The organism is Tamaricihabitans halophyticus, assembly GCF_004340875.1.
GTDB lineage: Bacteria > Actinomycetota > Actinomycetes > Mycobacteriales > Pseudonocardiaceae > Tamaricihabitans > Tamaricihabitans halophyticus.
This window is the reverse complement of record NZ_SLXQ01000005.1, coordinates 285363-338205: the sequence shown is the minus strand read 5'-3', so window position 1 is coordinate 338205 and position 52843 is coordinate 285363. Positions and strand designations below refer to the sequence as shown.

Here is a 52843-nt window from a genome sequence, read left to right as displayed (position 1 = left end):
CGGCATCTGGCACAACTGGGCCACGGGCGTCACCAGCAAACGATCACTGACCGCCTACGACCACTAACACCGACCTCACGGAATTAACCATCTAGCGGATACAGCAAACGTGGACCGCGCCACGGTGGCCGTACTGCCCCGTCGCGCGGTCCACGTAGCTAACGAAAAAGGCCTGGTCAGTGACCGTGACCGTGGCCGTGACCGGCCCCGTCGGCCTCTTCTTCTTCCTTCTTGTCCACGACGGAGCTCTCCGTGGTGAGCACCATCCGGGCAATCGAGGCGGCGTTGGCCACCGCGGAGCGGGTCACCTTGACCGGGTCAACCACGCCGGCGTCGACGAGGTTGCCGTAGGACAGCGTGGCCGCGTTGAACCCGCTGCCCCAGTCCAGGTCACGCACCTTGGACACCACGACCGCGCCCTCGGCGCCAGCGTTGCTGGCGATCCAGTGCAGCGGCGCGTTCAACGCGTCGCGCACGATAGCCACACCGGTGGCTTCATCACCGGAACGCCCGAGGCCGTCGGCCAACTCCTCGGCCGCCTGCACCAGCGCCGAGCCACCGCCGGGCACGATGCCCTCCTCGACCGCGGCCTTGGTGGCCGCGACGGCGTCCTCGATCCGGTGCTTGCGCTCATTGAGCTCGGTCTCGGTGGCCGCACCCACCTTGATGACGGCGACGCCGCCACCAAGCTTGGCCAGCCGCTCCTGCAGCTTCTCGCGGTCCCAGTCGGAGTCGGTGGTCTCGATCTCCTTGCGAATCTGCTCCGCACGGCCATCGATCTCGGCCTTGCCGCCGCCACCGTCGATGATGGTGGTCTCGTCCTTGGTCACCACGATGCGCCGGGCGGAACCGAGCACCTCGAGGCCAACCTCGGACAGCTTCAGCCCGACCTCGGCCGCGACGACCTGGCCACCGGTGACCACGGCCAGGTCATCCAGGAACGCCTTGCGCCGGTCACCGAAGAACGGCGCCTTCACCGCGACGGCCTTGATGGTCTTGCGCAGTGCGTTGACCACCAGGGTGGACAGGGCCTCGCCTTCCACGTCCTCGGCGATGATCAGCAGCTGCTTGCCGCTTTCCGCGACCTTCTCCAGCACCGGGAGCAGGTCCTGCAGCGAGGAGATCTTCTCCCGGTGCAGCAGCACGTAGGCGTTCTCCAGTACCGCTTCCTGCGCCTCCTGGTCGGTGGCGAAGTGCGCGGAGACGAAACCTTTGTCGAACTGCACACCCTCGGTGATCTCCAGCTCGGTGGCCAGCGTGGAGGACTCCTCCACTGTGATCACACCGTCCTCACCGACCTTCTCGATGGCTTCGCCGAGCAGGTCGCCAATCGAGGACTCCCTGGACACGACCGAACCGACCTGCGCGACGTTGTCCCGGCCCTTCACCGGAGTCGCCTTGGCCTTGAGCACCTCGACGACCTTGTCCGCGGCCGCCTGCATACCGGCACCGAGCGCAGCCGGGTTCGCGCCCGCGGCAACGTTGCGCATGCCGTGCCGCACCAGCGCCTGGGCGAGCACGGTGGCGGTGGTGGTGCCGTCACCAGCGACATCGTTGGTCTTGGTGGCTACGTCCTTGGCCAGCTGCACGCCAAGGTTCTCGAAGGCGTCCTCGAGCTCGATTTCCCGCGCGACCGTCACGCCGTCCAGCGTGATCGTCGGGCCACCGAACTTCTTGTCCAGCACGACGTGCCGGCCGCGTGGGCCAAGCGTCACCTTGACCGCATCGGCGAGCTGGTTGACGCCGCGCTCGAGCGCCCGACGAGCGTCCTCGTCGAAGGTAATTTCCTTGGGCATTTCCTGCCTTCCCTACGGGGTCTGCAACGCAAGACGCCCCGGGGCCCCTGAGGGCCACCGGGGCGCTGCTTGATGGACGGGCGGGGTCGTCAGTTGACGACGGCCAACACGTCGCGGGCGGACAGGATCAAGTACTCCTCACCGTTGTACTTGACCTCAGTGCCGCCGTACTTGGAGTAGATAACGACGTCGCCGGCGCTCACATCCACGGGGATGCGGTTGCCCTTGTCGTCTACCCGGCCCGGGCCTACGGCCAGGACCTTGCCCTCCTGGGGCTTCTCCTTCGCGGTGTCCGGGATGACGAGACCAGAAGCCGTCGTCTCCTCGGCTTCGCTCGTCTGGACAACGATTTTGTCCTCGAGCGGCTTAATGTTCACGCTCACCGGTGTGACCTCCACGGGTCGTCGAAAGCGTTGGCAGGTACCAAATGTCATGCTTAACCCCGGTTACCCGAGGTCTCGCGGTTCCGGCTCCTACCACCCCGCCGTCGCGGGTGCCGGGGCGTGCGGTGCCGTTCAACTAGCACTCTACCCAGACGAGTGCTAACGCCGCAACGAGGTGCCCCTAATCCGCAATCGACGCAGGTCGCAAGCCTATGCCACGGGCGGTTCGGACAACTGACAGACCCGTCGATACCCGCGACAAGGACAGCTCGGCCGCAAACCGTTTGGTACGGTTGTCAGGACATTCGACCAAATCACGCGCGGCGGGTCGCCGGATCGGGCTGGAGGTGGCCGGGAATGCCCACCAGCCAACCCGCGATACCCACCGTCACGGTCGACCGGTCCAGCCCAGTCCCGCTCTACTACCAGATCGCCCAATCGCTTGAGCGAGATATCGAGTCCGGGCAGATCCCGGCAGGAGCCCGACTGGAGAACGAGATCGCGCTCGCGGAACGACTCGGGATGTCCCGCCCCACCGTACGAAGGGCGATCGAGTACCTGGTCAACCGCGGCATGTTGGTGCGCAAACGTGGCGTGGGCACCCAGGTGGCCAACCCGAAGGTGCGCCGACCGATCGAGCTGACCAGTCTGTACGACGATCTCACCGCGGAGCACCGCACGCCATCCAGCCGAGTGCTCCGGCTGGCCACGGTGCCCGCCCCGGACGTGGTGGCCCATGCGCTCGGGATCGGCGAGGGCGAGCAGGTATATGCGGTGGAGCGACTCCGCTATGCCGATGGTGAACCGCTCGCGGTGCTGCGCAACTTCATTCCGGTTGACCTACTCGAACTCGATACCCCCCAGCTCGAACAGACCGGGCTTTACCGGTTGTTCGACCTCGCCGGAATCCGGCTGCATATGGCCGCGCAAGTGATTGGCGCCCGCACGGCGACAGCCGAGGATGCCCAGCTAATCGGCGGCCACACTGCGGAAGCACTGCTCACAATGCAGCGCACCGCTTACGATCAGAATGGCCGCGGAGTCGAATACGGCGACCACTTCTACCGCGCCTCGACTTACTCTTTCGAATTCCTACTGCTGGCCCGATAGTTCCGAAAAGTCGGAAATATTCCGATTTGTTTCAAACGGTCACTAATTAACCGGAAATTCTCTCGATCAGATTGATATGTCCACCTCGATAGGCCAGTCTTTGGCCGGATAGTCGCGCAGTGAAGTAGGACACAGGAGGGGTCATGCCCGAACAGTTTCCCACCACGAACTCGGTTTCCCGACGCTCGGTTTTACTCGGTGGCGCGGCCGCGCTCGGCGCGGCGAGCCTAGGTGGCTCGGATATCGCGCGGGCCGCCACCACCAGAGGAGCTGGGCGCGCGGCCAAACTCGGACCGTACTTCAACCTCGGCGTGGCATCCGGCGATCCGTTGCCGGACGGCTTCGTGTTGTGGACCCGGCTGGCGCCGAACCCGACAGCCGAAGACGGGCTCGGTGGAATGCCGGACAAAACCGTACCGGTGGATTGGGAACTGGCCACCGACGAAAAGTTCGCCAACATCGTGCGTAAGAACACGGTCGATGCCGTTCCGGACTCGGCACACAGCGTGCACGTGGAACTCGATGGCCTCGACCCCGGAACGGAGTATTTCTACCGGTTCCGTGCCGAGGGAAACTATTCGGATGTGGGGCGCACCCGAACCGCGCCGGCCGCCGGCACGATGGGTGATCTGACCGTGTGCTTCGCTTCCTGCGCGCATTACGGCGAGGGGCTTTTCACCGCGTACCGGCGGATCGCCGAAGACCAGCCTGGCCTGATTCTGCATCTCGGCGACTACCAGTACGAGTACGAAGGAAAGAGCGAAGACATTCGCGATGTACTCGGCCCGGAAACCGTCTCACTGGCGAACTACCGGCAGCGGCACGCCCAGTACAAGACTGATCTTGACCTGCAAGCCGCGCACGCGATCGCCCCGTGGCTCGTCGTTTTCGACGACCACGAGGTGGAGAACAACTGGGCGGACGAGATACCTGAAGACGGTTCACAAACGCCGGGCGAGGATTTCTTGGCGCGCAGGACCGCGGCCCTGCAGGCGTATTACGAGAATATGCCGCTGCGCTCGAGCGCGAAGCCCTCCGGGAAGGACATGAAGCTGTATCGACGCTACAGCTGGGGCGGACTCGCGACCTTCCATATGCTCGATACCAGGCAATATCGCTCAGATCAGGCCTGCGACGACGGCTGGAACGACGTCAGTTCGGGCAGCTGCAAGGAAGAATGGGAAGATCAGTCCCGCACCTTGACGGGTACCGACCAGCGCGAGTGGTTGCTCGATGGTTTCAACAACTCGAGTGCTCGCTGGGATGTGCTTGGCCAGCAAGTGTTTTTCGCACAACGCGAACGTGGCAAGGGAAACGGAAGCGAGTTGCACATGGACGGCTGGGACGGGTACCCGTCTGATCAGGACGCGATACTTGCCGCCATGGGCAACTCGAAGGTGCGCAACGGGGTGGTCTTCACTGGCGATGTGCACCGGCATTATGCGGGCGAACTGAAGGAGAATTACGACGACCCGGATTCACCGAATCTCGGCGTGGAGCTGGTGACCACCTCGGTCACCAGTGGCGGAAATGGTGGGGACGACACCAATGACGAGATCATGCAAGCAAATCCGCACCTCAAGTTTTACAAGAACCGGCGTGGCTATGTCCGCACCAAGTTCACCGAGGGCGAGTTGCGAGCTGATTTCCGCGTACTTTCTTCGGTCACCAGCGAAGGGGCCGAAGCGACCACGGAGCAGACCTTCGTGGTCAACGATGGTGAGCACAAGCTCAACCCAACCTGATTAAGTACAAGGAATCGCATTGAAGAGAATCCCTACTCGATATACGCGGGTCGCGTGTGTACTGGTCGCGGCCGGGCTGGGGCTCGGCGTCAACGCCTCCGCCTATGCGGAGGACCCGGGCGCCGGGGACCAGGAGCGGCAGCGAGCCTTCGCCGACGCGGCGAAGGAGTTCGATGTACCGCAACAGGTCCTGCTCGGAGTGTCCTATCTGCAGTCCCGGTGGGACGGTAACGCGGGCGAGCCGAGTACGACGGCCGGTTATGGCCCGATGCACCTCACGGACATCGACAGTGCCGGTGGTACGAACCACCACGATCACGGCTCGGATGATCCGCGAGGAGATACGGCTCGCCCGGCGCTGCGCCTGAACGCCGATCCGGTCGCCGTGCCGGATCGGCCGGCGCTGCACACGTTGACTCGCGCGGCTGAGCTCACCGGCATCTCCGAGGACGAGTTGCGCGCCGACCCCGCGCAGAACATCCGGGGCGGCGCGGCGCTGCTCGCCGAATACCAGCGAGAGCTCGGCGTCGCGGGCGACGATCCGGCCGATTGGTACGGCGCCGTCGCCAAGTACAGCGGTTCGCCGGAGCAAGGCGCGGCGGCCGCGTTTGCCGATGAAGTGTTCACCGTGCTCGACGAGGGCATGCAGCGACGTACCGATGACGGCCAGCAGGTGCGGCTGACCGCGCTTTCCGATGTCGTGCCCGCGAAGCGTCAGCTGGACCGGCTCGATCTGCAACTGTCCACAAACGAGGATGTGGAGTGCCCCTCTGGCATCTCCTGCGAGTCGATTCCCGCGCCGTACGAGGAACTGCCGGATGGCGGCTACGGCAACCACGACAAGGCTGACCGGCCGAACGACCAGGACATCGACTACATCATCATTCACGACACCGAGGGCCCCTGGGAATCGACGCTGGATCTTGTCCAGGACCCGACGTACGTGAGCTGGCACTACACCCTGCGATCGGCCGACGGGCATATCGCGCAACACGTGCCGACAAAGGACGTTCCCTGGCACGCGAGCAACTGGTACACGAACGCGAAGTCGATCGGGCTGGAGCACGAGGGCTACGCGGCCAAGGGAACCTGGTACACCGAGGCGATGTATCGCACGTCGGCGAAGCTGGTCGGCTACCTTGCCGATCGGTACGACGTCCCGCTGGACCGGGCGCATATTCTCGGGCACGACAATGTGCCTGGCCCGACTCCGGACAACGTCGCCGGAATGCACTGGGATCCGGGTCCATACTGGGACTGGTCGCATTACTTCGAGCTGCTCGGCGCGGACAATCTCGGCGCGCAGGAGGCCACGGTGGACGCCGAAAGCGGCCTGGTCACCATCAACCCCGATTTCGAGGCGAACCAGCCGGCGTTCGTCGGTTGCGAGGAAGGTAAGCCCGAGGAGAAGTGCCCGGCGCGTGGCTCGAGCGCCGTCGTGCTGTACAGCGAGCCGAGCACGGATTCGGAGCTACTGACCGATGTCGGGCTGCGGCCGGATGGTTCGCCGAGCACGATGCAGGTGTCGGATATCGGCAGCAGGGTCTCCACTGGGCAGCAGTACGCGGTGGCCGACCGGCAAGGTGACTGGACGGCTATCTGGTACCTCGGCCAGCTTGGCTGGTTCCAGAACCCGGAGGACGCCCCGACTGCCGAGCCCGCGGCTGGCATGGTGGTCACACCCAAGGACGGCGCGGACAGCGTGCCGGTGTACGGCAGGGCGTTCCCCGAGGCCGAGGCCTACCCCGAGGGCGTGACGCCGGAAGAGATCGTGCCGCTGCAGTACAGCCTGCCGGCTGGGCAGCAGTACGCGCTCGTCGGCGAGCCCGACACCGAGTACTACGCGGCCACTACCTTCGACACGGAGGACAACGTGGTCGTGCGGGGTGACACGAAGTACCTCGCCGTCCAGTTCGGCTACCGGCTGGCCTACGTGCAACTGGACGACGTGAACGTCCTACCGGCTAACACCTGATCAAGATCAGCACGGGTGCGGGGGCTTCCACCAACCTGAAGGCCCCCGCACCCAGAACCACATTTAGCCCGCTGAACGCGTCCCAAAATCACCAGTTAGCCCGCTGAACGCGTCTCAAATCAACGGTGAGCCTGCTAAACGCGGGCCGGCTAGACGGAGATGGTGTGTACGGGCAGCGCGGGGTTCGCGGATAGCTCGAGGCTGGACGGCGCGCTGCCGGCCAGTAGCAGGTGTGCGCCGACGGCCGCGATCATCGCGCCGTTGTCGGTGCACAGCCGAGGACGCGGCACCCGAAGCTGGATACCGGCAGCCGCGCACCGCTCGGCGGCGAGCGCGGACAGCCGCGAGTTCGCGGCCACCCCACCGGAGATCACCAGCGTGCCAATGCCCAACTCCTCCGCCGCGCGGACCGCCTTCGCGGTCAGCACATCGGCTACGGCCTCCTGAAACGACGCGGCTACATCGGCAACTGGAACGGCTTCGCCCGACCGCTCGCGCGCCTCGACCCACCGCGCGACAGCCGTTTTCAAACCGGAGAACGAGAAGTCGAACTTCGCGTCCCGCGGACCGGTCATGCCACGCGGGAAGGCGATCGCCCGCGGATCACCTTCCCTTGCCGCCTTGTCGATCGGCGGCCCACCCGGGTACGGCAGATCGAGCAACCGCGCGACCTTGTCGTAGGCCTCGCCAGCGGCATCGTCGATCGTCGAACCGATCTCGGTGATCTTGCTTGCCAACTCGTCCACTCGAAGCAGCTGCGAGTGACCACCAGAGACCAGCAGCGCAAGGCACGGTTTGGGCAGCGGCCCATGCTCAAGAGTGTCCGCCGCGACGTGCCCTGCCAGGTGGTTCACGCCATAGAGCGGCACGTCCAGCGCGGCCGCGTACGCCTTCGCCGCCGACACGCCGACGAGCAGCGCTCCGGCAAGCCCTGGCCCGCAGGTCACCGCGATCGCGTCGACATCGGCCAACCGCAAGTCCGCGGTACGCAGCGCGCGGTGCATCGTCGGCACCATGGCCTCCAGATGCGCTCTGCTCGCGACCTCGGGCACCACTCCGCCGTAGCGCGCATGCAGCTCGACGCTCGAGGCGACCTCGTCGGCGAGTAGCTCCACCGCGCCGCTGTTGTCCACCCGAACCAGGCCGACCCCGGTTTCGTCGCAGGAACTTTCGATCCCCAGCACCACTTTGCCGGTCACTTCGGTCCCTCCTCGACCGCCGCGGGGCGACTCATCGTATAGGCGTCCGCGCCGGACGGCCGGTAGTACCGCCGGCGTACGCCGATCTTGCTGAAGCCGTGCGCCGTGTAAAGGCCGATCGCGGTCTCGTTATCCGTACGCACTTCGAGAAATACCGTGGCACCGTGCGCATCCGCGTGTTCAAGCAGGCCCCGCAGCAGTAGTTTGCCGACGCCGTGTCCCTGCCACCGCGGGTCCACCCCGATGGTGTGCACTTCCGCTTCGTAGTCCCCCGACTTACCGAGCAGCGCCAGACCGCCGTACCCAACGAGCGCGCCATCATGGTACGCGCCAAGATAATACGCCCCGCTGTCCAATTCGGACTCGAAGGCGCGAGCGCTCCACGGATCGTCCGCCGCGAACAGCTGCCGTTCCAACCGTGCACAGTGCTGCGCGTCGCGATAGCGTAACGGTCCAATGGAGACGGTCATGCTTGGCTCACCCGCTTGCGCGCACCGGGTTCGACGGCGTCCGGGCGGCGCAGATACAGCGGTGTCAGCGGCGCGGGCGCGGCACCCTCCAGCACCGGGCTACCCGCCGCGCGGACCAGCCCGACCGGGCTCGGTTGGGCGGTGCCTACGACTTCCACCGCAGCGGGAAACTCACACAGGGACACTCCGCCGCCAGCCACCCTGGTCACCGACCCGAGCTCGGCGAGCAATTCCGCGGGGCGCTGCACCCGGGGCCCTTCGACGCGGTTGCCGGCCAGATAACTGGCCCAGTACACCTCGCGCCGACGAGCGTCGGTGACCACCAGCAGCGGTGCTTCACCCGGCACATCCGCGGCGATCGCGTCCAAGCTGCACACTGGGTATGCGGGCACCTCCAGTGCGTCCGCCAACGCCGCGGCGGTAACCATCCCGGCGCGTAGTCCGGTAAACGGACCGGGGCCGACGCCGCAGACGATCGCGTCCACATCGCCCATTCCCGCACCGGCTTCGGCCAGCGCATCCCGCAGATGTGGGGTGAGTAGTTCGCCATGCGCTTTGGCGTCCACGGTGACCCGCTCGGCGAGCAATCGTGGCCCTTCGTCGTCCAGTGTGACCACCCCGGCGGTCACCGCCGGGGTAGCCGTGTCCAATGCGAGTACCAGCACAGCGACTAAGCGTACGGGTGCCCTCGCCGCGCCAGCTCAGCGCCGCTGGTCAGCCGGGCCATCACCCAGGCCGGCGACCCGGCCCGGCCAGCAACCGTACCCCTGCAGGGTCGCTACTCGCTGGTCATCCGGACGCCGTTCGAGGGTGACGAGGAGGTAGTCGCTAGACAGGCGGCTGGCACTCTCGGTGCCCCATTCCACTACGACCGCGGCCTCGGTGAGCTCGGAGTCCAGGTCCAGATCGTCCAGTTCGGCCAGGCTACCGCCCAACCGGTAGGCGTCCACATGCACCAGCGGGACGCCTCTCGGCCCCGCGGGGTGCTCCCTGGCCAGCACGAAGGTCGGCGAACTGATCCGACCGCCTACGCCGAGACCGGCGCCGATACCACGAGCCAGCGCCGTCTTGCCCGCACCGAGCGGCCCGGCGAGCAACACCAGATCACCAGCACGTAGCCGTTCGCCGATCATCTGTCCTAAGCGGACAGTATCGTCGACCTCCGGTAGCACTATCGTGCTTATCGTGCCTTCCATAGCCACCTTCGGGATGAACTCCGGGTATCGGTACGCCCACTGGCTCGCTGTAGTAAATCGATCAGCGCGCTGTTGACGAATTCGGTCTGCTCAAGCATCGCCATATGTCCAGCTCCACGAACCCGAACCAGTTCGGCATTGGGCAGCTCGGCCGCGATCCGTTCAGCATGCGAGAACTGGGTGAGGAGGTCGGCATCCCCGCTGATCACCTGGGTTTCCGCGAACTTGAGACCGGCGAGCGCGGCGTACCGGTTGTGCGCGCCGAGCGTGTCGACGAATTCGGTGAGCACTTGAACTGGGGTGTCGTTCAGCATATCCATCATGAAGTCGACCAACCGCGGGCTGACGTCTCGATCCCCGAACGCCAGGCGGCGAACCGCTGGCCTGGTCAACTGCCCACCAGCAGCGCGGGCGAGTTCGACAAGGCCGGGTTGCCAACTCGCCAGCCCGCGGACTCCGCGGGTAACCGGGTTATAGCGGGAAAGCACACCACGAGGTAGCCCCCTGCCACCCACCTCACCCGCGGCAGTGGACACCAGTGCGACACCGCTGATCCGCTCGGCGAACAGCTCTGGTTCCTGTTCGGCGAGCGACATAATCGTCATGCCACCCATCGAGTGTCCAATAAGGACAACTGGGCCAGTTGGCGCGAGACTGCGCAGTACGGTACCGAGGTCACGACCGAGCTGCTCAAGCGTATGCGTTTCCGCCGGCGCCCGCGCCGAACGCCCATGACTACGGTGGTCGTAGAACACCTGGCGTACTCGCGGCACGGTCAGCGCGGCCAGGTCGCGACGCTGAAAATACCAGCTACGCTGGGAAAGCGCGAAACCGTGCACGTACACAATGGCCAGCTCAGCAGCCGATCCGTCAGCGGGGTCCACTTCGGCCACATACAGCGGGGCGCCATCCTCCGCGGCCACGGTACTGGTCCGGTCCGGTACTAGTTCGCCGAGCGGTTCACCGTCCAGCTGATCCGATGCCCGGCCTTTCTTGGCCCCGCGCGCCAAAACGCCCACCGCCGCGCCGGTGGCGAGAGCGCCGCCGGCGATGCCGAGCGCGCGTTTGGTCCATCTCACGACGCGTCCTCGCCGAGATACCTGCGGGCAACTCGTGGCCGGCACATACCGGTGACGATCTCGTAGTCGATCGTGCCAAGCTGGTCGGCCCACTCGGTCGCGGTCTGTTCCCCTTCCTTGCCGGTGCCGAACAGCACCACCCGATCACCGGCCGCGATCGGATCATCGCCGCAGTCCACGACGAGCTGGTCCATACACACCCGGCCGACGACCGGTCGACTACGCCCGCCGAGTAGTACCCGCAGGTGCCCGGAAAGCCCGCGCGGTACCCCGTCCGCATAGCCGACCGGAACCAAGGCGAGCGTGGTGTCTCGAGGCGCCGTCCAGGTATGTCCATAGGAGACCGACTCCCCGGCAGCGACACGTTTGGTCAGCACCACGGTGGAGGCGAAGGTCATCGCCGGGATGAGATCTTCGTGCTGCGGTACCGGATTGAGGCCGTACACCGCGATTCCGGCGCGCACCAGGTCGAAACGCAGATCGGCACGGGTCAGGGTTGCCGCGGAGTTCGCCAGGTGCCGCATGGGCCGGAGTCCGGCTTCGGTGGCCACCGAGTAGGCGGCGGCGAACCGCTCGGCCTGCTGGTCAATGGAGGGATGGCCGGGTTCGTCCGCACATGCCAGATGTGACCACACCGCGCGGACGTGGAAATGTGGTCCCGCTTCGGCGGCCGCTGCCGCCCGCACCAGGTCAGGCCAATCAGCAGACGGGCAACCATTGCGACTGAGCCCGGTGTCGATCTTCAGGTGGACATGCGCGCCAACGCCGCCGAGGTCATCCGAGGCCGCCCGGACCGCGCGGAGTTCTCGCAAGCTGGATACCGAGATGTCGATTCCCGCGGCCACCGCGGGGGCGAAGTCGGTTTCTGGCACGTCCAGCCAACTCAGCATGGGCGCCCGAATACCCGCGGCACGTAGTCGTAGGCCTTCGGCCAGCGAGCACACGCCGAGCCAGCTGGCGCCGGCTTCCAGCGCGGCCTTGGCTATCTGGACGGCGCCATGACCGTATCCATCCGCCTTGACCACGACCATCAGTTCCGCGTCGCCCGCACGCTCGGCGAGCATGGTCACGTTGTGTCGCACGGCATCGAGATCCACGACGACCTCGGCGCGCGGCGGCGTCTGGTCTATTGCTGCGTTCCTGGCTATGGGCATAACACGATTCATCGTTGCACAGTGGGCCGCGAAACTACCCGCCGCACCGCCAGCCAGCTCGGCATCGGACGATCACACTCCGTACATCCGGTTTCGTTCGGCGATATGCCGTTGGTGCAGCCATTCCCCTGCCGCGAGCTCCGCCTCGGTGGGTTCCGGTAGCTCGACGAGTTCCGCGCCCTGCCACCGCGGCGGCGCCTCGGCGCCGCTGAGCGCCCATGCGGCCTGTCGAGCAGCGCCCACCGCTACGTACTCGGCCGCCGGCGGGATCCGTACCGGAACCCGGAACACGCTTGGCGCGGCCGCGCGTACGCTCGCGGACTGCGCGGCGCCGCCAATCAGTCGCACGCTGCGGACCGGAACATCATGCGCACGCAGCGCGTCCAGGCCCGCCGCCAGCCCGCTGAGCATGCCCTCCACCGCCGCGCGAGCAAGGTTTTCCGGTGCCATGTTGTCCCTGGTCATGCCGTGCAGGCTGGCGGTGGACGTGGGCAGGTTCGGAGTTCGTTCACCGTCCAGATAGGGCAACATGCTGAGCCCAGCCGCGCCGGGCTCAGCCGTCAGCGCGAGCCGGTCGATATCGGCGAGGTCCACACCGAGCAAGTCCGCGGTCGCGGTGAGCACCCTGGCCGCGTTCAGCGTGCACACCAACGGAAGGAACCGCCCGGTGGCGTCGGCGAAGCCAGCGATGGCTCCGCTCGGATCGGCGGCCGGCCGGTCCGCGACGCCGAATACGGTTCCGCTGGTGCCCAGTGAGATCACCACATCGCCCGGGCCAAGTTCGAGCGCGAGCCCGGCAGCCATGTTGTCTCCGGTGCCAGCGGAAACGAGCAGCCCGCTTTCCGTGTAGCCGGCCGGCTGCGCCGGACCGAGCACCCTGGGTAGCGCCGGGGTGCGTCCACCGAACGCCGTAGCGAGCAGATCTGGCCGGTACTGCCCGCTTGCCGGATCGAAGTATCCGGTTCCGGAGGCGTCCCCGCGGTCGGTGACGGCCTCACCTGGCTGGCCGAGCAACCGCCAGGTCAACCAGTCGTGCGGCAGCATCACGCGCGCTACCCGGTCGGCGAGCTCTGGCTCGTGCTCGGCCAGCCAGCGCAGTTTGCTGATCGTGAAGCTGGCTACCGGCACCGAACCGATCGTGCGCGCCCAGAACTCGGGGCCGCCCAGCTCTGCGGTTAACCCGGTGGCTGCCGCCGCGGACCGCGTGTCGTTCCACAGCAGCGCGGGGCGTACTGGTTCGCCGGCCTCGTCCACGGTCACCATGCCGTGTTGCTGACCGGCGATACCAATCGCGGCGACCCCGTCGAGGATGCCGTCCGTCGCGGTGCGGAGCGCTTCCCACCACACCTGTGGGTGAACCTCGGTGGCATCCGGGTGATCGGCTCGTCCGGTGCGCAGCACCTCGCCGGTATGCGCGTCGCAGACGACGACCTTGGTCGCTTGCGTCGAGGAATCAACGCCGGCGACCAGCGTCCGCTCGGTTGTCATCGACACTCCACTCGATGTCGCTTCGTCGGGCCCGCTCCGCACTGGCCCTTCTCACCCCAGCTCACCCGCACCCCCACGCGCAACCAGCACCCGCGTCAAAATCAACATTTAGCCCGCTGATCGCGCTCTGAAATCAACGGTTAGCCCGCTAAACTCAATTAATTGCAGATGCTCAGTATTCGCGGTGAGCCTGCTGAACACGAATACCGCGGAGGGCCTCGGGGATCGCGGCAAGGATGCCGGACGCCGAGGTTGGCGCCCCGCGCGCGGCGAGCTCGCCGGCCAACGAATGCAGCCATGCCGAGCAGCCAGCCGCCAGCCACGGGTCCATCCCGCTCGCCAGTAGTGCACCCACCAGTCCGGAAAGCACGTCGCCCGAGCCAGCGGTGGCCAACCAGGAACCCCTCGCGACGTTCGCCAGCACTCGCCCATCGGGCGCGGCGACGATCGTCGTGTTGCCCTTCAACAGGACCACGCTACGCAGGTCTACCGCCGCCCTGCGCGCCGCGCCCACCCGATCACTGCCGGGATCACCGACCAACCGCGCGAACTCGCGATCATGTGGCGTCAGCACCAGCGGAGTGGCCGGATCGCGCGCGTCGAACAGCGTCGGCGACCGCGCCAGCAGGTTAATGCCGTCCGCATCGACACACACCGGGACGCCATCGGCGAGCACTCGCTCCAGCGTGTCGCGCCCCTCGGAGCCGGTGCCGATCCCCGGACCGGCCACCCAGGACTGCACTCGCCCCGCATCGGCGACCGACCCCGTGGCGACCACCTCCGGCCACTGGGCCCGCACCGCCTCGGCGGCAGGACCCACGTAGCGCACCATGCCCGCCGTGGCGAGCACCGCCGCCCCGGCGGCAAGTACCGCGGCTCCCGGGTAGGTACTCGAACCGGCCGCGATCCCCGCCACGCCCTGGGTGTACTTGTCATCCGCGAGCCCGGGGACCGGCCAGTGCAACCCGACATCCACGGCATCCAGGGCGTACACATCCGGCGAATCCAGCTCGAGCCCAAGATCCACCAGGTGCACGCTGCCGCAGACGGCGGGATTGAGCAGATGCACTGGTTTACGGGCACCGAAGGTCACGGTTCGCTCAGCACGGATATGCGGGCCACTGGTCACGCCGGTGTCCGGATCCACACCGCTGGGCATGTCCACGGCCAGTATCGGCGCGCTGACGTGTTCGACCAGCTCAGCGGCCTTGGCGCGAAGCGGGCCCCTGGCGGCTAACCCGACGATCCCGTCGAGCACCACATCGGCGTGCTCCAGCGCGGCAGCGGCAACGGTGCCGGTCGCCGTACGACCACCCGCCCTGCGCAAGGCGCCGAGGCCAGCGGGGTGGGTGCGCTCCGCATCGAGCAGCACGGCGGTCACCGCGACGCCGCGACGCCGCAGGAAGACGCCGGCCCAGAGCGCGTCGCCGCCGTTGTTGCCCACACCCACGAGTAGCGCGACGCGACGTCCGCTTACCGCGCCGGTGTGTTCGGCCAGCAGTTCAGCCGCCTGCACCGCCACGCCGAAGGCGGCGCGCCGCATCAGCGCACCCTCCGGTGTCGCCGCAAGCACAGGCTCCTCGGCCGCACGCACCCGTGCGCTCGTCCACGCGCCGCGCACCCCCACCACCTCCACTTTTCTCGCGATTAGCAGGCTCACCGCGATTCATTGCACGATCATCTATTCGCGATCAGCGGGCTCACCGTGGTATTTAGCGTTCGCAAGTAATTATGTTTAGCGGGCGAACCGCGAGTAGTTAGCATGTGCAAGTACTCAACGGTCAGCGCGCTAAACGCGGTATTTTCCCTGGTCATTCCACTGTTACGGACTTGGCTAGGTTGCGCGGTTTGTCCACGTCATAGCCACGGGAACGCGCGATCTCCGCGGAGAACACCTGCAGCGGCACGGTAGCGACCAACGGCTGCAGCAGGGTAGACACGGTGGGCAGCTCGATCAGATCATCAGCGAACGGCCGCACGGTCTCATCGCCTTCCTCGGCGAGCACGATGGTGCGCGCCCCGCGCGCCTGAATCTCCGAGATGTTCGAAAGCAGTTTCGCGTGCAGTACGGCCCGCCCCTTGGGCGAGGGCATCACCACCACGACCGGCAAGCCCTCCTCGATCAGCGCGATCGGGCCGTGCTTGAGCTCGCCCGCGGCGAAACCCTCGGCGTGCATATACGCGAGTTCCTTGAGCTTGAGCGCCCCCTCGAGGGCTACCGGATACCCGACGTGTCGACCGAGGAACAGCACCGCCTTGGCGTCCGCCAGCTGCCGCGCCAGCGCGCGCATTTGCGCCACTGTGGACAGGACCCGGCGCACCGCGTCTGGAATGGCCTCGAGCTCCTCGAACTCGCGCGCCACCTCATCCGGGTACTTGGTGCCGCGTGCCTGCGCCAGCGCCAACCCGACCAGGTAGTTCGCCGCGATCTGCGCCAGAAACGCCTTGGTTGACGCTACGCCGATCTCTGGGCCGGCGTGGGTGTAGAGCACCGCGTCGGACTCGCGCGGGATCTGCGCGCCGTTCGTGTTGCACACCGCGAGTACCCGTGCCTTCTGCGCCCGTGCGTGGCGGATCGCTTCCAGCGTGTCCGCGGTTTCCCCGGACTGGGACACCGCGACGACCAGGGTGTCCCTGTCCAGCACCGGGTCGCGATAGCGGAACTCGCTGGCCAGTTCGACCTCGACGGGCAGTCGACACCAGTGCTCGATCGCGTACTTGGCGACGAGCCCCGAGTGGTAGGCGGAGCCGCAGGCGACCACGAAAACCTTGTCCACATCCCGCAGGTCCTGCTCGGAGATGCGCTGTTCATCGAGCAGCACGCGTCCGTCGGCGAAATGCCCGCGCAGGGTGTTCGCGAGCGCATCCGGCTGCTCCTCGATCTCCTTCAGCATGAAGTATTCGTGCCCGCCCTTTTCCGCGGCGGACAGATCCCAGTTCACCGTGAAGGGTTTCGCCTCGGCGGGTTCACCGTGAAAGTCGGTCACCTGGTAGCCGTCCCTGGCGATGCACACCACCTGGTCCTGCCCCAGCTCGACTGCCTCCCTGGTGTGCTCGATGAACGCGGCCACATCCGAGGCGACGAAATGCTCGCCACTGCCCACGCCGACGACCAGCGGGGAGGACCGCCGGGCCGCGACGATCACGTCCGGTTCAGCGGCATGCGTGGCGACCAACGTGAACGCGCCCTCCAGTCGGCGTGCCACGGCCCGCACACTCGCCGGCAGGTCGCCCGATTCGGCGTACTCGCGGGCAATCAGATGCGCCGCGGTCTCCGTATCGGTGTCACTGGACATCTCCACCCCAGCGGCTTCGAGTTCGCCCCGTAGTGCCGCGAAGTTCTCGATGATCCCGTTGTGCACCACGGCGAGCTGGCCGGTGCCGTCCCGATGCGGATGCGAGTTGCGGTCCACCGGCGGGCCATGCGTCGCCCACCGGGTATGCCCCATACCGGAGGTGCCGGCGAACTCATCCCTGCCGACCATGTCCAGCTGCGCCTCCAGGTTGGCCAGCCGACCGGCCTTACGCTCCACCGCGAGCCGGCCACCATTGGCGATGGCCACCCCCGCCGAGTCGTAGCCGCGATATTCCAAACGCCTGAGCCCGCCAATGACCACGTCCAACGCGGGGCGATGTCCTACATATCCGACGATTCCGCACACGTCGACCAGGGTAGCCACGCCGGGACGGTGCTCCAGAGCCAGACCGGACAGTGCGATCGGCTACCTTTCATGCATGGTGCGTAAGGCCAAACACGTGCTCGACGAACTCAGCCACCCCGGACCACATCAGGTACGGCGCGGCGACCTCGCACTGGTCGGCCTACCCGGCGCGGTGTACACGCCCCGCAGCGGGCTCGGTCTGCCCGCCGTCGCGTTCGGGCACGGCTGGCTGCAGCCCGTCGACCGGTACCGCGGTTTGTTACGCCACCTCGCGTCCTGGGGCATCGTCGTGGCCGCGCCCGGTACGCAGCGGGGACCGCTGCCCTCGCACCGACTGTTCGCCGCCGACCTGCGTACTGCCCTGGATATCTGTGTGGACGTCCGGCTCGGCGAGGGTGAGATCAGCGTGGACCCGCAGCGGCTAGGACTGGCGGGGCACGCCACTGGCGGCGGCGCGGCGGTGCTCGCGGCCGCGGCTGACGCGCGCGTCAAAGGTGTGGCCACGATCGCGCCGACCCAGACGATGCCATCCGCGGTGGAAGCGGCACGCAGCTGCGCGATGCCAGGACTGCATCTGGTGAACGGTGCGGACCTGGTAGCGCCGGCGGTCAGCAACGCGGACCCGATCGCGCAGGCCTGGCGCGGCCCCGTGCAGGTCAGGGCCATCGACAAGGCCACCCACCTCGGCGTCACCGAGGGAATGCACTGGAGTCAGCTACTCCTGCAGGGCAAGGGCGAATACCGGACCCAACGACTCACCCGCGCGCTGTTCACCGCGTTCTTCCTGGACGTTCTTACCGCCCGATCGGATTACCGGGTACTGCTGGACACCGACGTGCGCGGCACCTCGATCGAACAGGCCAGCGGTGAGCTGACCAGCCCGAATCGTTAACGCATCCAACTCTCGTTCGAGAAGTCCTCGTCGTCGTCATCGTTCGCCGGTCGCCGCACCGCGCGTCGAGGACCCGGCGTTGGCCGTGGTGCCGGTGTATCGGCATGCGCTTCCGCCACCGCGTCCGCGTCATCATCTTCGCTGCTGAAGGAGAAAACCGGCCCGGTTGGTTGCGGCGGAGCCGGAGCTGGCGGCTGGACGACAGGAGCCTGCTGCGGCACACCGGATGGTGGTGTCGGCGCGTCGCCCGCAGCCTGGGCTGGCGTGGTGGGTTCCTCGCCGCCGAGCGCCAGATGCCGCGGGCGGTCATCCCGCGCGGCTAGCCAGGGATTCTTGGCCGCCGGATCGTCCTTGGCTTCGTCCGCCTCCTTTGCCTGCTGAGACAGTTCGGCCGAACGCTGCTTGGCGGCTTCCTTGATCTGCTGTGTCTCGGCAGCCAGTTTGGCCGAGGCGTCCTTGCCGCGCTGGGTGATCTGCTGCATTCGCGCGCTGGACTGGGCGCGAAGGTCCGCGAACAGTTGTTTGATCTTCGGATCAACCACGATCATCGCTCAACACACCCCAACCGAGGGATTCGACTCGTCATTGCGTTCTCTGCTCCGCGGGCGGTTCCTGCGCGCCAAGCGCTTCGGCCACGCTGCGCCATGGACCGGATTCCTGCTCGGTATCCGCGAACCCGTACGCGCCGCCGACGGCTCCACTTGCCTGTTGCCCCTGGCTGGCCTCCGCAACGCCGGGACCGCCCTGCTCGGGTGCCGATCGGGGCGTCGTCGCTTCGCCGCCGACTCCGGCCCCGGTCGGCTGGTGCTGGCCGCCGCCCGTACCGGCCGGCATCATGCCCTGCTGACCAGGCTCACCGGCTCCCGCGCCGGGTGCCTGACCGACTCCCGCGCCGGACATACCCGCTGGCGCGCCCGTGCCATGCTGGGCGCCGACGGCCTGCGGGGTGGTTGTTTGCCCGGACACGTTTCCATCGCCGGATCCAGCCGATTCACCACCCGGACCAGCGCCGGACGTGGCGGAAGCCGATGCCGCGGGCATGGCAGCCCCGCCTGAGGGGGCCTGCCCGCCGCCAGCAGCCGGCGCGCTGGCGGCCGCTTCGGCACCGCCGCCGGCCGGGGTGCCAGCGACGGGAGCAGCTGCCTCGGCGGTGCCTGGTTGCCCAGCCGTGGCCGAACCTTCGGTGTCCACGGTGTAGGTCTGCGGTTCACCCTCGCCATCGTCGATGGTGACCTTCAACCCCTCGTCGGTCATCTCCCCGGTGATGGTCATCGGCCCATCTTCGATATGGACCTTGCCGTCTTCACCGACCTGGCCGGCGATGACTTCACCCAGGTCCTGCGCCGAATCACTGGGCGGGCCAGGCGCGCCGGCATCGCCCGCTTCCGGCTGGCTCTGCCCCGGCTGGCCCTGCCCTGGCTGACCCTGACCCGGCTCGCCTTGTCCTGGCTGCTCGCCTGCCGGGTCACCCGCTCCTGCGGCGGCCTCACCTTCATCCATACCGAGCGCCTTGCTGAAGTCCATTTCGTAGGTCTTCGGCTCGCCGCTGCCGTCGTCGATGGTGAGGGTCATCTTCGGCGAACCACCCGCACTTTCCATGGTGATCGTGCGATCGCCGTCCTTGATGCTCACCGATTCCTTGCCACCGGCGGTCGGCTGTTCACCAGTGGGATCGGTGCCACCGACCGGCTGGCCGGCCTCCGGATCAAGACCCGCTTGTTTGGCCGCGTCCTCTGGTTTCATCCCCGTCGAGGGGTCACCCCCGCTTGGCTGCCCACCACCAGGTTTGCCCGCGTTGGGTTCACCTCCAGCGGGCTGGCCGGTCGAGTCGGACCCTGCCGTACCCGTCTGCCCGTTGTTACCGCTGCCCTGCTGGCCACTTTGACCACCGTCCTCGAAGGCCGGGGCGGTTTCCAGTTTGTCGAAGGGGTTTTCCTTCAACCCTTCGGTAGCCGTCCGCTGGAGCGTTTCATACGTCTGCTGAATGTTCTGCGTAGCGGTGCTCGCCGATTCCTTGACGTTGCCCGCCCGCTGTTCATAGTCCTGCACGAACTTCCGGAGCGACTCGTTCGCGCTGTCCAGCGCGCCCTGCACCTGCTCCCGAAACGGCCCGACCGTCGACTCGGTGATATTCGTAATGACATCGAGGCCGAAGTTGACAATCGCCTCCTGGATTTTGCCAAGGATTCCGACGATGGGGAAAACCTTCCCGAGCACATCGGTTACGAAATCGAAAGCCTTCTCTACAAGACTCCGGTCGTTCAGTTTCTCGATCACCTGATCGAGACCGGAGATGATACCGCCAGCTTCGTCGCGGATCTTCAGGGCGGCATCCACTTGAGCAGTGGCCATTCCGCCCATCGTGCCGTCGCCGTACTGCTCGAGGATCCCGTTCACCAAGTCGACAACCTGCTGCTCGACCGTTCCGGCAGCTTCGGTGATCGCGCCGGGCACCTTGCGCATTCCGGTATCCAAAGTGGATGCAGCGGCGTCGAACTTGGATTTGTACTGCGAAGCGGCCCCAGCAGCCTCACCCTGCCAACCGGAGAGGTTATTCGCCCATGCCTGGGTGAGCACATTGTGCGACTCGCCGACACCCGTAGCGGCCTGCTCCACCTGGTCGGCGTCCGCGCGGAAAGCCTTGAAATCAATATCCCGCAACTCGTCGAGCACCTTACGAAGGCTGTCCGGATCGATCCCGCCGCCCCCATTGGCGCCAGCCTTGCCCTGGGGCGCCGCACCGCCGTTCTCCGTCGCCTTGAGATAACGCGGGTGAAAATCGTCAAAGATCTTCAGGCCAGCCTTGCTCTCGTCAATGATCTCGTTCGAGTTGTTGAACCCGCCCTCGGCCAGTCGGCCCTGGCTATCCTTCACCGCCCCTTGCCGCTGAGCACTTTTACCGGACTCCAGCGATGCCGCCGCATTAGCCACGTTCTCCAGCGGAGCTTCGCCGCCGCGGTACAGGTCGAAATAGTCAACGCCGAGTTTCTCTGCGTGCTTCCACATCTCATCTTGCGGAATTTTTTCGACGGTGGCCAGCCCGTACAGCATGTTCTGCTTGTCCTCATCGGACACGTTCGGGTCGTTGAGCAGCTTGCGCATCTCTTTGGCTTGCTCGTCACTGATCGCGTCTTGATTTTTAGCAATTGACCGCTGGAACGAGTTCTCGAACATCATCAGGCGCCCCCCTGCGCTTTCATGGTCTGCGTATTCGTGGTCTCGGACTCCGAGTAGTTACTCGACACGTCCGAGAGCTGGGTCGCGACCTGGGTCGTTGCCTGACCGAACGACTTGATTGACGCATTCATCGTGTTGAAGATTTCTTCGTACTGCCCGGCGAACTCCTGAAACGCCCTGCCGACCTGCCCAGCACCGACCCCCGGGCTCTGCACCTTGCCCGCATGGTCGCCGATCGTGCCCGCTTCTTTCTCGAACTGACCAGCGGCCTGCTGCACCTGCCCCGCGTCGACGCCGTAACCGGCCATAGCGCTTCCTGCCTCCCCTTGTCGTTGCGCGCTGCCCCGCAAGATCACCCAGCGCGACTGCCCAGTTGGACTGAGTACCAGGGTCGCAGGTTCCACGGGTAGCCGCGCCCGTATCGCGAGGATCACTTGCGTTCGCTAACCCGCATCCTAAACCGGACGTTCAGGGCGCGACCAGCTCGATACACACTGTAACTTTCACATTCGCGATCAGCGGGCTCACCGCGATATTTAGCCTGCGCAAGTAATCAACGGTTAGGGTGCTAAACGGAATATGGGGCGAGCTAGCTGGCGGATGCGACGACGGTGACCAGCCGATCAGCGGCGGCACGGGCGACATCCTCGGACGGTGCTTCCACCATCACCCTGACCAGCTGCTCAGTGCCCGATGGCCGCAGCAGCACCCTGCCCGTCTCGCCAAGCTCGGCCTCCACCTCGGCGACCGCCTCGTGCACCGCGACGTTCGCGGCTACCGCCGCCTTGTCCGCCACGGACACGTTCACCAGTACCTGCGGCAGCCGGCGCATCACGCCGACCAGCTCGGTCAGCGACCGCTCGCTGGTCGCCACTCTGCCGAGCAACAGCAACGCGGTCAGCAAGCCGTCACCGGTGGTCGCGTACTTGGGCAGCACCAGATGACCGGACTGCTCCCCGCCTAGGGTGAATCCGCCGGCACGCAGCTCTTCGAGCACATATCGATCACCCACCGCGGTGGTGCGCAGCTCCACCCCGTGTTCACGCATTGCCAGATGCAGCCCGAGATTACTCATCACGGTGGCGACCAGCGTGTTCTCCGCGAGCTCACCCGTTTCGTGCAACGCGAGCGCGAGTACGGCCATGATCTGATCGCCATCTACGACGGCGCCATCCGCGGTGACCGCGAGGCACCGGTCGGCGTCACCGTCGTGCGCGATGCCCACATCCGCCCGCTCGGCCCGCACGGCCTCGCGCAAACCGTCCAGATGCGTCGAGCCGCAGCCGTCATTGATGTTCTCGCCGTCCGGCAGGGCATTGATCGCGATCACCTCGGCGCCGGCTTCCCGGTAAGCCTGCGGCGCTGCGGCCCAAGCGGCGCCATTGGCACAATCCACGACCACGCGAAGACCGTCAAGTCGATGCGGGCTGGCCGCGCGCAGATGCGCGACATAGCGGTCCAGCGCATCCGGCACGTCATAGACCCGGCCAACCCCGCCACCGGTCGGCCGGTGCCATTCGGCGTCCAGCCCTTCCGCGATGGCGTCTTCCCGCTGGTCGGGAAGCTTGTGGCCGCCCGCGGCGAAGATCTTGATTCCGTTGTCCGGCATCGGGTTGTGCGAGGCCGAGATCATCACCCCGAGGTGCCCGCCAAGTTCGGCGGTCAGCTGAGCCACCCCGGGTGTGGGCAACACTCCGACGCGCAACACATCAGCGCCCGCCGAGGTCAGCCCGGCGACGACGGCCGCCTCCAGCATCTCGCCACTAGCTCTCGGATCGCGCCCGACCACCGCGACCGTACGACCGTCCTCCGCTGCAAGCACCCTGGCGGCCGAGGCGGCCACGCGCAGCGCGAATTCGGGGGTGAGATCAGCATTAGCCTTCCCGCGTACCCCGTCGGTGCCGAATAGGCGCGACACAAAAACCTCCTCCGCGACGGCCGCGGCCGGCCACCGTCCTGCCGATCAACAAGAGACGTGCGAGAAAGCAAACGGGAGCAGCCATCCGCGATCCGGACGACTGCTCCCGTTGAGGTGTTTCGGCAGCTTCAGCGCTTGCTGTACTGCGGGGCCTTGCGGGCCTTCTTGAGGCCGTACTTCTTCCGCTCCTTCGCCCGGGAGTCCCGAGTAAGGAAGCCGGCCTTCTTCAGCGCGGGGCGGTCATCGCTGTCCAGTTCGATCAACGCACGGGCGATGGCCAACTGCAGCGCGCCTGCCTGCCCCGTGGTGCCGCCACCGCGCAGGTTGGCGACCACGTCGAAGGACTCACCCCGCTCGACGGTCAGCAGCGGTTCCCGAATCAGCTGCTGGTGCACCTTGTTCGGGAAGTAGGTCTCCAGGGTCTTGCCGTTCAGCTTGAAATTGCCGGAACCGGGCACCATCCGGACCCGGACCACGGCTTCCTTGCGCCGGCCGACGGTCTGCGCAGTCTCCGAGGTGCTGCGCGCCACACGCGGCACCGGAGCCTCGTCAACCGCCTCGACGGCGTCGATGTCGGGGGTGGTCACAGACTGTTCCTCGCTCACTGGCTGATCTTGGTGATCTCGAACGGCTGCGGCTGCTGTGCCGCGTGGGGGTGCTCAGGGCCCGCGTAGACCTTCAGCTTGCGCCCCTGGGCACGGCCGAGCTTGTTCTTCGGGAGCATGCCCTTGACCACCTTCTCGACCAGTCGGTCGGGGCGCTTCTCAAGCAGCTCGCCAAACGTATTGCTGCGCAGGCCGCCGGGGTAACCACTGTGCCGGTAAGCGCGCTTCTGCTCGCGCTTGTGTCCGGTCAGCGCCACCTTCTCCGCGTTGACGATGATGACGAAGTCACCAGTGTCCACGTGCGGCGCGAAGGTCGGCTTGTGCTTTCCGCGCAGCAGATTCGCGACGTGCGTCGCGAGCCGGCCGAGCACTACGTCCTCAGCATCAATCACGTGCCAGGCGCGCTTGATGTCGCCGGGCTTCGGGCTGTACGTGGGCAAGGGTCTACCTCATAGTCACATGCGTCTGGATGCGGCGTGCTGGCCGAGCCGGTCGCGAACCGCGACGATCCCACTAGCAAGTGAGCAGCCTGGCGTGCACAACGACGAGTAAATCTACCCGGTCGCCAAATGGCGGGTCAAAGCGGCCCCCGGTTAACCCACTTCTCCTAGGATCTCGCGGGTGGATACCTGGTATTCACCACTCAGGTGACGAGATCGGAGGATGAGCATGCGGCGAACCAGCCGCCCCGCCATCATCGCCGTCGTTCTGGCCGCGGTGAGTCTACTCGCCGCCAGCTGCGCGCACAGCGTCGAGGGCGGCCCCGTGCTGGACGAGCAGAGCGTGCGCGATGCGGCGATCGAACGGTTCAACGAGGTCATCGGCAATGTGCACACCTACATCCGGCAGGACCGCAGCGCTCGGGCCAGGGAGCAGTGGACCGCGACGGTCAACGAGCAGCACCGAACGAGCGATAACACGCACCTCTATCACGGCGACCCGCCGACCACCCTGGTCAAGCGAGGGGCCGTGAGCGAGGGCACGAATCTGGATCTCTTTCACCCCGCGGGCAGCAATCGGGACTACCTGCTGCTTGGCGAGCACTACCGGAAACTTGCCCCAACCCCTTGGGTGACCTTGCCCACCAGCTACGACGGCGCCATTAACGATGTCTGTCTGCTGCCGGGCAAGATGGGACTCTGCAAGATGATCGACTCGATCAGCCTGACCGCCAAAGAAGGTGGCCCGAACATCACAAAAATGGGTTACCGCAATCCGGATGGCAGCGTGAATCTGCTGAGCAATGTCACGGTGGAGAATTTCATCGATTCGCGGGTCATCCTCTTTCCGGACGATATCAAGAATCAACTCACGCCGAAGATATTGGAAAGTCAGCTGTCCGCCCGAGTGGATCTCACTAAGGCCAATCGGGTGACCTTCGCCCAGATCAACGGCACTATTACCGACGGCGACAAGAAATTCGACATCGATATCACCCACGAGGTGGAAGGAAACGCCCAACCCGGCGATTTCCCGACTACTCCGTCCGGCGCGGAACTTACCGTGATCAAGGATGATGAGAAGGCGAACGCCCTGCTCGACAAAGCACTGCAAATGCATCTCGAGACCAGGTAACTGCCCGGACAATAAAAGTCCCCGGGCGAGTATCGCCCGGGGACTGGTTTCGCTGAATGCTCGGTTCAGCCGCCGAAACGCTTGGCGTTGGCACCCTCGGTGCTGCTGTAGTTCTCATTGGCGGTCTTCACCGCGACGGCGATCTTCGCCAGGGTGGCCCGCAGGCTCTCCGCAGCGGTGAACCACTGCGTCTTCTGCGCCTGGAAACCCTCGTTCGCCGAACCTTCCCAGATGCCCTCGAGCTTCTTGATCTGGTTCCCCAGGTTATCCAGCTGGCCCTGAATCGCCTTGCTCTGGCTGTCGATGCCACCACTCAGCCCCTCAAGGGCACCGAAATCAACCTTGATGTTACTCATGGGTTATTCCCCTCTCGCAAAGATTCGCGCTACTGCGATTTGTAGATAAGTTTGGTTACGCTACGGCAGGCCCAGCGAGGCGTCAGCCAAGCATGTTCTGGATGGCGGAGACGCTCTGCGCGGCGTCCTCTTCCTGCTGCTCGTAGGCGTCCGCGGAACCGGTGACCGCCTCGGAGATGTTCATCAGCGACTCGTTCAGCTTGGCCGCGTCCTCCTGGAAGCGCGTCATCAGCTGCTGGAAGGCGGCCTCGGCCTGCCCCTTCCACATGCCGGAAACGGCCTGCACCTCGTTGGCCAGGTTGCGGAGCGTGCCCTGGAGCTCGGTGTTGGTGTTGACCATTTCGCCTGCGGCGGTCCGGAGTTCCGGAGCTCCTGTCTGGAAACCAGCCATGATGTATGGCCCCCTTCATTCGGTGAGTGGCTCGTACGTTCTCGGTTCGTACGGCTGTTACGACGTTGACCTTGCCACGAATGGTTCCGCCCTGTCGTGGCAATCCCGGAAGTAGTTGCCTACGTAAACGCGCAAGAGTGTCGCCTATCCGCCATCGTCAGTCCATTCACGACGTTGACAGATCCGCCTGACCAGCAGGAACTCGCCGAGATCGCAGCTGGACAGAATCAGCGTCGGCGCCAGGTACCGGTTCCCGCAACCGAAGATTCGCTTCTGCGAAACCGCATTCCTTCACCCGAATGCGGTATCGCCGCATCACAAAGGCAAACGTAGCTATATTCGCGAGCGTAAATCGCGGCGTGGAGCTCGCGGATTCTTGGTTATCGCGATTGATTGCCGATTCGCAGCGTGCTGGCCACTTTGTCACAGGCCGGCCGTACGGCCTTCTCCCTGCCGTCGTCGTACTGACATCCGACGCTTACCTGCGTCCGACCGTTGAAGAAGACGTACCAGTCGACCGTGCCGCCACCATCCAGCAGCTGTTGGTAGTAGACGACATCGCGATTCACGTAGCGTGCCTGCCCGTCGAAGTTCTGGAAGTTCTCCTCGGACTGCTCGACCTTGCCGCGCAACTCCTCGACGATCTCGGCGCGGGCGTCCGACACGTCGTAATTGAGCTGGAACTCCTGCACGACGAGCGCGTCCACATCGCTCTGCGGCTCTGCCGGGCGCAGTTCGACCTTGCGCAGCTCGGCATCGCTGCCCGTTTTCCGCCAGCTCTCCGGGTAGTTGAACCGGAACTGGAATTCCGCGAGTTCCGGGGCCGCGGTCTGCTGGCCGGGCTGCGTATCATCGCTTCCACCGACCAACCACACCACCAGCCCGGCAACCGCCGCGACGACCAGGACAACCGCGCCGCCTACCAACCAGGGCAGTTTCGATCTGGCTTTGCCCTTGCCGGCGACCTTTTCCTGACTGCCGACCGGACTGGTCCGTTGCGTCGGTTGATCGGCCGCGTAAACGCCCGCCTGGCCGGGTTGGCTATACGGCGAGCGGCCCGGTGCCGGGTATCCGCCGTGCGGGCGCGGTCCGGTGGGTTGGGCCTGCCGGGGTTGCCCGGGGTGCGCCTGCGGTTGGCCGGGCGCTCCGGGCCTGTTCGGCGGCGGCTGCGCCTGATTGGTCTGCCGACCTTGGCCGACCTGTTGCGTCGGGCCGGCGCCTACTTGTTGTGTCGGGCCGCCAACCTGCTGAGTCGCGGCCACTGCTGGCGGCACCGGCCGTGGCCCAGACGTCGGGTGGCGGGGCGCCTGCGCGCCGGCGGGCGCCCCGCCGGTCTGATCAGGTTCGGCCGTCGTCGCCCGCAGCGCTCCGCGGGCCACCACGGTTTCCGGCTGGTCGAGGGTGGTCGGCATGACCCCGGTCCTGGCATGCAGCAACCGGGCGATCATCGGAATCCGGCTGGAGCCACCGACCAGGAAGATCGCGGTGAGCTGTTTCGGGCGCAGCCCCGCCTCATCGATCGCCGCGACGGTCAGCTCGGCGGCTCGCGAGAGCGGCTCGGTGATCAGTTCTTCCAGATCCACGCGGGTCACATGCGCATCGGCAAACGGTGGCGGCATCGGCACGTCGGTGTAGGCGTGCCGGGACAGCGTCTCTTTCGCGCCGCGCACATCCTGGCGAAGTACCCGCCGACGCCGCCGATCCGGCAGTTCCCTACCTTCGACCAGCTCTCGCCAGGCTGCCGTGTCCGCCTCGGCGACCGTGCCGCCGACGTGCTCCAGCAGTGCCTGATCGATATCCGCGCCGCCGAAGCTTGGATCTCCCCTGGTCGCCAGCACCTGGAAACCGCCGCGGCGGGCGTGCGCGGGATCCTGCCGGGGATCGGTGCGACGCACGACGCTCACATCGACGGTCCCACCCCCGAGGTCGAGCACCGCAAGCGTTTCCCCAGGCTGTGCGCTGACCTCGACCGTGCGATGCTCGTTGCCATCGGCCGGTGCGAAGGTCGCGGCGTGGAACACCGCGGCCGCCACCGGTTCGGGGACTAGTGTGATCTCCCTGCCGAGCCCGTTGGCGGCCTGACGCAACACCCGCCCGCGGATCGCGCCCCAGTCCGCTGGGTGGGTGAGGACCAGCACGTCCACCTCGGCGTTGTTCGCGACCCGGCGAGCCTCGTCAACGGCGCGGCGGAGCACCGCGCGCACTACCTCGGTTACCTGCAGCACGGTGTCGCCGAGCAGGAGCTCGCCCTCGTCGATCCGCCGCTTCGGGTTCGGCTCGTAACGCGAGGGGTCCACGGCGGCCTGTCGCTCGGCCTCCTGGCCGACGAACAGCGTGCCGTCCGGCGCGGCGTAGACAGCCGAGGACATCAGCGGTGCGCCGTCGATCACCACCGCCTGTGGTTCCTGCCCGCGCACGGACACCGCGACACAGGTGCTCGACGTGCCGAAGTCGACCGCGACCCGCATCGTCAACGCTGTCCCCCAAGCCACATGTGCACCACGCGTACCACGTTTAGCCCGCTAAACGCGATATTTTGGCAGGTCAGTGGCATGGGTTCTCTTGGGGTCGAGGTGGTCACTCCGGCTGTATCCAGGACACGTGAATGAGCTGCTGGCCTCCCTTTCGGGTGATCAGCGTGCCACGTCCCGGCGGCTGCGCCGACGGTTTCACATTGCCCCACAGCTGCCCCTCGTCCTTGCTACCGCTCATCACCAGACCGGGGCTGGAGATTTCCTTCAATTTACCGATAACCGGATCGAAGGTGGAACGCGAGGCCCCACCGGTGCGCCGAGTGACGATCAGGTGCAGGCCGACGTCCTTGGCTTGCGGCAGGAACTCGGCGATCGGCTGTAGCGGGTTACCCGCCTGGGTGGCGACCAGGTCGTAGTCATCGACGAGCACGAACAACTCGGGACCAGACCACCAGGACCGGTTCTTCAGCTGCTCTTGCGTGACGTCCGGGCCGGGCAGCCGGCGTTCCATCGAACCACGCACATCGTTGATCATGTCCTTGAGCTGGTTGCCACTCACCGCATAGGCGAGCAGGTGATCGGTGTTGATCACGCCGAGCATGGTGCGCCGGTAGTCGACGAGTAGTACCAGCGCCTCCTTTGTGGTGTAGCGCTCCATGATCCCGCGGGCCACATTGCGCAGCAGGTTCGTCTTACCCGCCTCACCATCCGCGAAGGCGACGAGGTGCGGCTCCGCGTCGAAGTCGAGGTAGACCGGCGCAAGCGCCTCCTCGTTGACCCCGATCGGCACCAGCTTCGTATTGCGGTACTGGTCCTGCGCGATGACCTCGTCGTACGGGATCATCTCGGGCAGCAGCCGGACAGCCGGCGCATGCCTGCCGGACCAGGCCTGGGACACCTTGGCGATCGCGTCCTGCACGCCGTTACCGATGTTCTCCGCGTCGCTGGAACCGTCAATCCGCGGCAACCCGGTGAGGAAGTGCAGCTTGTCCCTGGACAGCCCGCGCCCGGGACGGGAAGCGGGCACGTTCACCGCGACCCGCCGATCGATATCGGACTCGCTCGGGTCACCGAGCCGGAGCTCGAACCGGGTACCGATCAGATCGCGGAACGCCGGCCGCATTTCCGCCCACCGGTTCGCGGTGGCGATGACGTGCACTCCGTAGGAAAGCCCCTGCGAGGTCAGGTTCATCACCTGGGTCTCGAGCGGCTCGAACTCCTGCCGGAAGTTCAGCCAGCCATCCACCAGTAGGAACACGTCGCCGTACGGATCCTGCTCGGGTGAGATATCGCCCCGCCGCTTGCGGTTCCGGAACTCACCCATCGAGTCAATGCCCAGATCCCGGAAGCGCTGCTCCCGGTCGGCCACCAACGCGGTGAGCTCGGCAACCATCCGGCGAGCCTTGTCCGGATCGAGCCGGCCAGCCACCCCGCCGACATGCGGCAGGTTCTCCAGCGTGCCGAGCGTACCGCCACCGAAGTCAAGTCCGTAGAACTGCGCTTCCTCTGCCGTATGGGTCAGCGCCATGGACATCACCATGGTGCGCAGCATCATCGACTTACCGGACTGTGGGCCGCCGACGACCACGCCATGCCCCGCGCCGCCCGAGAAGTCCGCCCACAGCATGTCGCGGCGCTGCTCGTAGGGCTTGTCGATAATCCCGAGCGGGATCTGCAGCCGCCCGTTGCCGAAGAAACCGACCGGCGAGAGCCCGCGATCCTCGGTGGGTTGCAGCGGCGGGAACAGTGTGTCCAGCGAGTTCGGGGTGTCCAGCGGTGGGAGCCACACCTCGTGCGCGGGCGGTCCCTGGCCGACCAGCCGGCCGACGATCACGTCCAGCTCGCTCGGCTCGGTGGGGTTGTTCTCTTCCTTTTTCTTTTCCTGCTTGGGCTCGTCCTCGGCCGGCTTCTCCGGCTCCTTCGGGATCTCCACGTAATCCGGCACGAACAGCTTCGCGCGGCGATCCGCGTTGACCGGGGTGGCTGGGCCAACCACCTGCATCCCGGCCGGGCGGTACGGCCCGGAAACGTACGAGGCCTTGAACCGCACCAGGGTCGAGGTGTCGAACTTGAGGTACCCACCACCGGGTACCGAAGGAAGTTCGAACGCGTCCGGGACGCCGATCGCCGCCCTGGACTCGGCTGCGGAGAACGTCTTGAGACCGATCCGGTACGACAGGTGCGAGTCCAACCCGCGCAGCTTGCCCTCCTCCAGACGCTGCGAGGCAAGCAACATATGCATCTGCAGCGATCGGCCCAGCCGGCCGATCGCGACGAACAGCTCGATGAACTCTGGTTTGGCCGCCAGCAGCTCGGAGAACTCGTCGACCACGATGAACAGCGCGGGCAACGGGTCGAGGTCGGCGCCGTTTTCCCTGGCCTTCTCGTACTCCCAGACGTTCTTGAAGTTGCCGCCGCTCTTCAGCGCCTCCTGCCTACGGTTCATCTCCCCGGCGAGGGCGTCTTTCATGCGGTCGACCAGGGTGACCTCGTCGGCGAGGTTGGTGATCACCGCGGAGACGTGCGGAGCCTTGTCCAGCCCGAGGAACGTCGCGCCACCCTTGAAGTCGACGAGTACGAAGTTCAGCGTGGTCGACGAATGGGTGGCGAGCATCGCGAGTACCAGCGTGCGCAGGAACTCGGACTTACCGGAACCGGTAGCACCAATGCACAGTCCGTGCGGTCCCATTCCTTCGACCGCGGCTTCCTTGATGTCCAGCTCGACCGCCTGGCCGTGCTCACCCACGCCGAACGGCACCCGGTAGCGATCCCTGATCGGCCGGGGCCGCCAAGCCTGCCCGACGTCGAAGGTCATCGGGTCGCCCGGAATGCCGAGCAGTTCGAGCAGCGAAGGGTTGGAAAGCAGCGGTTCCTCTTCGCCGGAGTCGGCCGCGCTGGAGCTCATCCGGTAGGGCGAGAGCTTGCGCGCGAGGGCCTCGGCCTCGGCCACGGTCAGCGTGTCTGGCGCACCGAACCACTCGACGCCGCTCGCGCTGCGTGCACCGAGGCGTTCCGGCTCGACCATCATCCGGAGCCCACGCCGAGCGGTGAGGTTGCCGAGCGATTCCGAGACATCGAGCAGAGTTACCCCGACGAGGCCTTCTTCGAGCATGATCTGCTCTTCTTTGGTGACCTCGCCGTCGTCGATCACGATCACGATATGCGGCTGGTCCGCCGCTGGCGTCGCGTTTCGGGTGAACCGCTGCCGGTCGCGCAGCTCCTCGTCCAACCACTGCTCAATCGTGCTGAGCGAGCTGGCCATCATGCGCAGCTGACCAACGCCGTCGACCATCGTCGGGTGCTGCAAGTGGGGTAGCCATTTGGTCCACTCCCACTCCTGCTTGGTCCGACCACCGGTCACCACCGCGATCAGCACGTCTTCCGGCGAATGGAAGGTGACCAACTGGGCGATAAGAGCGCGGGCGAAACCCCTGCTGAGCTCCCTGTCGCCGTGCAGGCCGACCGCCGCGAAGCCACGGATGGAGATCGACAGTGGCAGATCTGGAACGATCGAGTGGGCGCGCACGAACCGGCGCAACGCCAGGGTCGCGATCGGTTCCAGCTCGTCCACCGGACCGGTCTGTGGTGGCACCAGCCGGCTGGTCAGGCGCTGCGAGCCACGGCCAATGCGCAGGTGGCAGAAGTCTGCATCGGCCTGCCTGCGTTCCCACATCCGCCGGCTCGCCGCCAGTGACCAGAGCATCTGCGGATCCGGATGGATCCACTCGCGCTCGGCTCGCTGGTCCCGCATGGCCTCCCTGGCGCGGTCACGCATCTGGCCGAGGTACCGCATGTAGTCCTTGCGGTCCTCGTTCATCTCGGCCTTCTTCTGGCCACCGCCGCGACCGCCGCCCTGGAAGAGCATGCCGGCCATGCCCATCATCATCATCAACGGCATCATCAGGAACAGCGGGCTACGGGCCATCGCGCCGCCGCTGGTGAACATGAAGATCACCATGCCCAGCATCGCCACGATCATGACGACGGGCATGAGCTTCATCAGGATGTTGCCTGGAATCGTGCGCGGCACCTCGGGTGGCGGCTCAAGATGAACCTCGCCCCCGGGTGGCCGGGGCGCGGCCATGCGCGGCGATCGCTTGAACTGCAGCGTGCTCACCGAATCAAGCACCTCTCCGACTCGTTGTGGCAACCGTGCTGCCAGCGCGTGGCAGCACGGTCATTCACCCTGCCACTGGCCGGGCGATCTCGATCGCGCCGCCCCGTGGAACAACTCAATTGGGCTAGTTCACCGGAAACGACCCTACGGACGCCCCGGCGTGGCCATACTAGGGCCGCGATCGCCACGCGCGCGGGCGTTCGGGAGGAATAGTGTGCATTCGGCGCCCACCAAGTGGGCGGGCGCCGAATCAGATATAAGTAGGTACGACAATGGCACCCGGCGTCCTTGTCGATGGCCGCGACACGGCGTTGACCGGCCACGATGCGGGCACCATGTCGAGCGGACGAGCTAGCGAGGGGGCACGGTGGCAACCGGCACCACGGTCTTCAGCCGCGTAACGGTGGTGGCACCACGGACACGCATCGACGTCGCGCTACCGGCGGACGTACCGGTCGCGGACTTGATGCCGATGCTGCTGGAGATGGCGAAGGAGACCTCACCGGACGGCGGCACCCGACACGGTGGTTGGTGTCTGGCCAAGATCGGCGATTCGCCACTTGAGCCGTCCCGCACCCTCGCCTCACTCGGTGTCGTCGACGGCGAGATGCTCCAGCTGCGGCGGCGCAACGAGAACCCGCCACCGCCGCTGTATGACGATGTCGTCGACGCGATCGCGGAGGCTGATCCGGACAGTTTCCGCCCGTGGACGAAGGAAACCGCGCGCCGGACCGGACATATCGCCGCCGTGCTCGCGTTCTTCACGGCGGCGACGACGCTGCTACTCGGTGGGCCACTCGGTGGTGGCGACTCGCTCGCGCCGGCGATCATCGGCGGGGTCGCGGCGATCGCCTGCGTGGCACTCGGCGCGGTATTCGTCCGGGTGTACCAGGCATCCTCAACCGGCGTGGTCGTCGCCGCGGCTGGTGGTTTGCCGTTCGCGTTCGTCAGTGGCCTGTACATCGTGCCGGGGATGGTTGGCCGCCCCAGCCTGCTGCTCGCCTGTGGTCTGGTGCTGATCGTCGCCGCGGCCTCGATCTTGCTGCTCGGCGCGGGGATCACGGTGTTCATCGCGGTGGCTACCGCGGCCACCTTCGGCATCATCGCCTTCACCGTCGCTTCGCTGATCTCGCATCCGGCGGCCGGTATCGCGGCTGGCACCGCGGCGGTGGCGCTTGCCGGACTGTCCGCGCTGCCGCGTACCACGATCTGGCTGGCCAAGCTGCCGTTGCCGAACGTGCCTGGTAGCGCCGAAGACCTCAAGGAAGACAGCGGTTTCCCGGACTACAGTTCGATCGAACGGCGGGCGAGCGTCGCGCACGACTACATGACCGGCCTACTGGTCGGCTGTGGCAGCGTGGCCGCGCTGGCGGCGATCATCACGGCGAGCGCGCCGAGCATCTTCGGTGTGATCACCGCTGGTGTGGTAACCGTCGCACTGCTGCTGCGCGCGCGAACCTACGCGAACGGGAGCCAGGCGATCGCGCTGTTGGCTACCGGGATGTTCTGCGGCGCTGGGGTGCTGATCGGTTGGCTGTGGAGTTCGGACGCCTTCGACCGGTTGCTCTGGGTGTTTGGCGTGCTGGTGCTTATCGGGGCCAGCGCGCTGGTGCTCGGGGTGATCTTCCCGAACCAGCGGTTCTCGCCGCCGATGCGCCGCTCGGTGGAGATCCTGGAAGCGATCTGCCTGGCGACGGTTCTACCGCTGGCGCTGGCGGTGATGGAGCTCTACACCGTCGTGCGGCATGTGAACATCGGCGGCTGAGGAACCCGTGATGACTCGGTTCGGCAGAACAAAACGGTTAGCGGCGATACTCACGGCGGGCACGATCGCGGTCTTGGTCCCGACCGTGCCGGTGCAGGCGCAGGACCTCGGTTACCCCGCACCGCCGCCAGTGGACATCGGCCTCGCACCGCAGCCTGCGGAACCGGAGCCGGACGAGACTTATACGAAGGAATCGGAGTGCGTTAAGGCTGGCGAGGCGCGGGGCGAGGGCGTACTTGCCGAGGGGTCGTGGGGGCAACGCCACCTGCGGCTGGACGAGGCGTCCCTGATCGCCACCGGCGAGGGCCAAACAGTCGCGGTGATCGATACCGGAGTCAATGATCACAACTTCCTCACCAAGGAAGTGATCGGCGCGGGCGACTTCGTCGACAAACAGGCGAACGGCCGCGAGGATTGCGATGGGCACGGCACCGAGGTGGCCGGCATCATCGCGGGTAATCCGCCGGGCGGGCAGAACATTGGTTTCCGCGGGGTTGCGCCGAACGCGCAGATCATGAGTATCCGGCAGACCAGCCAGTCGTACGTCGTCGACAAGGAGGGCGCGGAGAACGACGGGAACACTGCGGGCAACACCAAGACGCTGGCCCAGGCGGTGGTCAGGGCGGCCGAGCAGGGCGCGACGGTGATCAACATTTCGGTGGACAGTTGCCGAAAAGCCGGCCCGATCCAGCCGGACGAACGGATACTGCAGGCCGCGGTCCGGAAGGCGGTAGATCAGTGGGATGCCGTCGTCGTCGCCGCGGCCGGGAACACCAGCGAGAACTGCCCGCAGAACAACCAGGACGACGTGAACAAGCCGCAGAGCATCGTCACTCCGCCCTGGTTCGCCGAGGATGTGCTGTCCGTGGCGGCGATCGACGAGCAGGGATCGGTCGCGGAGTTCAGTATGAACGGCCCGTGGGTGAGTCTGGCCGCGCCCGGCACCAACATCGTGTCGCTGGACCCCGCCGATCCTGGTCAGCTCGCCAACCGCCAGGCAGAGGCGGGCCAGGACCCGCAGCCGATCCAGGGCACCAGCTTCGCGGCCCCGTACGTGGCCGGCGTCGCCGCACTGGTCAGGGAAAGGTTTCCGGATCTCAAAGCGCGCGAAGTGATGAACCGACTGAAGACGACCGCGCAGCATCCCGGTGCGCCCGGCGGGCGGGATGCCTTCACCGGGCACGGGGTGGTGAACCCCATCGCCGCGTTGACCGCGATCGTGCCCGAGGAAGAGGGCATTCAGCGGGCTCAGCCGCAGCAGTTGCCCGCCGATCTGCCGGAGCCGAGCCAAAAAGACTGGGTACCCATCGCGATCGCGATCGGCGGCACCGGTGGCGCGCTGGCCATCCTCGGCATCACCATGTTCGTGCTCCACGCGATCCGCCGCCACCGCGGCGAACCCAAACAACCCCGCGGCTTCGCCTAAACCCCTATTCGCGTTTAGCAGGCTCACCGTGGTGTCCCACCCGCGTTTAGCGGGCTCACCGTGGCCCCGATCCTCGTTCAGCGGGCTGACCGTGGTCCTCCTTGCGCGTTCAGCGGGCTAACCGCGCTTCTCCACGAACACCGCACCGCGAACTCGGCCGTCGCTCCTGCCCCACGTTCCGCGGGCTAACCGCGCATTCCATACCCGAGTTTCGCGGGCTAACTGTGTTCAAGGAACGAGGCGTTTGGAAATACCAGTGCGAACCACACTTGGCTCCGGGGAGCACACGTTTAGCGGGCTAACTGGCTATACGGAACCACGGTGAGCCCGCTAAACGCGATCTTTGAGCAGGTCAGCCGCCGCCTTGGGCACCACTTAGCCCAGCTGCGCCAGATTGCAACTCGACACTGTCGTAGGTCTGCTGAGCATCTTGCATGTTCAACGACGCGCCGTCCGGCAACAAGCTCATGATCGCGCTCGGCGCGGGCGATCGGTTGTTCAAGCCCAGGATTTGCGCGGTCCGCACATCAGGCACGCCGAATTTCACGCCACGATCCGAGACCAGGTAGATCGGCCCGGTCTGGAACGAGTCCCGAGACGTCGCGGCATGCACGACGGCCGCCTTGCCCTGCGGCATGTAGAACGAGTCAATCTTGGCCCCACTCGGCCCTGGCTGGCCGACGGGCAGCGGCTTGATTCCCGAGCCGTCGTTGTCGCGTGGCATCTGCCCGCCGATATGCATGGTGAGCTTGGTGTCGCGCTGTTCACCTTCGCCCTCTACGGACCAACCCAAACAGGACACTGGCGTCCGCTCTGGGCCAATGATCTGCGGCATCTGCTCGGGGTAGTCCTCGGACTCGAGTTCGTTCGCACGCGGCGCTGTCGCAAAATCCGAGGGTTGCAACCGCGGAATTCGCCCACTCGTCTGCTGGTAGGTGTTGCGGACCAGCTGAGCAAGCGATTCCGGTACATCCTGAACGCCGCTGGGTAGCACCACCCAGTGCTGGTTCCCGCTGCCGGCACTATCGGACAGGAACACGTCGCCAATCTGCAGATCGCCCAGATACTCGCTCGGGCTCCCCGCCCCGTCGATCTGTGGCGCGCTCAGCGGCTCAGCCTGCGGAATCGAGTTCAGCAGGCCCATGCTGATCTCCCGCTGCTGCGTGGTTTCCAGGTTGAACGCCGAGGTCACCTGGGCGTCGCTCATGTTGACCTCGGCGCGCACCACATTGGTGTTACCGCGGTTCGGATCCGGCGAAACCCGGTAAATCAGGTAGACCTTGTTGTTCTCCGCATGCGCGAGCAACGCCTGACCACTGCCCAGCTCATCACCAAGTCGATCGATCCCACCGAGCACCGTCGTGGTCGGCGCACCCGTGTCCGCCGGATTGTCCAGACTCCGATCCACGGTGATCTTGTCGCAGACCGCCCAGTTGTTCGAGATCCGCTGCTCGTCGGTAGGCAGCAAGCTTGGCCCGGTTGGAATACCGGTCGGGCGCTGCTTCGGAATCCCCTCGAGCTCCTCATCGCTGACGACCTCGGGCTCCTTGACCTCACCACTTCCGGCGGTGCCGCCGCCCTCGCCCTCCTGGCTTTGTTGTTGCTGGGCAGCCATGAGCAGTCGTGCCGAGGCGAGGTTGAACGTTGGGATCAGCTGCATCGGGTCGCCCGTCGCGATGTACATGGCACCGGACTGCTCGCCAACCACGATGGTCTCTGGATCCGGACCGCCGCCTTTCGGGCTGAGCATGCCGACCACCAGGAACCCGAGCAGCCCGAGCGCGGAGATGACCACACCGACCGCGGTCGCACGGGAATGCGTCCGCATCGGATCGTGCAGCATCACCGCGTCCTTACGCACGAGCGCGGACTGCATCCGGCGCAGCACGAAGCGGTACGCCTGAACTTGTGACTTTGTCGTCGGTGTTGAGGGCATTCTTGGCCTACAGCTCTCCCAGTCGCGGTACGGTTCCGCAGAATAGTCGTGCGGACCGCGGTCCGCTCCGGGTTCTACCAACTCGGTCGAACTAGATTCGCACGATCACTGATCCGGGACCAGCTGCACCCGGATCAGCAAGAGATGTCGCCGACCCGCCCCACCGAGGTGTGTTATCGCCTAACGTGCGTGTTCTAGCAGAATCTAGGACATTGGTTTCGGCAGCATTCGAGCCAAACGAGGGGAAGAGAACGAGCGGATGTCCGTGACAACTCCTCCGCGCCAGGGGAACAACCCAGCCGGCGGCCAGCCGCCCCGCCGCCCGTCCGGGCCGCCTGGACCTGGTGGCCCCGGGCCCGGAGGTTCCGGGGGCGGACCGCCGGGCGGAGGACCACCGGGTGGCCCGCCACCAGGCCAGCCACCGAGCTCCGGGGCCGCTCATCCGCAGCCAGGCCAGGATCGACCGATCGGGGGCGTGCGTAAACGCAGTTCCGGCATCAATCTCGGCCCGCTGCCGATGACGAATTTGGTAGTGATCGAGATCGGGTTGGCGATCGGGTTGATCCTGATCGCGATCAATACCTCGCTGGTCTACGTCTCGATTGGCGTCGCGGCTGCCGCGTTGATCATCGCCCTGCTGCGCTGGCACGGCCGCTGGTTCACCCAATGGTTTGGACTTACGCTCAGTTATACGCTGCGCTCGACGTCTCGAACGGCACATCCGCTTCGCCAGGAAACACTGGAGCAGATCGCCGTGGAGGATCAGTCGGTCACCGGCCCCGATGACGCTCGAGTCAACCTGCTCCGGCTCGCTGTGCCGGACCTGGTGGTCGCACATGGCGTCGACCACGAGCACAAGCCGCTTGGCATGGCGTGGAACGACGGCACCTGGACGGCGGTGCTGTTGATCGATCCGACCCCGCCGATGGTCAGCAACGTCGGTAGCGCACCCAGCCTGCCACTCGGTGCCCTTGCTCCTTGCTTGGAAGACCGCGGGGTGGTGCTGGACACGATCCAGGTGATCTGGCACTGCTACCCAGGCAGCGCATCGCTGCCGGCCAGCTCCCCCGCGTTGGCGTCCTACCTTGAGGTGCTTGGCCCGCTGCCGGCAGCGGCTCGGCGAACGACGTGGGTAGCAGTACGGCTCGACCCACGGCGCTGTCCTGCCGCGGTACGCGAGCGCGGCGGCGGTGTGGTTGGCGCGCACCGGGCGCTTATCGGAGCGCTTTCCCGGGTGCGCAACGCACTGGAATCACGCGGTGTGCCCACCCGGCCACTTGATCCGGACGAGTTGCTCCGCGCGGGCGTCTCAGCGGCCGAGCTCACCGCCGTTGCCGGGTCAAACCATCGCGTTGACCTGCAGGAACGCTGGACGGGTGTGACCGCGGCGGGCATTGGGCATGCCAGCTATGCGATCACTGGCTGGCCAAAGGGCAAAATGGCGAACAGTCTCAACGCACTGACTGGCGTACGTGCCCTCTCCGCAACCGTGGCAATGTCCATCTCGCCCGGCGTGGATGAGGGCAAGGTCGGCTTGCGCGGGCTGGTTCGGGTCAGCGCGCGAAACCCGAAAGAGCTAGAAAGCGCCGACGAGCGGCTGCATGCGCTGTCCGGCAGACTCGGCACGACGCTCACGCCGCTGCGTGGTTTGCAAATATCCGGATTGGCCGCCACCCTGCCGTTGGGCGGCACGGCATGACGAGGGACGCGTTGGGAGTGCGCGGATGACCGCGACCGGTACCACCAGGCAGGTCGACTCACAAGAGCGGCATACTGGCGTAGCTCCGGAGTTTCTGGTTTCGCCCGCACTGCTGGACGCGGTCAGCCCTTCCGGCGACCGCGGTGGCATGGTCCTCGGCTCAGGGATGAACGGCGAGCCGCTGACCATCTCGGCGCTGCGCTCGGCGCCGACCCGAATCGTGTTGGTCGGCGGACTGTATCTGGCGCGCCAGGTGGCGCTGCGGGCGATGGCCGTTGGCGCATGGATCGTGGTCGCCACTGGACGGCCAACCGCGTGGCAAATGATCGCGAAAGCCGCCGGCACGGGACCCGACGGTCGGCCAGCGCCGGTCGTCCAGATTCGCCGGCTATCGCCAGTCGAGCTGCCCCGTCCTTCCGAGGACGCGCCGCTGCTGGTGGTACACGATGGCGGACCAACTCCACAGGAGCTGTTTCCGCCACGCTCTCCCTGGCAGACGACGGTCTACGTGTTGCCGTACATGCACCCGCAGGCTGGCGCGACGGCCAACTCCGCGGATCTTGTGCTGATGCAGCGACTGCCGGCTGGGCAGGCCCAACTGGCTGCTCGAATCTGGCGTCTACCGCCACCAATGGTCCATCAGATCACAACTTTGAAGGACGATCAGGTGATTGCGTTGGGCCGAAATCTGTGGCGTCCGCTCCGATTGGTCACTACGCAAAAGGAACAGCAGATCCTCGGGCCAGTTCGTCGAGGCGACTGACCTGCACTTTTGTTTCGTTTAGCCCCCTAAACGTTGATTAAGGGCTGCGGGGATCAACAGGCTCAGCGGCAGTTTCCTGGGTTTTTGTGCCTGTGGATAACTTAAGCGGCGAATCTGGTATTTAGCGCACAGTGGGTGTTATGACTCAAATGCGCGCTAGCGATCTAACCGACGTGTTCCGCGGATCCGAAGCTCGAGCAGCTGGAGTCGTCACCGACTACCAGCTGCGAACCGCGCAGTTTCGACGATTATTTCAGGACGTTTACGTCCCATCCGGCATCCCAGTTACCCATGAGTTGCGTTGCCGAGGGGCGGCATTGATCGTGCCGCCGGAAGCGGTGCTGACCGGGCGGTCGGCTGCAACCGTCCAGGGCGTCGAACTCGCGGGCCCGAATGACCCGGTCGAGTTCGTGGTACCGGAGGGTCATCGCTTTGGCCCAATCCGCGGACTCCGTGTTCGCCGCACCGAGGTAACCCGCAGCGAATCAACCGAGTGGCACGGCATCCGCCTGGCTACACCCCTTCGCACGGCCATCGACCTGCTATTACGCCACTCCCCGAGAACTCATGCTCGCACAACGGTGCTGCGCACGGGTGTTGCCGATCTAGACGCCTACCTGCGTGCGAACCTCGTGTCGCGAGCTGAGTTGGAACAGAGTTTGCAGCGGCGAAGGAACCGGGGCGTGGTCGTTGCCAGGCAGGCCGAGTCACTCGCGGACACCCGCGCCGAGTCGCGGCCAGAGTCCGAAGTCAGAGTGCTCCTGCGGCTCAACGACCTGGCTCCGACGCCGCAGGTGGAAGTCCACGACGGGGAACAGTTACTCGGTCGACTAGATCTCGCGCTCGAGCACGAGCGTGTTGCGATCGAATACGACGGGCGTTGGCACAACACCCGGAAGCAGGCCCGCTATGACCGAAGCCGGCGCGCTCGCCTCGAACACGCCGGCTGGACGTTCGTCATAGTTGATGCGGACAAACTCGCTCAACCAGAGGAGCTGATAAAGGAAGTTCTCGCTGCTATCCGGTATCGCCGTCGATTAAGCCGTATAGCAAGTTAGCCGCGAATATTCCGAGTGCGTGCCGCACGAGCGGCGAGTTGCTCGCCAGGCGGATAGTCCACCTTGACGAGTGCGAGGCCGTGGGCCGGGGCCACCGTCACCGAACTGGACCTCTCCTGTGCGGCAAGCAACGAAGCGGGCCAGGTTACGCTTTTGCGGCCGTCGCCAACTGGCAGCAGGGCTCCAACAAGGCTACGGACCATAGAGTGGCAGAAGGCATCCGCCGAAACGTGTGCCACGAGTATGCCATCTGGGTTCCGAGTCCAGTCGAACCGCTGCAACTCGCGAATCGTGGTCGCACCCTCGCGGCGCCGGCAGAAGGCGGCGAAATCATGCTCGCCGAGAAGTAGCGTGGCCGCATCGTTCAGGGCTCGCAGATCGAGTTCCTGGCGCCAGGCGAGCGTGTCCCAGCGGCGTAGTGGGTTCACTCCCCAGCTTGCGTCCGCGACTCGATACTCGTAATGCCTGCAGAGCGCGGAAAAACGCGCGTCGAACTCGTTGGGGACCGGGTGGATGCCATAGATCCGAACATCTGGCGGTAGCGCCCTGGCAAGTCGGTGCAGCAAACCGCCCGGCTCGATGTCCTCCGGCAGATCTATATGCGCGACCTGTCCGCTGGCGTGCACCCCCGCGTCCGTGCGCCCCGCAACGGTAAGCCGCACCCTACTTTCTACGTTTAGCCCGCTAAACGTAGAAAGTCGAGGCAGGATGAGGGTTAGTGCATCTTCAAGTACACCGCAGACCGTGCGCTGGTTTGGTTGCCGCGCCCAGCCGGAGAAATCAGTGCCGTCGTAGGCGATGTCTAGCCGAAAACGGACGAGCCCACCATCCCGCTCCGGGTTGGTGGGCTCGTCCGTTGGGTTTGCGGCCGTCAGGACTCGTCCTTCTTGTCGTCCGACTTCGCGTCCGCGTCCTCCGCAGGCTCGGCATCTGCCTGTGCCTCTGGCGCGTCCACAGCCTCCGCGTTGTCCTCGCCCTTGGCGTCGTCCGCCACCGCAGCGTCGTCGTCGGCTGCTGCTTCGTCAACCGCCGGCTCGCTCGGTGCCGCAGCGACCGGCTCGTCCTTGGCGAACTTGGTGCCACGAGCCTTTTCGGCTTCCTCGGTCACCAGCCGCTCCGAGATCAACTCGATCACGGCCATATCAGCGTTGTCGCCCTTGCGCGGCATCGTCTTGGTGATTCGGGTGTAACCGCCATTGCGGTTGGCGAAAAACGGCCCGATCTCCGCCATGAGCTTATGCACAACGTCCTTGTCCCGGATGACCTTCATGATCTCCCGGCGGTTGTGCAGGTCGCCGCGCTTGGCCTTGGTAATAAGCCGTTCCGCGAACGGGCGGAGGCGCTTCGCCTTGGTCTCCGTCGTCTTGATCTTGCCGTGCTCAAACAGCGATGTGGCGAGGTTCGCCAGCATCAACCGCTCGTGCGCCGGCGACCCGCCAAGACGGGCGCCCTTGGTTGGGGTGGGCATCGATTGCTCCTTGTTGGATCCTCTGCTCGAAATCGTCCACTATGGACCGATCAGAGCTGCTCCGTCTCTGCGTAATCCTGACCGTCGTCATACGGGTCTTCGCCGGGAATCCCGCCCTCGGCGTCCAGACCGTCGGACCAGCCGCCAGCCGAGTAATCGGCAACCGCGGCCGACGGGTCGAACCCGGGCGGGCTGTCCTTCAGCGCCAGGCCGAGGCCAACGAGCTTCATCTTGACCTCGTCGATCGACTTCGCTCCGAAGTTGCGGATATCCAGCAGGTCTGCCTCGCTGCGGGAAACCAGCTCGCCGACCGTATGAATGCCCTCGCGCTTGAGGCAGTTGTACGAGCGAACGGTGAGATCGAGGTCCTCGATCGGCATCGCGTAGGCGGCGATGGTGTCCGCCTCCTGCGGTGACGGGCCGATCTCGATGCCCTCGGCATCCACGTTCAGCTCACGTGCCAGACCGAACAGCTCGACGAGCGTCCGGCCGGCCGACGCGACGGCGTCGCGCGGCGTGATGGACGGCTTGGTCTCCACATCCAAGATCAGCTTGTCGAAGTCGGTACGCTGCTCGACACGAGTCGCCTCAACCTTGTAGGTCACCTTCAGCACCGGCGAGTAGATCGAGTCGACCGGAATCCGGCCGATCTCGGCGCCGGCTTGCTTGTTCTGCACGGCGGGCACATAGCCACGACCACGCTCGACGACAAGCTCGATCTCCAGCTTGCCCTTACCATTCAGCGAAGCAATGTGCAGATCCGGATTGTGCACGGTGACTCCTGCCGGCGGCACGATGTCGCCAGCAGTCACATCGCCAGGCCCCTGCTTGCGCAGGTACATCGTCACCGGCTCGTCTTCCTCGGAGCTCACGACGAGCTCCTTCAGGTTAAGGATGATGTCGGTGACGTCTTCCTTAACGCCGGGAACGGTGCTGAACTCGTGCAGCACTCCGTCGATGCGGATGCTGGTTACCGCGGCGCCCGGGATGGACGACAGCAGCGTACGCCGCAACGAGTTGCCGAGCGTGTAACCGAAACCGGGCTCCAGCGGCTCAATGCTGAACCGGGAGCGGGTCTCGTTGACCGTCTCCTCACCAAGGGTGGGACGCTGAGAAATGAGCACTTTACGTTTCCTTTCCTACCGACGCCCGCCATATGACGTCGAAAGGGTGGCGTGGCCGGCCAGCATGTCCGTGGACAGCCGGCCGGCCGGCGGCCGGCACTCCCTACGTGCCGCCGCTTACTTCGAGTAGAACTCGACGATCAGCTGTTCGGTGACCGGGACCTCGATCTGCGCCCGCTCCGGCAGCTGGTGCACCAGGATCCGCAGGTTCGACGGAACGACCTGCAGCCACGCTGGCACCGGACGCTCACCGAGGCTCTCCTTCGCAGCGACGAAAGGCAGCGTCTTCAGCGACTTCGGCTTGACGTCGATGATGTCCCATTTGGCGACCCGGTAGCTCGGTACGTTGACCTTCTTACCGTTCACCACGAAGTGCCCGTGGCTCACCAACTGGCGCGCCTGCCGGCGAGTGCGGGCCAAGCCCGCGCGGTACACCACATTGTCCAACCGCGACTCGAGGATCTGCAGCATCGCCTCGCCAGTCTTTCCTGGACGACGAACTGCCTCCTCGTAGTAGCGGCGGAACTGCCGCTCCAGCACGCCGTAGGTGTGCCGGGCCTTCTGCTTCTCCTGCAGCTGCAGCAGGTACTCGCTCTCCTTAACCCGACCGCGGCCGTGCTGGCCGGGCGGGTAGGGGCGGCGCTCGAATGCCTTGTCGCCGCCAACGAGATCGACCTTCAGCCGGCGGGACTTACGAGTCATGGGGCCGGTGTAACGAGCCATTTTGCTTACTCCTCCCCGTGCCTCAGACCCGACGCCGCTTCGGCGGACGGCAGCCGTTGTGCGGCTGCGGGGTCACGTCTTGGATGGTGCCGACCTCAAGGCCGGCGGCTTGCAGTGAGCGAATCGCGGTCTCGCGGCCGGAACCGGGACCCTTGACGAACACGTCAACCTTCTTCATGCCGTGCTCCGCTGCCTTGCGCGCGGCGTTCTCCGCGGCCATCTGCGCGGCGAACGGGGTGGACTTACGGGAGCCCTTGAAACCGACGTGTCCGCTCGATGCCCAGCTGATCACCGCGCCATTCGGGTCGGTGATGGATACGACGGTGTTGTTGAACGTGCTCTTGATGTGCGCATGGCCATGCGCGACATTCTTCTTTTCCTTGCGCCGGACCTTTTTCGCCCCGGCGCCAGTACGAGCCTTGGGTGGCATAGTTCGCGTGATCTCCTCGGTGCGGGGTTACTTCTTCCCGGCCTTCTTCTTGCCGGCGACCGTCTTCTTCGGGCCCTTGCGGGTGCGCGCATTGGTCTTGGTCCGCTGTCCACGCACGGGCAGGTGACGACGGTGCCGCAGGCCCTCGTAGCAGCCGATCTCCATCTTGCGGCGGATATCGGCCTGAACCTCGCGACGAAGGTCACCCTCGACCTGGTAGCTGGCTTCGATGTGGTCGCGCAACCTGATGACGTCCTCATCAGCGATGTCCTTGGCGCGCAGATCCGGGCTGATGCCGGTCGCTGCCAGGAGCTCCTTGGAACGCGTACGACCGATGCCGTAGATGTAGGTCAGCGCAACCTCCATCCGCTTATCGCGGGGGAGGTCAACGCCCATGAGTCGTGCCATATGGCGGTTCTCCTTGTCATGTCTTCAGGTCTACTCCCCATCCATCCCCTGGCCGACTCGTCGCACCGGGCCCCGGCCTGAAGTCCGGGGGTGCACCAGACCCGTATGGTCCGGCAGGTGTAGGGAGGTTCTCGTTTAGTTATGCGTGGCAGAGAATCTGCTACCGGAGATCTGCTGCTCAGCCCTGACGCTGCTTATGGCGCGGGTTGCTGCAGATCACCAGGATCCGACCGTGCCGGCGAACCACCTGGCACTTGTCACAGATCCTCTTGACGCTCGGCTGCACCTTCACGTCTGTTGTTTCTCCTGCTCTCGGGCGTGCCCGCCCACTACATAGTGTTTTCGGGCACCAGTAACGGCAGTGCTCGCGTCACCAGGTCACTTGTAGCGGTAAACAATCCGACCGCGTGTCAAGTCGTAGGGCGATAGCTCCACGACGACGCGGTCTTCGGGCAGGATTCGGATGTAATGCTGCCGCATCTTGCCGCTGATGTGCGCCAGGACCTTGTGGCCGTTCTCCAACTCGACGCGAAACATCGCGTTGGGTAGTGGCTCGATCACGCGGCCCTCGACCTCGATGGCCCCGTCCTTCTTCCCCATGTCCTCCGCGTTTCGTGACTTGGTTGAGCTGCGGGTACTTGTTGTCGTTGTGCTGTTTACGAGCGCGCGCTACCCCGACTCCGTGTACTGCGCTTCGACGATCGCCTGCTTGCCAGCGGCCGGAGAGCCGGCGCTGTCCACCGCAACGGGAGGCACAACGGATTCGACGTGCAAACACGCCGGTTAGCTAGTGTACGCGTGGCTAAACCACTGAATTCACGCGGGGGCCACACTGCTCGCATCTCGCGGCTATCCCAAGCGTACGCTCGCTTCAACACCCCCGCACCCCACCTGCGCAAACTCCGTTTAGCGGGCTAAACGGCTATAGGAGGGAATGGTGGGGCTTGTGGTGTGCGTGTGGGTGATGGATCGCTGTCCAGCAGTGACGTGAGGTAGCTAACGGCTATGGGTTAGGCATCCTCGGGCGCGGTGAGCACCCAGGGGCCGTTCTCGGTGACGGCTACAGAATGCTCCCAGTGTGCCGCACGGGAGCGATCGGCGGTGAGTACCGTCCAACCGTCCTCGAGTTCCTCGGTTTCCGCAGTGCCCATGGTCAACATCGGTTCTACGGCCAGCGCCATCCCCACCCGCAACCGCGGTCCTTTGCCCGGCTTACCGACGTTCGGCAGGAACGGGTCCATATGCATCTCGCTACCGATGCCGTGCCCGCCGTATTCGCTGATGATCCCGTAGTCCACGCCATCTCGACGGCGCGCGGCCATTGCCTCGGTCTGGATCGCGTGCGAGACATCGGTCAGTCGCGCCTCCGGCCGGATCGCAGCGATCCCCGCCCACATCGCGGCCTTGGTCGCCTCGGAAAGTGCTTGGTCGGCCGCGCTCGTCTGGCCGATATGCAGCGTTACGGCTGAATCACCGTGCCAACCATCCAGAATCGCTCCGCAGTCGACGGAGATCAGGTCACCGTCCGCAAGCAGTTGCTCTCCGCTCGGGATACCGTGCACGACCTGGTCGTTCACCGAGGCACAGATACTGCCCGGAAATCCGTGATAGCCCTTGAACGAGGGCACCGCGCCCGCGTCCCGGATGGTCTGCTCGGCGAGTTCGTCGAGTTCACCGGTACTTACCCCTGGCTTAGCCTGTTCGGCGACGAGCCCGAGGGTGCGCGCCACGAGCAATCCGGCCGCGCGCATCGCCTCGAGCTCCGCGGCCGTTTTGATCTCGATCAGGCGCTCTTTGCGCAGGAACACCTCAGGACCGTTCGCTCAACGCGGCGAGCACTCGAGCCGAGATTTCGGCGACCTCGCCAACTCCATCCACCGAAATCAACACATCCCGGTAGTAGTCCAGCAGCGGCGCCGTCTCCGAGACGTACACCTGCTGGCGGCGACGAATCACGTCCTCGGTGTCGTCGGTCCGGCCACGCTCCAGCAGCCTGGCAACCACGACGTCTTCATCCACAACCAACTGCACCACGGCATCCAGGCGGACGCCGTCCTCGCTGAGGATCTGGCCAAGTACGTCGGCCTGGGCGATATTGCGGGGAAAGCCATCCAGCAGGAAACCGTGCTTCGCATCGGACTCGGCCAAGCGCTCACGAACCATCCGGTTCGTCACGTCGTCTGGCACGAGTTCGCCGGCGTCGAGATACCGCTTGGTCTCTTTACCGAGCGGCGTTTCTTCCCCAACATGCTTGCGAAATAGGTCGCCCGTGGAGATGTGCGGTATCCGCAGTTCCTCGCTCAGAGCGACGGCTTGGGTGCCTTTACCTGCCCCCGGCGGGCCAACAAGAACCAGTCGAGTCATCGGAGGAACCCTTCATAGTTGCGCTGCATGAGCTGGCTTTCGATCTGTTTCATCGTGTCCAGCCCGACACCGACCATGATCAGCACAGCGGTGCCACCGAACGGGAAGTTCTGGTTCTGACCCTCTCCTGTTAGTGCGAGGAAGAAGTTCGGCAGGATTGCCACGGTACCCAGATACAGCGATCCAGGGAATGTGATCCTGTTCAACACGAAGCGCAGGTACTCGGCGGTTGGTCGGCCAGGCCGAATACCCGGAATGAACCCGCCAAACTTCTTCATCTCATCGGCACGCTCGTCCACGTTGAACGTGATCGTGATGTAGAAGTACGTGAAGAAGATGATCAGCATGAAGTACATCAAGATGTGCAACACGCTGGACTGATCAACCAGGTTCTGCTGGATGAACTGCTGCAGCGCCGATGATTCGTTCGGATCGCCAACCAACCGGCTCAGCAGGTCAGGTAGGTACAGCAGCGAGGAACCGAAGATAACTGGGATAACACCGGCCTGGTTCACCTTGATCGGCAAGTAGGTGGACGTCCCGCCGTACATCCGACGGCCGATCATGCGCTTGGCGTACTGCACTGGAATACGCCGCTGCCCCTGCTCGACGAACACCACGGTCGCGATGATCACCAGGGCACAAGCGCAGACCACGATGAAGATCTCGACACCGCGCGTGTTGAGGATGTTGCCGCCTTCGACCGGAATCCGCGCCGCGATGTTCAGGAAGATCAGCAGCGACATCCCGTTGCCGACGCCGCGCTCGGTGATCAACTCGCCGAGCCACATGATCATGGCCGTGCCCGCGGTCATGGTGAGCACGACGAGCGACAGCGTGAACACGCTGTTGTCCGGGATGATGTCCTCGGTGCAACCGCTGAACAGCAGGCCCCGCTCAGCGAGGGCGACGATCCCGGTGGCCTGTAGCACGGCCAGCGCCATGGTGAGATAGCGCGTGTACTGCGTCAGTTTCGCCTGGCCAGACTGGCCTTCCTTCTTTAGCTGCTCGAACCGCGGAATGACCACGGTGAGCAGCTGCACGATGATGCTCGCGGTGATATAGGGCATGATGCCCAGCGAGAAGATCGAGAGCTGTAGCAGTGCACCACCGCTGAACAGGTTCAGCAATGAGTAGATGCCCTGCTGTTCGACCTCGCCTACGCATTTCTGGACGTTCGGATAGGACACCCCAGGCGAGGGAATCGCGGCACCGATTCGGTAAACCACGACGACCCCGAGGGTGAACAGAATCTTCTTGCGTAGGTCCGGCGTCGCCAGAGCCGAGCGGAAGGCGCTAAGCACGCGGGGGGACCTCCTCGGGCTCACCGGCCCTCTCACCGGCGATCGGGTTGACCGGCGCATTTACCGGCTGACGAACTACTGGCACAGAGCCAGATATACCCCGGGCGCAGGTGGCCCGAAGTATGCAGTGCGACTGTAACAGTGACCCGGAGCAATACCGTCGGCAGCCGGGGTCACTGGCCCTCGACACAGGACAGCAACCGGCACCGCTGCTTCGCTGTCTCGGTTTAGCAGGCTAAACGGCTATAGGTGAGGCGGGTGTGGCGCATGTGGGTGATTGGGCGGAGGGGTGTGCCTGGGCGAGTGACCGTCGGCGGGCAAGTGATCGCCGGCAGGTGGGTTGCTCAGGGAACTGGGCTGACGGTGTGCACCAGGCGCGCGTAGGAGCCATCGGCAGTGAGCAGCTCCTCGTGGGTGCCGAGCTCACTAATCCGGCCGTCCTCGAGGACCAGTACCCGATTCGCGGCGCGGGCGACCCCGAGCCGGTGCGCGATGGATACGACAGTTCGACCAGCAAGCGCTTGCGTCAACGATCGTTCCAGGCCACGCCCGCCGTGGTCACCCAGAAGCGCGGTCGCTTCATCAAGGACGACCACGGGTGGATCGGCCAGCACCAGCCTTGCCAAGGCCAGCCGTTGCGCCATATCGGGCGCCACCGCATGCGCGCCGCCACCCATCGTCGTCGACAGCCCGTCCGGCAGCGACCGCACCCAGTGCGCGGCCCCGACCACGTCGAGTGCGGCGTAGAGCTGCTCGTCAGACCATGGATCATCCGTCGAGGTCGCCGTGAGGGTGATGTTGTCCCGTACGCTCGCGGCGAACACATGGTGCTCCTGGGTCAACAGCAGTACCTGCGCACGTAGCTGCTCGGTTGGCCAGCCGGCGACGTCCACGCCGCCGAGCGTGATCAACCCGCTGTCTGGCCGCCCCACCCCGGCAAGAAGCCGCGCCAGGGTCGATTTACCCGAGCCGGACGGCCCGACGATGGCCAGATGTTCTCCACCGGGGATGCGCAAATCAATGCCACGCAGTACTTCCACCCCTGGCAGATAGCCAAACCGGACACCGTGCAACTCGATGTCCCTGCCAGCCGGCGCACCCGCACTACGCTGAACGTCCTCAGTCGGAACGCGCTGTACGCCCAGGATGCGTCGCATCCCGACGCCACCCACCTGCAGATCCTCGATCCAAAGCAGTAACTCATTCAGCGGCGACGCCATCGACTGCGCGTAAAGCAAAACCGCGGTGACCGCGCCGAGCCCAGCGAGACCATTCGAGTATGCCCAGCCGCCCGCAAACAGGATCACGCACAGCGGCAATACGTAGGACAGTTCGAGAAACGGCAGCCAGCGGGTTAGCAGGCCGCGGTGCGCCCGCTCATAACGTGCGGTGACCCCAAGACGGTCGCGGTTCCACGATGTCCTTCGCGCAGCCAACCGCATCGCCTCGACGGTCGCCGCACCGGTAACGGTCTCGTTCGAACTCGCCTGCACATCGGCCCACGAGTCGAACATGCGCTCAAGCACAGCCTTTGCCCTCGGGCGATACCACCGCGTGCTGACCACGATGATCGGCAACGCGAGCAACACCCCTGAGGCGAGCAACGGCGAGGTCCACACCATTGCCACGGCAGTAATCACGACCGTGATGCTGGACATCATGATCTCCGGCGCAGCGCTCCGTGCGGCGTGTTCGATCCGACCGATGTCCGACGTCGTCCTGCTCAGCAAGTCGCCGGTGCCCGCCGACTCGACCCTGGCCACCGGAATACGCAGCACTCGCTCGAGAAACTCCTCGCGCGCCCGCGCAAGCAGCCGCTCGCCCAGAATCCGGGCTCGAAGGTGGCTCATCCGAAGCAACACCGACCGGACGAGCAACACACCGGTAAAGGTCAGCGCCAGCTCGACCAGCGGGATATCGCGTTGCTCGGTTACGGCGTCCACCAGTGCGCCGAGCAGCTGCGGACCGACCAGTCCGAGCATGCCGGCAAGCAAGAACAGCGTCAGCATCACGCTGCCAAGCCGCCATTCTCGTCTCGCTGCCGCGACTATCCATTGGCGTACGGCGGCCTGCTCAGCGAACGGAAAGCTGTTCATTCTGATTCCTGTTTGGGTTCATCGATCTCCAACACCACATCCGCCACGGCCTTCCACAGTGGACTCGCACTACAGACAAGAGTGGTTCGACCGGCGCGCAGCTTGGCGATTCGCTGGGCAATGCATTCTTCGGTATGCGCGTCAACGGCGGCCGTTGGGTCCTCGAGCACCAGGACGTCCGGGTCCAGCGTCAATGCCCTTGCCAAACCCAACCGCTGTCGCTGACCGCCAGAGACCGAGCGGCCGCGCTCGCTGATCACTTCCTGCCAACCGTCCGGGAAGCCGGCGAGCACATCTTCGGCGGAAGCGGCGTGCACAGCGCGGTGCACCGGAACCCCTGTGCCCAACTCAAGTTCAGGACCTACCGGACCGGAGAACCAGATCGCGTCGGCACGAACAAGCACCACTCGATCACGTAGTTCGTCTCGCTCGATTTGGTCGGCGCGAACACCACCGATGGTGCAGCTTCCGTCGCCAAGCCCGGCGAACAGCTCTGCTCGATCGGGCGCGGGTGGAATCACCGTCAGTTGGCCGGCCGCGATCCGCCACGTGCCACAGCGCAGTTCCAATGGTCCGCTCGGCAATGGCACTGGCACGGCGGGCGACTCGGGCTGCGGCCGTAGGCGCAACAATCGACACACCCGCCCGGCCGCAACACGCGCGGCGCTGTAACTTTCGGCTGTCTCGGTCGCCGCCTGCACCGGAATCACCAGAAAGACCGAGGCGCCATAGAACGCGATGAGGCTGCCGACCGATATCTGACCGTCGACCGCTAGCCAAACGCCAATGACCGTCACGGCGACGGTGACCAGTCCCGGCAGTAGCACGCCGGCAGCCGGCAGCCATGACTCGATTCGGCCGACCCGAATCCCTTCGGCCGCGACCCGCTGGCTGGCGGAACGATAACGTTGAAAGAAGGCGCGTTCCCCGCCAATACCGCGCAGCACCCGCAGACCGCCGACAATGTCCGAGCCCATCGCGTTGACCTCGGCGAGCTTGTCGCGCTGTGCTTCCTTGCGGCGATGCAACGGGCGCATCAGTGGACCGATACTGAGCACCGCGAGCGGGACGCCAATGAAAGCGACAAGGCCGAGCAGTGGTGATTGGACCAGCAATGCGATGGACACCCCGACGAAGGCGATAGCCGCACCGATAAATCGTCCGAGGTTTTCGCACAGATCACCGATCGCGTCCACATCATCGGTGCCCATCGCGACTACTTCGCCCACGCGGATCTGCTTCGGCAGACTCGCACCGAGCGCAGCCGCTTGCTGAACAATCTGGTCGTGGGTCAGATGCGCGCCGTGCAACCACAGCGTGTGCGAGGACCACTCGTGTACTGCGCTGGCGCAGGCTTGGACCAGTCCGATGGCAAGAACAATGCTGCCCCACAGCAGTAACGCACCGGTGTCGCGCTCGGCAATACCGTGGTCGATTGCTTGGCCGATGACCAACGGCAACGCGGCAGGCGCAAGCAGCCATGCCGTACCAGCTACGACAGAGCTGGTGACGAGTCC

45 protein-coding genes (1 of these 45 running past the window's edge) are annotated in these 52843 nt (G+C 65.5%); 10 read left to right on the top strand and 35 right to left on the bottom strand.

The window, feature by feature from the left end:
• Window positions 1-176 precede the first annotated feature (176 nt).
• A complete protein-coding gene (gene groL / locus EV191_RS15205) occupies window positions 177-1796 on the bottom strand; it encodes a chaperonin GroEL (protein WP_132877689.1) in 1620 nt (539 codons plus the stop codon).
• A gap of 89 nt (window positions 1797-1885) precedes the next feature.
• Window positions 1886-2179 carry a co-chaperone GroES gene (groES, locus tag EV191_RS15200; protein WP_132877688.1) on the bottom strand — a complete coding sequence of 98 codons (294 nt, stop codon included), beginning with the start codon at window positions 2177-2179 and terminating at the stop codon, window positions 1886-1888.
• Window positions 2180-2536: 357 nt separating this feature from the next.
• On the opposite strand from groES, the gene EV191_RS15195 reads away from it, so the two are divergent.
• The 3 genes from EV191_RS15195 to EV191_RS15185 all read left to right on the top strand — a co-directional run bounded on the left by EV191_RS15195 (window position 2537) and on the right by EV191_RS15185 (window position 7009).
• Entirely contained in the window at window positions 2537-3289 is a 753-nt protein-coding gene (locus EV191_RS15195; RefSeq protein WP_132877687.1) for a GntR family transcriptional regulator, read from the top strand.
• A 143-nt stretch (window positions 3290-3432) separates the two neighbouring features.
• On the top strand, window positions 3433-5034 hold the full coding sequence (locus EV191_RS15190) for an alkaline phosphatase D family protein (protein WP_132877686.1): 1602 nt from the start codon (window positions 3433-3435) through the stop codon (window positions 5032-5034).
• A 19-nt stretch (window positions 5035-5053) separates the two neighbouring features.
• The gene (locus EV191_RS15185; protein WP_424565461.1) at window positions 5054-7009 is read left to right on the top strand and encodes an N-acetylmuramoyl-L-alanine amidase; all 1956 of its coding nucleotides are present in this window, start codon (window positions 5054-5056) and stop codon (window positions 7007-7009) included.
• 149 nt (window positions 7010-7158) lie between these two features.
• Here the strand turns inward: EV191_RS15185 and tsaD are convergent, their stop codons facing one another.
• The 9 genes from tsaD to glmS form a co-directional block, all read right to left on the bottom strand.
• Window positions 7159-8208, bottom strand: coding sequence for a tRNA (adenosine(37)-N6)-threonylcarbamoyltransferase complex transferase subunit TsaD (gene tsaD, locus EV191_RS15180; protein WP_132877685.1), 1050 nt, complete (start codon window positions 8206-8208; stop codon window positions 7159-7161).
• A complete protein-coding gene (rimI, locus tag EV191_RS15175) occupies window positions 8205-8678 on the bottom strand; it encodes a ribosomal protein S18-alanine N-acetyltransferase (RefSeq protein WP_132877684.1) in 474 nt (157 codons plus the stop codon). Before rimI ends, tsaD begins: the two co-directional genes overlap by 4 nt.
• Window positions 8675-9343, bottom strand: coding sequence for a tRNA (adenosine(37)-N6)-threonylcarbamoyltransferase complex dimerization subunit type 1 TsaB (gene tsaB, locus EV191_RS15170; RefSeq protein WP_132877683.1), 669 nt, complete (start codon window positions 9341-9343; stop codon window positions 8675-8677). The genes rimI and tsaB overlap by 4 nt, the downstream gene beginning before the upstream one ends.
• 36 nt (window positions 9344-9379) lie before the next feature.
• Entirely contained in the window at window positions 9380-9874 is a 495-nt protein-coding gene (tsaE, locus tag EV191_RS15165) for a tRNA (adenosine(37)-N6)-threonylcarbamoyltransferase complex ATPase subunit type 1 TsaE (protein WP_132877682.1), read from the bottom strand.
• Window positions 9859-10953: an alpha/beta fold hydrolase gene (locus EV191_RS15160; RefSeq protein ID WP_132877681.1), complete on the bottom strand. Its 1095-nt coding sequence runs from the start codon at window positions 10951-10953 to the stop codon at window positions 9859-9861. The genes tsaE and EV191_RS15160 overlap by 16 nt, the downstream gene beginning before the upstream one ends.
• Window positions 10950-12107 carry an alanine racemase gene (alr, locus tag EV191_RS15155; RefSeq protein WP_132877723.1) on the bottom strand — a complete coding sequence of 386 codons (1158 nt, stop codon included), beginning with the start codon at window positions 12105-12107 and terminating at the stop codon, window positions 10950-10952. The genes EV191_RS15160 and alr overlap by 4 nt, the downstream gene beginning before the upstream one ends.
• A gap of 72 nt (window positions 12108-12179) precedes the next feature.
• The gene (gene xylB, locus EV191_RS15150) at window positions 12180-13595 is read right to left on the bottom strand and encodes a xylulokinase (RefSeq protein WP_132877680.1); all 1416 of its coding nucleotides are present in this window, start codon (window positions 13593-13595) and stop codon (window positions 12180-12182) included.
• Between the two features lie 172 nt (window positions 13596-13767).
• A complete protein-coding gene (locus EV191_RS15145; RefSeq protein ID WP_132877722.1) occupies window positions 13768-15216 on the bottom strand; it encodes an NAD(P)H-hydrate dehydratase in 1449 nt (482 codons plus the stop codon).
• Window positions 15217-15406: 190 nt separating this feature from the next.
• Complete coding sequence (gene glmS, locus EV191_RS15140) at window positions 15407-17257, bottom strand: glutamine--fructose-6-phosphate transaminase (isomerizing) (protein WP_132877721.1); 1851 nt, start codon at window positions 17255-17257, stop codon at window positions 15407-15409.
• A gap of 73 nt (window positions 17258-17330) precedes the next feature.
• On the opposite strand from glmS, the gene EV191_RS15135 reads away from it, so the two are divergent.
• Entirely contained in the window at window positions 17331-18149 is an 819-nt protein-coding gene (locus EV191_RS15135) for a poly(ethylene terephthalate) hydrolase family protein (protein WP_132877679.1), read from the top strand.
• On the opposite strand, the gene EV191_RS15130 is transcribed toward EV191_RS15135, so the two are convergent.
• The 6 genes from EV191_RS15130 to rplM all read right to left on the bottom strand — a co-directional run bounded on the left by EV191_RS15130 (window position 18146) and on the right by rplM (window position 24289).
• Window positions 18146-18697 carry a hypothetical protein gene (locus EV191_RS15130; protein ID WP_132877678.1) on the bottom strand — a complete coding sequence of 184 codons (552 nt, stop codon included), beginning with the start codon at window positions 18695-18697 and terminating at the stop codon, window positions 18146-18148. The two genes, EV191_RS15135 and EV191_RS15130, sit on opposite strands and share 4 nt — an antisense overlap.
• A gap of 34 nt (window positions 18698-18731) precedes the next feature.
• A complete protein-coding gene (locus EV191_RS15125) occupies window positions 18732-21326 on the bottom strand; it encodes a WXG100 family type VII secretion target (RefSeq protein ID WP_132877677.1) in 2595 nt (864 codons plus the stop codon).
• Window positions 21326-21634 (bottom strand): hypothetical protein, encoded by a 309-nt coding sequence (locus tag EV191_RS15120; protein ID WP_132877676.1) that lies wholly within the window; start codon window positions 21632-21634, stop codon window positions 21326-21328. The genes EV191_RS15125 and EV191_RS15120 overlap by 1 nt, the downstream gene beginning before the upstream one ends.
• Before the next feature lie 281 nt (window positions 21635-21915).
• Window positions 21916-23244 (bottom strand): phosphoglucosamine mutase, encoded by a 1329-nt coding sequence (gene glmM / locus EV191_RS15115; protein WP_132877675.1) that lies wholly within the window; start codon window positions 23242-23244, stop codon window positions 21916-21918.
• A 128-nt stretch (window positions 23245-23372) separates the two neighbouring features.
• Window positions 23373-23816: a 30S ribosomal protein S9 gene (gene rpsI / locus EV191_RS15110; protein WP_424565468.1), complete on the bottom strand. Its 444-nt coding sequence runs from the start codon at window positions 23814-23816 to the stop codon at window positions 23373-23375.
• Window positions 23817-23845: 29 nt separating this feature from the next.
• On the bottom strand, window positions 23846-24289 hold the full coding sequence (gene rplM, locus EV191_RS15105; protein ID WP_132877673.1) for a 50S ribosomal protein L13: 444 nt from the start codon (window positions 24287-24289) through the stop codon (window positions 23846-23848).
• Between the two features lie 229 nt (window positions 24290-24518).
• On the opposite strand from rplM, the gene EV191_RS15100 reads away from it, so the two are divergent.
• Window positions 24519-25424, top strand: coding sequence for a hypothetical protein (locus EV191_RS15100; protein WP_132877672.1), 906 nt, complete (start codon window positions 24519-24521; stop codon window positions 25422-25424).
• 65 nt (window positions 25425-25489) lie between these two features.
• Here the strand turns inward: EV191_RS15100 and EV191_RS15095 are convergent, their stop codons facing one another.
• The 4 genes from EV191_RS15095 to eccCa all read right to left on the bottom strand — a co-directional run bounded on the left by EV191_RS15095 (window position 25490) and on the right by eccCa (window position 32762).
• Entirely contained in the window at window positions 25490-25780 is a 291-nt protein-coding gene (locus EV191_RS15095; protein WP_132877671.1) for a WXG100 family type VII secretion target, read from the bottom strand.
• A gap of 82 nt (window positions 25781-25862) precedes the next feature.
• Complete coding sequence (locus tag EV191_RS15090; protein WP_132877670.1) at window positions 25863-26171, bottom strand: WXG100 family type VII secretion target; 309 nt, start codon at window positions 26169-26171, stop codon at window positions 25863-25865.
• 380 nt (window positions 26172-26551) lie between these two features.
• Complete coding sequence (locus tag EV191_RS15085) at window positions 26552-28639, bottom strand: type VII secretion-associated protein (protein WP_207894538.1); 2088 nt, start codon at window positions 28637-28639, stop codon at window positions 26552-26554.
• A 109-nt stretch (window positions 28640-28748) separates the two neighbouring features.
• Window positions 28749-32762, bottom strand: a complete 4014-nt coding sequence (gene eccCa / locus EV191_RS15080; RefSeq protein WP_132877669.1) for a type VII secretion protein EccCa — start codon at window positions 32760-32762, stop codon at window positions 28749-28751.
• Between the two features lie 367 nt (window positions 32763-33129).
• Here eccCa and eccD point away from each other — a divergent pair, with 367 nt between their 5' ends.
• Both eccD and mycP read left to right on the top strand, forming a co-directional pair.
• Window positions 33130-34527 carry a type VII secretion integral membrane protein EccD gene (gene eccD, locus EV191_RS15075; RefSeq protein ID WP_132877668.1) on the top strand — a complete coding sequence of 466 codons (1398 nt, stop codon included), beginning with the start codon at window positions 33130-33132 and terminating at the stop codon, window positions 34525-34527.
• Between the two features lie 10 nt (window positions 34528-34537).
• Window positions 34538-35953: a type VII secretion-associated serine protease mycosin gene (gene mycP, locus EV191_RS15070; protein WP_132877667.1), complete on the top strand. Its 1416-nt coding sequence runs from the start codon at window positions 34538-34540 to the stop codon at window positions 35951-35953.
• 352 nt (window positions 35954-36305) lie between these two features.
• Here the strand turns inward: mycP and eccB are convergent, their stop codons facing one another.
• Window positions 36306-37889 carry a type VII secretion protein EccB gene (eccB, locus tag EV191_RS15065; RefSeq protein WP_132877666.1) on the bottom strand — a complete coding sequence of 528 codons (1584 nt, stop codon included), beginning with the start codon at window positions 37887-37889 and terminating at the stop codon, window positions 36306-36308.
• 517 nt (window positions 37890-38406) lie between these two features.
• On the opposite strand from eccB, the gene eccE reads away from it, so the two are divergent.
• From eccE to EV191_RS15050, 3 genes are all read left to right on the top strand, one after another.
• The gene (eccE, locus tag EV191_RS15060; RefSeq protein ID WP_132877665.1) at window positions 38407-39588 is read left to right on the top strand and encodes a type VII secretion protein EccE; all 1182 of its coding nucleotides are present in this window, start codon (window positions 38407-38409) and stop codon (window positions 39586-39588) included.
• Between the two features lie 25 nt (window positions 39589-39613).
• Window positions 39614-40351: a hypothetical protein gene (locus tag EV191_RS15055; protein WP_132877664.1), complete on the top strand. Its 738-nt coding sequence runs from the start codon at window positions 39614-39616 to the stop codon at window positions 40349-40351.
• 323 nt (window positions 40352-40674) lie between these two features.
• Window positions 40675-41409: an endonuclease domain-containing protein gene (locus EV191_RS15050; RefSeq protein WP_243658972.1), complete on the top strand. Its 735-nt coding sequence runs from the start codon at window positions 40675-40677 to the stop codon at window positions 41407-41409.
• Here the strand turns inward: EV191_RS15050 and truA are convergent.
• The 13 genes from truA to EV191_RS14985 all read right to left on the bottom strand — a co-directional run.
• Window positions 41406-42284, bottom strand: coding sequence for a tRNA pseudouridine(38-40) synthase TruA (gene truA / locus EV191_RS15045; protein ID WP_132877663.1), 879 nt, complete (start codon window positions 42282-42284; stop codon window positions 41406-41408). The two genes, EV191_RS15050 and truA, sit on opposite strands and share 4 nt — an antisense overlap.
• Complete coding sequence (gene rplQ, locus EV191_RS15040; RefSeq protein WP_132877662.1) at window positions 42281-42877, bottom strand: 50S ribosomal protein L17; 597 nt, start codon at window positions 42875-42877, stop codon at window positions 42281-42283. The genes truA and rplQ overlap by 4 nt, the downstream gene beginning before the upstream one ends.
• Before the next feature lie 50 nt (window positions 42878-42927).
• On the bottom strand, window positions 42928-44001 hold the full coding sequence (locus tag EV191_RS15035; protein WP_132877661.1) for a DNA-directed RNA polymerase subunit alpha: 1074 nt from the start codon (window positions 43999-44001) through the stop codon (window positions 42928-42930).
• 117 nt (window positions 44002-44118) lie between these two features.
• A complete protein-coding gene (gene rpsD, locus EV191_RS15030) occupies window positions 44119-44724 on the bottom strand; it encodes a 30S ribosomal protein S4 (protein ID WP_132877660.1) in 606 nt (201 codons plus the stop codon).
• 22 nt (window positions 44725-44746) lie between these two features.
• Window positions 44747-45154: a 30S ribosomal protein S11 gene (gene rpsK / locus EV191_RS15025; RefSeq protein ID WP_132877659.1), complete on the bottom strand. Its 408-nt coding sequence runs from the start codon at window positions 45152-45154 to the stop codon at window positions 44747-44749.
• Window positions 45155-45181: 27 nt separating this feature from the next.
• Entirely contained in the window at window positions 45182-45562 is a 381-nt protein-coding gene (gene rpsM / locus EV191_RS15020; protein ID WP_132877658.1) for a 30S ribosomal protein S13, read from the bottom strand.
• 178 nt (window positions 45563-45740) lie between these two features.
• Window positions 45741-45854, bottom strand: coding sequence for a 50S ribosomal protein L36 (gene rpmJ, locus EV191_RS15015; protein ID WP_132877657.1), 114 nt, complete (start codon window positions 45852-45854; stop codon window positions 45741-45743).
• An 86-nt stretch (window positions 45855-45940) separates the two neighbouring features.
• Window positions 45941-46162, bottom strand: a complete 222-nt coding sequence (gene infA, locus EV191_RS15010) for a translation initiation factor IF-1 (protein ID WP_132877656.1) — start codon at window positions 46160-46162, stop codon at window positions 45941-45943.
• A 410-nt stretch (window positions 46163-46572) separates the two neighbouring features.
• Entirely contained in the window at window positions 46573-47349 is a 777-nt protein-coding gene (gene map, locus EV191_RS15005) for a type I methionyl aminopeptidase (RefSeq protein ID WP_132877718.1), read from the bottom strand.
• Window positions 47350-47371: 22 nt separating this feature from the next.
• Window positions 47372-47926 (bottom strand): adenylate kinase, encoded by a 555-nt coding sequence (locus tag EV191_RS15000; RefSeq protein WP_132877655.1) that lies wholly within the window; start codon window positions 47924-47926, stop codon window positions 47372-47374.
• Window positions 47923-49230, bottom strand: a complete 1308-nt coding sequence (gene secY / locus EV191_RS14995; RefSeq protein WP_132877654.1) for a preprotein translocase subunit SecY — start codon at window positions 49228-49230, stop codon at window positions 47923-47925. The genes EV191_RS15000 and secY overlap by 4 nt, the downstream gene beginning before the upstream one ends.
• Window positions 49231-49574: 344 nt before the next feature.
• Complete coding sequence (locus EV191_RS14990) at window positions 49575-51326, bottom strand: ABC transporter ATP-binding protein (protein ID WP_132877653.1); 1752 nt, start codon at window positions 51324-51326, stop codon at window positions 49575-49577.
• Window positions 51323-52843, bottom strand: partial view of an ABC transporter ATP-binding protein gene (locus EV191_RS14985; protein WP_132877652.1) — the 3' portion only. It continues 54 nt past the right edge of the window; the window shows 1521 of its 1575 coding nt (coding positions 55-1575); its start codon lies beyond the right edge, outside the window — the gene reads right to left on this strand; it ends in the stop codon at window positions 51323-51325. Before EV191_RS14985 ends, EV191_RS14990 begins: the two co-directional genes overlap by 4 nt.

Bases quoted from the DNA above. Each gene is read 5' to 3' on its own strand.
- groL (WP_132877689.1), bottom strand. From the start codon at position 1,796: ATGCCCAAGGAAATTACCTTCGACGAGGACGCTCGTCGGGCGCTCGAG.
- EV191_RS15195 (WP_132877687.1), top strand. From the start codon at position 2,537: ATGCCCACCAGCCAACCCGCGATACCCACCGTCACGGTCGACCGGTCC.
- EV191_RS15190 (WP_132877686.1), top strand. From the start codon at position 3,433: ATGCCCGAACAGTTTCCCACCACGAACTCGGTTTCCCGACGCTCGGTT.
- rimI (WP_132877684.1), bottom strand. From the start codon at position 8,678: ATGACCGTCTCCATTGGACCGTTACGCTATCGCGACGCGCAGCACTGT.
- tsaE (WP_132877682.1), bottom strand. From the start codon at position 9,874: ATGGAAGGCACGATAAGCACGATAGTGCTACCGGAGGTCGACGATACT.
- alr (WP_132877723.1), bottom strand. From the start codon at position 12,107: ATGCCCATAGCCAGGAACGCAGCAATAGACCAGACGCCGCCGCGCGCC.
- xylB (WP_132877680.1), bottom strand. From the start codon at position 13,595: ATGACAACCGAGCGGACGCTGGTCGCCGGCGTTGATTCCTCGACGCAA.
- EV191_RS15135 (WP_132877679.1), top strand. From the start codon at position 17,331: ATGGTGCGTAAGGCCAAACACGTGCTCGACGAACTCAGCCACCCCGGA.
- EV191_RS15130 (WP_132877678.1), bottom strand. From the start codon at position 18,697: ATGATCGTGGTTGATCCGAAGATCAAACAACTGTTCGCGGACCTTCGC.
- EV191_RS15125 (WP_132877677.1), bottom strand. From the start codon at position 21,326: ATGATGTTCGAGAACTCGTTCCAGCGGTCAATTGCTAAAAATCAAGAC.
- EV191_RS15120 (WP_132877676.1), bottom strand. From the start codon at position 21,634: ATGGCCGGTTACGGCGTCGACGCGGGGCAGGTGCAGCAGGCCGCTGGT.
- EV191_RS15100 (WP_132877672.1), top strand. From the start codon at position 24,519: ATGCGGCGAACCAGCCGCCCCGCCATCATCGCCGTCGTTCTGGCCGCG.
- EV191_RS15095 (WP_132877671.1), bottom strand. From the start codon at position 25,780: ATGAGTAACATCAAGGTTGATTTCGGTGCCCTTGAGGGGCTGAGTGGT.
- EV191_RS15090 (WP_132877670.1), bottom strand. From the start codon at position 26,171: ATGGCTGGTTTCCAGACAGGAGCTCCGGAACTCCGGACCGCCGCAGGC.
- EV191_RS15085 (WP_207894538.1), bottom strand. From the start codon at position 28,639: ATGCGGGTCGCGGTCGACTTCGGCACGTCGAGCACCTGTGTCGCGGTG.
- mycP (WP_132877667.1), top strand. From the start codon at position 34,538: ATGACTCGGTTCGGCAGAACAAAACGGTTAGCGGCGATACTCACGGCG.
- eccB (WP_132877666.1), bottom strand. From the start codon at position 37,889: ATGCCCTCAACACCGACGACAAAGTCACAAGTTCAGGCGTACCGCTTC.
- eccE (WP_132877665.1), top strand. From the start codon at position 38,407: ATGACGAATTTGGTAGTGATCGAGATCGGGTTGGCGATCGGGTTGATC.
- EV191_RS15055 (WP_132877664.1), top strand. From the start codon at position 39,614: ATGACCGCGACCGGTACCACCAGGCAGGTCGACTCACAAGAGCGGCAT.
- rplQ (WP_132877662.1), bottom strand. From the start codon at position 42,877: ATGCCCACCCCAACCAAGGGCGCCCGTCTTGGCGGGTCGCCGGCGCAC.
- rpsD (WP_132877660.1), bottom strand. From the start codon at position 44,724: ATGGCTCGTTACACCGGCCCCATGACTCGTAAGTCCCGCCGGCTGAAG.
- rpsK (WP_132877659.1), bottom strand. From the start codon at position 45,154: ATGCCACCCAAGGCTCGTACTGGCGCCGGGGCGAAAAAGGTCCGGCGC.
- rpsM (WP_132877658.1), bottom strand. From the start codon at position 45,562: ATGGCACGACTCATGGGCGTTGACCTCCCCCGCGATAAGCGGATGGAG.
- infA (WP_132877656.1), bottom strand. From the start codon at position 46,162: ATGGGGAAGAAGGACGGGGCCATCGAGGTCGAGGGCCGCGTGATCGAG.
- EV191_RS15000 (WP_132877655.1), bottom strand. From the start codon at position 47,926: ATGACTCGACTGGTTCTTGTTGGCCCGCCGGGGGCAGGTAAAGGCACC.
- EV191_RS14990 (WP_132877653.1), bottom strand. From the start codon at position 51,326: ATGAACAGCTTTCCGTTCGCTGAGCAGGCCGCCGTACGCCAATGGATA.